At 67.8% G+C, this 56,719-nt stretch carries 53 protein-coding genes, 1 tRNA gene and 1 pseudogene (1 of these 55 only partly in view); 20 read left to right on the top strand and 35 right to left on the bottom strand.

The window, feature by feature from the left end; translation table 11 throughout:
• The 5 genes and pseudogenes from ACIBTM_RS04125 to ACIBTM_RS04145 all read left to right on the top strand — a co-directional run.
• Positions 1–2,941, top strand: a pseudogene (locus ACIBTM_RS04125) (hypothetical protein); the annotation flags it as partial.
• On the top strand, positions 2,938–3,378 hold the full coding sequence (locus ACIBTM_RS04130) for a hypothetical protein (RefSeq protein WP_395875086.1): 441 nt from the start codon (positions 2,938–2,940) through the stop codon (positions 3,376–3,378). The pseudogene ACIBTM_RS04125 and the gene ACIBTM_RS04130, both read left to right, overlap by 4 nt.
• Positions 3,379–3,440: 62 nt before the next feature.
• Positions 3,441–3,896, top strand: coding sequence for a hypothetical protein (locus ACIBTM_RS04135; protein WP_395875087.1), 456 nt, complete (start codon positions 3,441–3,443; stop codon positions 3,894–3,896).
• 27 nt (positions 3,897–3,923) lie between these two features.
• Positions 3,924–4,790 carry a ferredoxin gene (locus tag ACIBTM_RS04140; RefSeq protein ID WP_395875088.1) on the top strand — a complete coding sequence of 289 codons (867 nt, stop codon included), beginning with the start codon at positions 3,924–3,926 and terminating at the stop codon, positions 4,788–4,790.
• 119 nt (positions 4,791–4,909) lie between these two features.
• Positions 4,910–5,188 carry a hypothetical protein gene (locus ACIBTM_RS04145; RefSeq protein WP_395875089.1) on the top strand — a complete coding sequence of 93 codons (279 nt, stop codon included), beginning with the start codon at positions 4,910–4,912 and terminating at the stop codon, positions 5,186–5,188.
• A gap of 131 nt (positions 5,189–5,319) precedes the next feature.
• On the opposite strand, the gene ACIBTM_RS04150 is transcribed toward ACIBTM_RS04145, so the two are convergent.
• The 6 genes from ACIBTM_RS04150 to ACIBTM_RS04175 form a co-directional block, all read right to left on the bottom strand.
• Entirely contained in the window at positions 5,320–6,477 is a 1,158-nt protein-coding gene (locus ACIBTM_RS04150) for a cystathionine gamma-synthase (protein ID WP_395875090.1), read from the bottom strand.
• A gap of 51 nt (positions 6,478–6,528) precedes the next feature.
• Complete coding sequence (locus ACIBTM_RS04155; protein ID WP_395875091.1) at positions 6,529–7,131, bottom strand: hypothetical protein; 603 nt, start codon at positions 7,129–7,131, stop codon at positions 6,529–6,531.
• A gap of 30 nt (positions 7,132–7,161) precedes the next feature.
• On the bottom strand, positions 7,162–7,632 hold the full coding sequence (locus tag ACIBTM_RS04160) for a hypothetical protein (RefSeq protein WP_395875092.1): 471 nt from the start codon (positions 7,630–7,632) through the stop codon (positions 7,162–7,164).
• 36 nt (positions 7,633–7,668) lie between these two features.
• Positions 7,669–8,229: a hypothetical protein gene (locus ACIBTM_RS04165; RefSeq protein ID WP_395875093.1), complete on the bottom strand. Its 561-nt coding sequence runs from the start codon at positions 8,227–8,229 to the stop codon at positions 7,669–7,671.
• Between the two features lie 153 nt (positions 8,230–8,382).
• Entirely contained in the window at positions 8,383–9,795 is a 1,413-nt protein-coding gene (locus ACIBTM_RS04170) for a hypothetical protein (protein WP_395875094.1), read from the bottom strand.
• Between the two features lie 233 nt (positions 9,796–10,028).
• Entirely contained in the window at positions 10,029–11,399 is a 1,371-nt protein-coding gene (locus ACIBTM_RS04175; protein WP_395875095.1) for a cystathionine beta-synthase, read from the bottom strand.
• 179 nt (positions 11,400–11,578) lie between these two features.
• Here ACIBTM_RS04175 and ACIBTM_RS04180 point away from each other — a divergent pair, with 179 nt between their 5' ends.
• The gene (locus ACIBTM_RS04180) at positions 11,579–12,799 is read left to right on the top strand and encodes an acetyl-CoA C-acetyltransferase (RefSeq protein WP_395875096.1); all 1,221 of its coding nucleotides are present in this window, start codon (positions 11,579–11,581) and stop codon (positions 12,797–12,799) included.
• Between the two features lie 99 nt (positions 12,800–12,898).
• Here ACIBTM_RS04180 and ACIBTM_RS04185 read toward each other — a convergent pair whose 3' ends face one another.
• The 5 genes from ACIBTM_RS04185 to ACIBTM_RS04205 form a co-directional block, all read right to left on the bottom strand.
• Complete coding sequence (locus ACIBTM_RS04185; protein ID WP_395875097.1) at positions 12,899–14,431, bottom strand: DHA2 family efflux MFS transporter permease subunit; 1,533 nt, start codon at positions 14,429–14,431, stop codon at positions 12,899–12,901.
• Positions 14,432–14,655: 224 nt separating this feature from the next.
• Positions 14,656–15,924, bottom strand: coding sequence for a YeeE/YedE family protein (locus tag ACIBTM_RS04190; protein WP_395875098.1), 1,269 nt, complete (start codon positions 15,922–15,924; stop codon positions 14,656–14,658).
• Between the two features lie 212 nt (positions 15,925–16,136).
• Positions 16,137–16,715, bottom strand: a complete 579-nt coding sequence (locus tag ACIBTM_RS04195) for a hypothetical protein (protein ID WP_395875099.1) — start codon at positions 16,713–16,715, stop codon at positions 16,137–16,139.
• Between the two features lie 111 nt (positions 16,716–16,826).
• A complete protein-coding gene (locus tag ACIBTM_RS04200) occupies positions 16,827–17,360 on the bottom strand; it encodes a hypothetical protein (protein ID WP_395875100.1) in 534 nt (177 codons plus the stop codon).
• Positions 17,361–17,433: 73 nt separating this feature from the next.
• The gene (locus tag ACIBTM_RS04205; protein ID WP_395875101.1) at positions 17,434–18,270 is read right to left on the bottom strand and encodes a Bax inhibitor-1/YccA family protein; all 837 of its coding nucleotides are present in this window, start codon (positions 18,268–18,270) and stop codon (positions 17,434–17,436) included.
• A 315-nt stretch (positions 18,271–18,585) separates the two neighbouring features.
• Here ACIBTM_RS04205 and ACIBTM_RS04210 point away from each other — a divergent pair, with 315 nt between their 5' ends.
• The 4 genes from ACIBTM_RS04210 (at position 18,586) to ACIBTM_RS04225 (ending at position 24,082) form a co-directional block, all read left to right on the top strand.
• Positions 18,586–20,055, top strand: coding sequence for a SpaA isopeptide-forming pilin-related protein (locus ACIBTM_RS04210; RefSeq protein ID WP_395875102.1), 1,470 nt, complete (start codon positions 18,586–18,588; stop codon positions 20,053–20,055).
• A 12-nt stretch (positions 20,056–20,067) separates the two neighbouring features.
• A complete protein-coding gene (locus ACIBTM_RS04215) occupies positions 20,068–20,751 on the top strand; it encodes a class F sortase (RefSeq protein ID WP_395875103.1) in 684 nt (227 codons plus the stop codon).
• Positions 20,752–20,850: 99 nt separating this feature from the next.
• Complete coding sequence (locus ACIBTM_RS04220; RefSeq protein ID WP_395875104.1) at positions 20,851–22,842, top strand: SDR family oxidoreductase; 1,992 nt, start codon at positions 20,851–20,853, stop codon at positions 22,840–22,842.
• A 118-nt stretch (positions 22,843–22,960) separates the two neighbouring features.
• A complete protein-coding gene (locus ACIBTM_RS04225) occupies positions 22,961–24,082 on the top strand; it encodes a cell division protein DivIVA (RefSeq protein WP_395875105.1) in 1,122 nt (373 codons plus the stop codon).
• Positions 24,083–24,167: 85 nt separating this feature from the next.
• On the opposite strand, the gene ACIBTM_RS04230 is transcribed toward ACIBTM_RS04225, so the two are convergent.
• Both ACIBTM_RS04230 and ACIBTM_RS04235 read right to left on the bottom strand, forming a co-directional pair.
• Positions 24,168–25,493 carry an amidase gene (locus ACIBTM_RS04230; RefSeq protein ID WP_395875106.1) on the bottom strand — a complete coding sequence of 442 codons (1,326 nt, stop codon included), beginning with the start codon at positions 25,491–25,493 and terminating at the stop codon, positions 24,168–24,170.
• 28 nt (positions 25,494–25,521) lie between these two features.
• On the bottom strand, positions 25,522–26,616 hold the full coding sequence (locus ACIBTM_RS04235) for an alkene reductase (protein ID WP_395875107.1): 1,095 nt from the start codon (positions 26,614–26,616) through the stop codon (positions 25,522–25,524).
• 67 nt (positions 26,617–26,683) lie between these two features.
• Between ACIBTM_RS04235 and ACIBTM_RS04240 the strand changes: the two genes are divergently transcribed.
• On the top strand, positions 26,684–27,097 hold the full coding sequence (locus ACIBTM_RS04240; protein ID WP_395875108.1) for a MerR family transcriptional regulator: 414 nt from the start codon (positions 26,684–26,686) through the stop codon (positions 27,095–27,097).
• 6 nt (positions 27,098–27,103) lie between these two features.
• Here ACIBTM_RS04240 and ACIBTM_RS04245 read toward each other — a convergent pair whose 3' ends face one another.
• Genes ACIBTM_RS04245 through ACIBTM_RS04255 form a run of 3 tightly spaced genes read right to left on the bottom strand, consistent with a single transcriptional unit; the run spans position 27,104 to position 28,550 of the window.
• A complete protein-coding gene (locus ACIBTM_RS04245; RefSeq protein WP_395875109.1) occupies positions 27,104–27,679 on the bottom strand; it encodes a TIGR03086 family metal-binding protein in 576 nt (191 codons plus the stop codon).
• Positions 27,676–28,170: an SRPBCC family protein gene (locus ACIBTM_RS04250; protein WP_395875110.1), complete on the bottom strand. Its 495-nt coding sequence runs from the start codon at positions 28,168–28,170 to the stop codon at positions 27,676–27,678. The genes ACIBTM_RS04245 and ACIBTM_RS04250 overlap by 4 nt, the downstream gene beginning before the upstream one ends.
• A gap of 29 nt (positions 28,171–28,199) precedes the next feature.
• Positions 28,200–28,550 (bottom strand): ArsR/SmtB family transcription factor, encoded by a 351-nt coding sequence (locus tag ACIBTM_RS04255; RefSeq protein ID WP_395875111.1) that lies wholly within the window; start codon positions 28,548–28,550, stop codon positions 28,200–28,202.
• 281 nt (positions 28,551–28,831) lie between these two features.
• On the opposite strand from ACIBTM_RS04255, the gene ACIBTM_RS04260 reads away from it, so the two are divergent.
• From ACIBTM_RS04260 to ACIBTM_RS04275, 4 genes are all read left to right on the top strand, one after another.
• Entirely contained in the window at positions 28,832–30,067 is a 1,236-nt protein-coding gene (locus ACIBTM_RS04260; RefSeq protein ID WP_395875112.1) for a glycoside hydrolase family 3 N-terminal domain-containing protein, read from the top strand.
• Between the two features lie 149 nt (positions 30,068–30,216).
• Positions 30,217–31,155 (top strand): alpha/beta hydrolase family esterase, encoded by a 939-nt coding sequence (locus ACIBTM_RS04265; RefSeq protein ID WP_395875113.1) that lies wholly within the window; start codon positions 30,217–30,219, stop codon positions 31,153–31,155.
• Between the two features lie 107 nt (positions 31,156–31,262).
• Positions 31,263–31,967: a TetR/AcrR family transcriptional regulator gene (locus ACIBTM_RS04270; protein ID WP_395875114.1), complete on the top strand. Its 705-nt coding sequence runs from the start codon at positions 31,263–31,265 to the stop codon at positions 31,965–31,967.
• Positions 31,968–32,004: 37 nt separating this feature from the next.
• Positions 32,005–33,210: a cytochrome P450 gene (locus tag ACIBTM_RS04275; protein ID WP_395875115.1), complete on the top strand. Its 1,206-nt coding sequence runs from the start codon at positions 32,005–32,007 to the stop codon at positions 33,208–33,210.
• On the opposite strand, the gene ACIBTM_RS04280 is transcribed toward ACIBTM_RS04275, so the two are convergent.
• The gene (locus ACIBTM_RS04280; protein ID WP_395875116.1) at positions 33,207–33,848 is read right to left on the bottom strand and encodes a histidine phosphatase family protein; all 642 of its coding nucleotides are present in this window, start codon (positions 33,846–33,848) and stop codon (positions 33,207–33,209) included. The two genes, ACIBTM_RS04275 and ACIBTM_RS04280, sit on opposite strands and share 4 nt — an antisense overlap.
• A 97-nt stretch (positions 33,849–33,945) precedes the next feature.
• Complete coding sequence (locus tag ACIBTM_RS04285; protein ID WP_395875117.1) at positions 33,946–34,743, bottom strand: TIGR03084 family metal-binding protein; 798 nt, start codon at positions 34,741–34,743, stop codon at positions 33,946–33,948.
• A 128-nt stretch (positions 34,744–34,871) separates the two neighbouring features.
• Here ACIBTM_RS04285 and ACIBTM_RS04290 point away from each other — a divergent pair, with 128 nt between their 5' ends.
• Positions 34,872–35,318 (top strand): MerR family DNA-binding protein, encoded by a 447-nt coding sequence (locus ACIBTM_RS04290; RefSeq protein WP_395875118.1) that lies wholly within the window; start codon positions 34,872–34,874, stop codon positions 35,316–35,318.
• 109 nt (positions 35,319–35,427) lie between these two features.
• Here ACIBTM_RS04290 and ACIBTM_RS04295 read toward each other — a convergent pair whose 3' ends face one another.
• Positions 35,428–36,555 (bottom strand): acyl-CoA dehydrogenase family protein, encoded by a 1,128-nt coding sequence (locus ACIBTM_RS04295; protein ID WP_395875119.1) that lies wholly within the window; start codon positions 36,553–36,555, stop codon positions 35,428–35,430.
• Positions 36,556–36,632: 77 nt separating this feature from the next.
• On the bottom strand, positions 36,633–37,184 hold the full coding sequence (locus tag ACIBTM_RS04300) for a DUF4190 domain-containing protein (protein ID WP_395875787.1): 552 nt from the start codon (positions 37,182–37,184) through the stop codon (positions 36,633–36,635).
• 222 nt (positions 37,185–37,406) lie between these two features.
• Here ACIBTM_RS04300 and ACIBTM_RS04305 point away from each other — a divergent pair, with 222 nt between their 5' ends.
• Positions 37,407–38,606, top strand: a complete 1,200-nt coding sequence (locus tag ACIBTM_RS04305) for a sensor histidine kinase (RefSeq protein WP_395875120.1) — start codon at positions 37,407–37,409, stop codon at positions 38,604–38,606.
• 30 nt (positions 38,607–38,636) lie between these two features.
• Entirely contained in the window at positions 38,637–39,284 is a 648-nt protein-coding gene (locus ACIBTM_RS04310; RefSeq protein WP_350576663.1) for a response regulator transcription factor, read from the top strand.
• 25 nt (positions 39,285–39,309) lie between these two features.
• Here ACIBTM_RS04310 and ACIBTM_RS04315 read toward each other — a convergent pair whose 3' ends face one another.
• The 8 genes from ACIBTM_RS04315 to ACIBTM_RS04350 form a co-directional block, all read right to left on the bottom strand.
• Positions 39,310–40,146, bottom strand: coding sequence for an alpha/beta fold hydrolase (locus ACIBTM_RS04315; protein WP_395875121.1), 837 nt, complete (start codon positions 40,144–40,146; stop codon positions 39,310–39,312).
• Between the two features lie 40 nt (positions 40,147–40,186).
• Entirely contained in the window at positions 40,187–40,693 is a 507-nt protein-coding gene (locus tag ACIBTM_RS04320) for a winged helix-turn-helix domain-containing protein (RefSeq protein ID WP_395875122.1), read from the bottom strand.
• Between the two features lies 1 nt (position 40,694).
• Positions 40,695–41,930, bottom strand: a complete 1,236-nt coding sequence (locus tag ACIBTM_RS04325; protein ID WP_395875123.1) for a sulfite oxidase — start codon at positions 41,928–41,930, stop codon at positions 40,695–40,697.
• A gap of 81 nt (positions 41,931–42,011) precedes the next feature.
• Positions 42,012–42,085 (bottom strand) — tRNA-Leu (locus ACIBTM_RS04330).
• Between the two features lie 39 nt (positions 42,086–42,124).
• Positions 42,125–42,625 carry a DUF4231 domain-containing protein gene (locus ACIBTM_RS04335; RefSeq protein ID WP_395875124.1) on the bottom strand — a complete coding sequence of 167 codons (501 nt, stop codon included), beginning with the start codon at positions 42,623–42,625 and terminating at the stop codon, positions 42,125–42,127.
• Positions 42,626–42,702: 77 nt separating this feature from the next.
• On the bottom strand, positions 42,703–44,031 hold the full coding sequence (locus ACIBTM_RS04340; RefSeq protein ID WP_005155795.1) for an NAD(P)/FAD-dependent oxidoreductase: 1,329 nt from the start codon (positions 44,029–44,031) through the stop codon (positions 42,703–42,705).
• An 84-nt stretch (positions 44,032–44,115) separates the two neighbouring features.
• Positions 44,116–44,808 (bottom strand): uracil-DNA glycosylase, encoded by a 693-nt coding sequence (locus ACIBTM_RS04345; RefSeq protein WP_395875125.1) that lies wholly within the window; start codon positions 44,806–44,808, stop codon positions 44,116–44,118.
• A complete protein-coding gene (locus ACIBTM_RS04350; RefSeq protein ID WP_395875126.1) occupies positions 44,805–45,485 on the bottom strand; it encodes an endonuclease V in 681 nt (226 codons plus the stop codon). The genes ACIBTM_RS04345 and ACIBTM_RS04350 overlap by 4 nt, the downstream gene beginning before the upstream one ends.
• 28 nt (positions 45,486–45,513) lie before the next feature.
• On the opposite strand from ACIBTM_RS04350, the gene ACIBTM_RS04355 reads away from it, so the two are divergent.
• Both ACIBTM_RS04355 and ACIBTM_RS04360 read left to right on the top strand, forming a co-directional pair.
• Complete coding sequence (locus ACIBTM_RS04355; RefSeq protein WP_395875127.1) at positions 45,514–47,010, top strand: S10 family peptidase; 1,497 nt, start codon at positions 45,514–45,516, stop codon at positions 47,008–47,010.
• Positions 47,011–47,357: 347 nt separating this feature from the next.
• Entirely contained in the window at positions 47,358–48,110 is a 753-nt protein-coding gene (locus ACIBTM_RS04360; RefSeq protein WP_395875128.1) for a hypothetical protein, read from the top strand.
• A gap of 97 nt (positions 48,111–48,207) precedes the next feature.
• Here the strand turns inward: ACIBTM_RS04360 and ACIBTM_RS04365 are convergent, their stop codons facing one another.
• The 7 genes from ACIBTM_RS04365 to ACIBTM_RS04395 form a co-directional block, all read right to left on the bottom strand.
• Positions 48,208–49,929, bottom strand: a complete 1,722-nt coding sequence (locus ACIBTM_RS04365) for a S8 family serine peptidase (RefSeq protein WP_395875129.1) — start codon at positions 49,927–49,929, stop codon at positions 48,208–48,210.
• Positions 49,930–50,006: 77 nt separating this feature from the next.
• Positions 50,007–51,005, bottom strand: a complete 999-nt coding sequence (locus ACIBTM_RS04370; protein WP_395875130.1) for an ABC transporter ATP-binding protein — start codon at positions 51,003–51,005, stop codon at positions 50,007–50,009.
• Complete coding sequence (locus ACIBTM_RS04375; protein WP_395875131.1) at positions 50,998–51,990, bottom strand: ABC transporter ATP-binding protein; 993 nt, start codon at positions 51,988–51,990, stop codon at positions 50,998–51,000. The genes ACIBTM_RS04370 and ACIBTM_RS04375 overlap by 8 nt, the downstream gene beginning before the upstream one ends.
• A gap of 6 nt (positions 51,991–51,996) precedes the next feature.
• The gene (locus tag ACIBTM_RS04380) at positions 51,997–52,950 is read right to left on the bottom strand and encodes an ABC transporter permease (RefSeq protein ID WP_395875132.1); all 954 of its coding nucleotides are present in this window, start codon (positions 52,948–52,950) and stop codon (positions 51,997–51,999) included.
• Positions 52,943–53,869, bottom strand: coding sequence for an ABC transporter permease (locus tag ACIBTM_RS04385; RefSeq protein ID WP_016337270.1), 927 nt, complete (start codon positions 53,867–53,869; stop codon positions 52,943–52,945). Before ACIBTM_RS04385 ends, ACIBTM_RS04380 begins: the two co-directional genes overlap by 8 nt.
• 87 nt (positions 53,870–53,956) lie before the next feature.
• Positions 53,957–55,576, bottom strand: coding sequence for an ABC transporter substrate-binding protein (locus ACIBTM_RS04390; protein WP_395875133.1), 1,620 nt, complete (start codon positions 55,574–55,576; stop codon positions 53,957–53,959).
• A 257-nt stretch (positions 55,577–55,833) separates the two neighbouring features.
• A protein-coding gene (locus ACIBTM_RS04395; protein WP_360960499.1) for a Ppx/GppA phosphatase family protein crosses the window boundary here: on the bottom strand, positions 55,834–56,719 show its 3' portion. 68 nt of this gene lie beyond the right edge of the window; the window shows 886 of its 954 coding nt (coding positions 69–954); its start codon lies off the right edge, out of view — the gene reads right to left on this strand; it ends in the stop codon at positions 55,834–55,836.

Below are 56,719 nucleotides of genomic sequence, written 5' to 3' on the forward strand. Positions count from 1 at the left end.
CAACGACAACCCCGGAGGCAACTCCGGCGACACCAACAGCGGCCCCAACGACAACCCCGGAGGCAACTCCGGCGACACCAACAGCGGCCCCAACGACAACCCCGGAGGCAACTCCGGCGACACCAACAGCGGCCCCAACGATTCCGGCTCGAACGGCGGATCCAGCGGAGACACCCCGTCGAACACCACCCGCGGTGGAGACGGTGGCGGCTCGTCCACCCGCTCCGACGGCGGCTCTCCCCACCGCACCGGCGACGGACCGTCCACTTCGGACGGAAACTCCGCCGGCGGTGATGGTTCCCCCAGCACCGCCCGTTCCGACACGTCGACGCCGCACACCCGATCCGACGGTGGCTCTCCCGGAGATTCCGCCACCCCGAACCGCGCGTCCGATGGCGGCTCGCCCAGCCCGAACCGCGCGGACACCGGCGGCTCCCCGAGCCACACACCGGACAGCGGCTCCCCCACCCCGCACACCCGTGCCGACAGCGGTTCCCCCGCTCCGCACACGCGGGCCGACAGCGGCTCCCCGAGCCACACGCCCGATGGCGGCTCGCCCGCCCCGCACGCCCGGACCGACAGCGGCTCGCCCAGCCACACCGGCGACGGCGGCGGCTCGCCCCGGACGCACGGCGGTGACGGCGGCGGTTCGCCCACTCCTCGTTCCGACTCGTCGCCCGGCCACCACGGCGGCAACGACGGCGGCAGCCCCACGAGGCCGACCGACAGCGGCACGACCACCAGCGGCACCGCGCCCACGGCACCGCGTCTCGGCGACGCCGGCCCGTCGCATATGCCTTCGCAGCGCGGCGGCACCGGCGGCGACGGTTCGCCCGGTGTCCCGCCGCAGGGTCAGCCGGTCGCCGGCGGCATGCCGCCGCAAGGCGCTCCGGGCGGCACCCCCGGCGGCACTCCGGGTTCGCCCGGCGGCAGGCCGCAAGGTGGCGGCTGGACGGGCACGCCCGGTTCGCCGCGCACCCCGGACCCGCACGCCCCGCGCACGCCCGACACCCACACCGGCCCCAGCCGCGGTCCCGGTCAGACCGGCCCCGGCGGACGGCCGAACCAGCCGCATCAGCCGCAGCCGGTCGCCCGTGGCAACGAGTTCGGTCCCGGTGCCCAGCCGCACACCGGAACCCCCGGTTCGCCGGGCACGCACGGCCCCGGCAACCGGCCAGGCGGCACCGGTCCCGGCAACACCGGCCCGGGCGGCCGAGGCCCCGGGGGCCACTCCGGGCCGCCGCATTCGCCGGACGGTCACGGCCCCGACGGGCACGGCCCGCGCCAGGACCCGAACGGCCACCCCGACGGTCCGCCGCACGACCGTGGCCCCGACGGCGAGCCGGATCGTCCGCTGACACCGGACGAGGTCAACCAGCGGCATTCCGAAGGCACGCCCGCGGGCAGCTCGTACCACCGCGGCGACGCGGACATGGGCGATCTGCCGCACCGGGTCCAACCGGATCCGGACGGCCGCTACACCGTCGACGTGCACGTCACACCGGACGGCCACGCCCGCATCGGCAACCGCACCTACACCCCGGAGGAGTTCGCGGACATCCTGCGCCGCAACGGGGATTACGACGGCCGCCCGATCCGGCTGATCGGCTGTGACGCCGGCTCGAACGACTTCGCGCGCCGTCTGTCGCGCGAGCTCGACACCGAGGTGATGGCGCCGAGCAAGCCGGCGTGGACCGACTCGAACGGGCGCGTCTTCTCGTCCGACTACGAGATCGGCCCCGACGGCCGTCCCCGGCCCAAGATCCCGCCGAACGGCGAATGGGACGTCCACAGTCCCGACGGCACCGCCCGCCGCGCGAGCGACGACGGCTTCACCCCGGACACGTCGCACGCGGACAAGCAGGACGTGGACGCCGACAGCGCCCGCAGCCGCGGTGACGGCGACGACGCCGGTCATCCGCCGTACGACGACGTTCCCAAGCCCCGGACGATCAGCCGCGACTCGCCGGAGTTCAACGAGCGCTTCGCCGACTGGAACCGGCGGGACGACTCGGAGTTCACCGGGCAACGGAACCGGCCGGACGGACACGATCCGGTCGATTCGCCTCGTGTCATCGACGAGGTGGAACCTCGCACCAAGAACTCCAAATTGGACTCCGAAGGGGTCCCGCAGGCCCTCCGCGGGGAGAAGCCGCTCGCGGGCGACGCCGAGTACAAGGTCGAGTACAAGAACGGTGCGACCACCCGGTTCTTCACCGACGCCGATGGCAAGGTGACGCATGTCGAAGCGACTCCTGGTACCAAGGAGCCGTTCCACAACCCCGACCTGCGCTACCCGCTGCAGCCCGGCACGCAATACCGGGTGCCCAACTTCAACGACCCCGACAAGGCGTGGACCTTCGAGGTCGGCGCGAACGGGAAGCCGACGGCCATGACCGGCGACCCGGCCTTCCGTGGGCAGAACGAGGACTTCCGGGACCAGGCTTCGCAGGACAGGTCCAACGCCGAAGGCAAGAAGGCCTACAAGAACCATCCCGACTACGGAGACGAGCACAAACCTGTCCGCTGGGCGGGCGGTCACCTCGCGGCGAACGAGATGGGTGGCCCCGGCGAGTACATCAACATGCATCCCCAGATGGCCGGCTCCAACAGCGGTAACTACAAGGATGGTTGGATCTACGACGCGTCGTGGCGGGCGCAGGAGGTCGAGCTCGGCAAGTTCGCCGAACGGCCCGGCCAGGAGATCGAGAACTATCAGGTCCGGATGGAAGGCGACAGCAACGGCGTTCCGGAGAACGTGACGATGCGCTGGCAGGAAGTCGTGTACAAGGTCGACGAACACGGCGATCCCGTCCCTGGCCCGGACGGCAAACCGATCGAGCTCTCCCGCGAGACGAAACAACGGGACTTCCCGAATGATCCGTCCAAGGTGAACTACGGTCCGCGGGACCGCTACAAGGGGCACGGAGGATCGTCATGACGGACGAGCTCATTGACGGCATCGTGTCCGCGCTGGCGAAGGCCGCACCCGAGGGCTGGGCGCGGATCAAGCTCAAGGTTTCCGCGACGGTGCTGGCCTACGACTACGCCACCGAAATCCGGTTGGCCGACGGCCGGAACGGGGACATTGATCTGCCCGCCGAAGTGCGCGGAGGCTTTCGCGAGTTGCGGGACCGGATGTACGAACAGGATCGCGGTACCTGGTTCTCGGCGACGCTGGTGCTCGAAAAAAGCGCGGCTCCGGAGTTCTCGTTCAACTTCGACGAGGACCCGGAATGGTGGCCCCCGCTGCACCCGGCGACCTTCACCCGCGACCTGGAAGCCTTTCCGCGCGACGACGAGCACATCCCGCCGTGGCTGAGGAATCTGCTCACCGAGGGCGCACAACTGGAGCACGCGCGGGACACACGGGCCTGACCCGCAGCGTGCCATGATGGGACACCGTTATTCCAGCGGTGACCACGAGGAGGATGTACCGGATGGCTGCTCAATGGCCTCAGCTCGACCCCATCGCCCAGAACGAGCTTCTCGGCGAGATCACCTTGTCCGTGGTCGGTGCATTGCCGCCGGGCTGGCGTGAGGTGGTGCTGGACTACCGGGTGGTCGGCAAGAACATCGACGTCGCGGTCGGCGTGCTCGATCCGAACGGCACTTATCAGGTGTGGGAGCCGTCCGTCGAGACGTGGCGGATGTTCCAGCGGCTGCGCGGCGGGATGTACCAGGAAGGCGAAGGAACCTGGTTCTCGGCCAGGCTCGTCATCGAACCCCCGTCCCGATTCCGGGTGCAGTACAACTGGCAGAACGAGCCCGACTTCCAGCCGTACCCGTCCCCGGACGAGTTCGCGCTGGAGCAGGAACGGTTCCCCCGCGGCGAGGCGTTCATGCCGGAATGGTTCAAACGCGGTCTGGCCGCCTCGGGTGCCCAGACCCAGTGAGTTCGCAAGTCGCGTGAGTGAGGGGACATGAGCCGACCACAAGTGCCGTTGAACCAGCAGCAGCAACAGCAGCTCGTCTGGCAGATCGGCCATGCCCTCGCGACGCCGCTGCCGCCCGGCTGGCAGCAGATGCGCGTCGAGTACCGGGCGGCGGGCAGGCATGTCGAGGTCGACCTGCTCGTCACCGGTCTGGACGGGCTGCCACGTCCGGTGCAGCCGAGCCCGGAAGCCGTGCAGCTGCTCGGGAACCTGCGGGCGGGGATGTACCAGCCCGGCCGCGGGACCTGGCTGAGCGCGATCCTGGTCTACGGTTCGGCGACCGTGCTCAGCACGGATTTCCTCGCGGACGTGGAGCCGCCGTGGCGGCAGGCGCCGCCACAGATCGGTTTCCAGGACGAACTACGGTTCTTCCCGCGCGCCGAGCAGAGCATCCCGGCTTGGCTGCGGCAGCGAGCCGGGCTCGACGCCGCGCCGTCGGCCGAACCCTCGGTGGCGACTCCGCTCGCCGAAACCCCGGAGGCACTGCGCGTCCCGCGGGTGCACGACGGCCTCGACGAGTCGGGGCACCCGGTGGTGAACCGCGAGCCGCTGTCCCCGGCAGAGCGGGACCGGGTGCTGGAGTACCTCGACGGCGCGCCGGTCGTGCTGGCGTCGCGGAGTTACGACGCCGACGCCTTCGACCCCGACAGGGAACCGCTGGTGCCGTTGAACTTCCGCACGGACGGCCGGTGGTACTGGCCGGGCGCGGTCGCCTACTACCTGCGCGAGCACGATGTCGCTCCCGACCCCGAACTCCTCGGTCACATCCGGGCTCTGCGGTTCACCCTGCCCGAGGTCGGCGAGCCCGAACGAGAACTCGCGGTCGCCGCGATCACCGGCCAGCCGTCCACTTAGGACTCGGACATTCGAGGCCGATCCGCGGCCGGATGATGCCACCTGACGGATACGTCACGTGACAAGTTCGCGGTCCGGGTACTCTTGACGGCGTCGGCGAAGGCGACCAGGGAGCTCACATGGCACGGGGGAACATCGGCAGGGTCCGGGCGACCCGCTCCGCCGGGATGCTCCCGGTCGTGCTGGCACTCACCTCGGCCGCGCTGCTGACCGGCGCCGCCGTCTACACGGTCGACCGCGCCGGCTGCGTGGATCCGGGCCAGTACATCCGGCACGACAACCACATCGAGCTCGTCGGCGGCTGCGTCGACGGCTCGGAACTGCCCGCCGCGCCGCAGGGGACTTCGCACGAGGCGGACGCGAAGAGCGGCGCCACACCCAGCAACTTCCGCCCGTAACCGGGCGCTTCCTCCCACCACACCGCGCTGACCAGCGCGAAAGGAGCAAGGGACCTTTGCTGTCATTTGCTTAGCATGGCTACGCGAACGACAGCAAAGGTCCCTTGCTCACTCTCTGGGCTCGGCGGCGGTCAGCCCAGGGCCTTGGCCAGATCGGCGACCAGGTCGCTGCCGTCCTCGATGCCGACGGACAGGCGCAGCAGGTTGTCCGGCACTTCCAGGGTGGACCCGGCGGTGCTCGCGTGGGTCATCCGGCCCGGGTGTTCGATGAGCGACTCGATCCCGCCCAGCGACTCGGCGAGGATGAACAGCTTCGTCTTCGACGCGGCTTCGAGAGCGGCCTGCTCGCCGTCGACGTGGGTGAACGAGATCATCCCGCCGAAGCGCCGCATCTGCTTCGAAGCGACCTCGTGGCCGGGGTGCTCCGGCAGGCCCGGGTAGTAGACACGCTCGACCTTCGGGTGCTTCAGCAGCATCCGGGCGATCAGTTCGGCGTTGTCGCTGTGCCGCTCCATCCGCAGCGCGAGCGTCTTGATCCCGCGCAGGGTCAGCCACGCGTCGAACGGGCCGGGCACCGCGCCCGCGGCGTTGCGCAGGTAGAACAGCTGCTCGCGCAATTCGTCCTCGTTCGTCAGGATCGCGCCGCCGACGACGTCGGAGTGCCCGCCGAGGTACTTGGTCGTCGAGTGCAGGACGACGTCGGCCCCCAGCGAAAGCGGGTTCTGCAGGTACGGGGTGGCGAAGGTGTTGTCGACGACCAGGCGGGCACCGGCGCCGTGCGCGACCTCGGCCAGCGCCGCGATGTCGGCGATCCCCAGCATCGGGTTCGTCGGCGACTCGCACCAGATCAGCTTCGTCTCCGGCCGGATCGCGGCGCGGACCTCGGCGATGTTCCCCAGGTCGGCGACCGTGTGCTCGACGCCCCACAGGCTGAGCACCTTGTCGATCAGCCGGAACGTGCCGCCGTACGCGTCATTGCCGAGCACGAGGTGATCTCCGGGCCGGAGGGTCGCCCGCAGCAGGACGTCACTGGCCGCCATCCCCGACGCGTACGCCAGGCCGTGCCGCGCGCCTTCGAGCGCCGCGAGCGCGACCTCCAGCGCGGTGCGCGTGGGGTTCGCGGTGCGGGAGTACTCGTAGTCGCCTTCGCGTGTGCCGCCGACGCCGTCCTGCACGTAAGTCGAGGTCTGATAGATCGGCACGATGACCGCGCCGGTCCGGGGATCAGGGGTCTGCCCGGCGTGGATCGCGCGCGTCTCGAAGCCCAGCAGAGAGTAGTCGTCGGCCATACCCCCAAGGGTACGGCCACCCACTCGAGATCCCATCGTCTGGGATTGAACTCACCACTGCGCGGGTGGCTGTCCCTGCTGCTGGGCACCGGGAGCGGGCGGGTACCCGGGCTGCGGCGGATACCCGAAGTTCGGCGGCTGCACGGCACCGGCGGCCGTGTTCTTGGCCGCCAGCCAGCGCGCCGTCGGCGGGATCAGCGCCAGCACGAGGGTCACGATCGCCGGGATCAAGACCACGAAGAGGGTCATGCCGAAGCCGAAGTTCAGCAACACCCCGCTGTACGAGAAGTGGAAATGCGAGTCGATCGCCCGGAGCAGGAAGGCCAGCGCCACGAAACCGATCGCGGACGCGGCTCCGATCACGGTGAGCACCCGCCCGGCGCGCTTGCGCAGGAGCAGCATGATCCCGCCGCCCAGGAGCAGAGCCGCGCTGACGAGGTCCAGAGCCGCCCCGATCACGAGGAACGAAATGACGAAATGGGAGAGCTCGATGACGTGGGACACGACCCCGGCGAGGAACCAGAGCCCGCCGAGGATCGCGAAGATGCCGGCCATGATCCCGGTCGCGCCGCTCGGTTGCCGCGCCATCCCCGGCGGCGGATAGGCACCGGGTGCGGGGTATCCGCCCTGCGGCGGGTAGTGCTGGAAAGTCATTTCTCCCCCTGTTTCAGTCCTCGCTCCCGGCTACCAGCCGGGAAGCCGGTCATGCTTCGACGGCTCTTCGTCGTCACGCCGCCGTCCCTCCAGCCAGTCCGAGGTCGGCCTGATCACCGACAGCACCAGCGCGGAGAAGGTCATCACGAACAGGACGAACGCGACGATCTCACCCGTCACCAGCTCCTCTCCGTCCATTTCGGCGAAGAAGTAGGCGCTGACCGCGCCGTTCGCGAGGAGCGTGGCCACCAGCGCGAGCCCCGCCCCGGCGGCGACGAGGGTGCGGCCGATTCTCCTGCGCAGCAGCAACAGGACACCGCCCACGAACAGGGTCGCCGTCAGTACCCCGTTCCACGCCGTTCCGACGAAGTACTGGGGAGCCGGCTCGAGAAAGGCGAGCTGCCCGACGAAGGTGCCCGCCTCGGACAAGTACCGCATGCCGCACAGGAAGGCGAGGACGGCCGCGCCGATCGCGGTCCCCGGAGACTGCTGCTGACTCATCGAACTCCCCCAAGCCGAGCCGGACGGCTCAGGATCTCACCATCCACCCTGCTGGGGAAACTGATTCTGCGGCCGATACGGCTGCACCGGGGCAGGCCGCCAGCGCAGGTACCTGAACGTCGGCGGGAGCACCGCCAGCAGCAGCGCCACCAATCCGAATACGACCATCGCCAGCCGGAGAACGCCGTCGATGGTCGCGAACCGGAGCAGGATGTCGAGATGGATCCGGTATGGCACGCGGAACGCGATCGGCTCCAGCACGACGGCCAGGATGGCGAGCAGCGAGCCGAGGATCAGCAGGATCGCGCCGATCAGCGAACGGAAGAACGTCGTCAACGCGCCCATCAGCAGGAACAGCGCGGCGACCAGGTACAGCACCAGCTCGACGAGCGCGAAGCCGGGCAGATTCGAGAGGCTGAACCCCGACGGGAGCTCGATGAAGTAGCGGATCGGGATGAAACCGGACGCGAGGGCCCCGACGAGCCCGAGCACCGCGGCGATGATCGCCGTCGCCCCGGACGGTTTGGCCTGCGGTGCGGGATACCCGAAACCTGGCGGTCCGGGCTGTTGGGCGGGATATCCGTACGGACCGGTCACGTCGCTCCCGTCGGGCCAGGTGTGGGTTAACGGCGCTCACCCTAGCCCGCGGGCCCTGGCCGTGGCAGGCGAATCGGCATACCCCGGCGAAAACGAAACACCCCCGGCCACGGGCCGGGGGTGTTCCGAACGAAACCGTTCAGTGGCGGGAAATCACCACTGTTGCGGGGGCTGACCGGGCTGCTGGCCCGGCTGGCCGAAACCACCGCTGGGCGGCCCCTGCTGCCCGGGCTGCTGCCCGAAACCGCCGGGCTGCTGCGGAGCCTGGCCGAAACCACCCTGCGGCGGCTGGCCCGGCTGGGCGAACCCGCCGCTGGGCGGGCCCTGCTGGCCCGGCTGCTGCCCGAAACCACCGGGCTGACCCTGTTGCGGGAAACCACCCGAAGACGGACCGGGCTGTCCGGGCTGACCGAAGCCACCCGGCTGCGGCTGCCCGAACTGTCCCGGCTGGCCCGGCTGCTGACCCGGCTGGCCGAAGCCACCCTGCGGCGGACCGCCGAAACCACCGGGCTGACCGCTCTGCGGGGCACCCAGCACCGAACCGCCGCCACCGAGGCCGACGAACTGCGCGGTGGCCGGGATCAGGCCCAGCACACCGACGATCAGGATCACGATGCCGAGAAGCAGGTGCAGCAGGCCACCGCCGATACCGGCGCCTTCCCTGGCGGAAGGCGGCAGCTTGTCCAGGAAGTCCGACGACGGAGTCGAGCCGATGAGCAGGAGGACGCCGAACAGCACCAGCAGCGCGCCACCGGCGGCGACGATGATCGGCGCGATCTTCTTCACCGTGCCGGGAAGCTTGCCCGCGAGGGCGAGCCCCACACCGCCGGCGACCGAAACGAGCGATCCGACCAGAAGCATGATCACGTAGAACCACGTGGCGCCCGGACCGGCCACACCGGCCTCGTCGAGGAACTTGTCGATCTGTTCCTGGTTCGGAGCGCTGTCGAAGATCTTCGAGTAGTCGCTGGCGTCACCGAAGTAGACGAACGACACGATCAAGGCGATCAGGCCGAGCAACGCCACGACGCCACCGGCGATGAACCCGAACATCTGGTTCCCACCGCCGCCGGCTCCCGCGGCGCCGTAGCCCGGCGGTGGCCCGCCGAAACCGGGCTGCTGGCCGAAGCCGCCCTGCGGCGGCCCGCCGAAGCCCTGCTGCGGCGGGCCGAAACCAGGCTGCTGCTGGCCCTGCGACGGGTCGAACCCGCCCTGCTGGGGCCCGCCGAAGCCCTGCTGCTGACCGAAGCCGCCACCCTGGGCGCCGTAGGCACCGGCGGCCGGGTTGTCGGCCGCGCTCGGCGGCGGGGCGTACGGGATGGCGGGCGGCTGCGAACCCGGCGGCACGAGCTGGGTGGACTCGGCGGTGGGGCTTTCCCCGCCACCGCTCACCGGCTGCACGACCTGGGTCGCGTTCGCGTCGCCGGAACCCGGCTGGACCGGCTGCACGACCTGCGTGGGCTCCGGCGTGTCGCCGAACCCGCCGCCCTGCTGCTCATGGGAAGGCTGCTGCCCGTACTGCGGCTGCCCGTAGTCGGGCTGGGCCGGCTGGGCGGGCTGCACCACCTGGGTCGGTTCCGGGGAACCGAACGGGTTGTCTTGCTGCGGCTGAGGGCCACTCGGGGGTCCCTGCGGTGGCTGGGCGCCACCCCAAGGCTGATTCGGTGGCTGCGGAGCACTCATTTGGGTCTTGAACCCCCTTGACGAGGACATAAAAGTTCAACTCACCCGACACGCTATCGGATAGCCGGGTGGGCCGCTCGTAACGCCCCGGCCCGACCATCCGATGAAATGCTTCTTTACCGTCCCGCGAGAAACGCGAGCAGGTCGTGCCGGGTGACGACACCCGCCGGTTTGCCGTCGACCAGCACCAGCGCGCCGTCGGCACCCGAGAGCGCGTTCATCGCCGCACTGACCTGCTCACCAGCGCCGATGGTCGGCAGCGGAGGCGACATGTGCTGCTCAAGCCGGTCGGCGAGCTGGGCTTTGCCGGTGAAGAGCGCTTCGAGCAGGTCGCGCTCGTTGACCGCGCCCACGACTTCGGCCGCCATGACCGGCGGCTCCGCGCTGACCACGGGCATCTGGCTGACGCCGAACTCCGACAGGATCGCCACCGCTTCGGCGACGGTCTCGTTCGGGTGACTGTGCACGAGGCTGGGCAGCGAGCCGCTCTTCTTCATCAGGACGTCGCCGACGGTCGCGCCGCTGGAGTCCGGCGGCAGGAAGCCGTAGGAGGACATCCAGCTGTCGTTGAACACCTTGGTGAGGTAGCCACGTCCGCCGTCGGGCAGGAGCACGACGACGACGTCGTCCGGGCCGAGGCCCTCGGCGAGCTTGAGCGCGGCGGCGACGGCCATGCCGCACGAACCGCCGACGAGCAGGCCCTCTTCGAGCGCGAGACGGCGGGTGATGTCGAAGGAGTCCGCGTCCGACACCGCGATGATCCGGTCGGCGATGCCGCGGTCGTAGGTGTCCGGCCAGAAGTCCTCGCCGACGCCCTCGACCAGGTACGGCCGCCCGGTCCCGCCGGAGTACACCGAGCCTTCGGGGTCGGCGCCGATGACCTGGACGCGTCCGTCGCTGACCTCCTTGAGGTACTTGCCGGTGCCCGAGATCGTGCCGCCCGTGCCGACGCCCGCGACGAAGTGCGTGATCTTGCCCTCGGTCTGGCTCCAGAGCTCCGGGCCGGTCGAGTGGTAGTGGCTGGCGGGGTTCTCGGGGTTGGCGTACTGGTTCGGCTTCCAGGCGCCCTCGATCTCGCGCACGAGGCGGTCGGAGACGTTGTAGTAGGAGTCCGGGTGCTCCGGCGCCACCGCCGTCGGGCAGACCACGACGCGGGCACCGTAGGCCTTGAGCACGTTGCGCTTGTCTTCGCTGACCTTGTCCGGGCAGACGAACACGCATTTGTAACCCTTGCGCTGCGCCACCATGGCCAGCCCGACGCCGGTGTTGCCGGACGTCGGCTCGACGATGGTGCCGCCGGGCTTCAGTTCACCGGAACGCTCCGCGGCTTCGATCATCCGCAGCGCGATGCGGTCCTTGACACTGCCGCCGGGGTTGACGTACTCGACCTTGGCCAGGATGAGCGGTTGCAGCCCCTCGGCCAGTGCGTTCAGCTTGACCAGAGGGGTGTTGCCCACGAGGTCCACGATGTGCTCGACGTATTCCACTCCCACAGCCTAAACGCCGCAGGTCGCGATGTGTCCACTCAACCGGGCGGCGTGAGAACCGCACTTTCGGAGAGTGGCGTGGATCGCGTTCGCCTTTGACCCGCACCTCTCTCCGGTGGAGGATGCGAGGTGAGCACCCGCTTAGCGCGTCTGGATCGAGAACAAGGGAGTGTCGTTCCATGCCCGAAGCCGTCATCGTCTCCACCGCCCGATCCCCGATCGGCCGCGCCGGCAAGGGATCGCTGGTGAGCATCCGCCCGGACGACCTCACCGTGCAGATGGTCCGCGCCGCGCTCGACAAGGTCCCCGAACTCGACCCGACGCAGATCGAAGACCTCATGCTGGGCTGTGGTCTCCCCGGCGGCGAGCAGGGTTTCAACATGGGCCGCGCCGTCGCCGTCGAACTCGGCTACGACCACCTGCCCGGCTGCACGATCACGCGATACTGCTCCTCGAGCCTCCAGACCACCCGCATGGCGCTGCACGCGATCAAGGCTGGCGAAGGCGACGTGTTCATCTCCGCCGGCGTCGAGACGGTTTCCCGCTTCGCCAACGGCAGCTCGGACTCCTGGCCGAACACGCACAACCCGCTGTTCGCCGACGCCGAGGCCCGCACCGCGCAGGTGGCGGCCGAGGGCGCCGAGGGCTGGACGGACCCGCGCGAGAACGGCGCCCTGCCGGACGTCTACATCGCGATGGGCCAGACCGCCGAAAACCTGGCGCGGCTGAAGAACGTTTCGCGTGAGGAGATGGACGAGTTCGGCGTCCGCTCGCAGAACCTCGCCGAGAAGGCCATCGCGGACGGCTTCTGGGCCAAGGACATCACGCCGGTCACCCTGCCCGACGGCACGGTGGTCTCGAAGGACGACGGCCCGCGCGCCGGTGTCACCCTCGAAGGCGTCTCCGGCCTCAAGCCGGTCTTCCGCCCCGACGGCCGGATCACCGCGGGCAACTGCTGCCCGCTCAACGACGGCGCCGCCGCGGTGATCATCATGTCCGACACCAAGGCGAAGGAACTCGGTCTCACGCCGCTCGCCCGCGTCGTCTCGACCGGCGTTTCGGGGCTGTCGCCGGAGATCATGGGCTACGGCCCGGTCGAGGCGTCGAAGCGGGCGCTCGCGCGCGCCGGGATGTCCATCGGCGACATCGATCTCGTCGAGATCAACGAGGCGTTCGCCGCGCAGGTCATCCCGTCGTACAAGGACCTCGGGATCGACCTCGACAAGCTGAACGTCAACGGCGGCGCGATCGCGGTCGGCCACCCGTTCGGCATGACCGGCGCGCGGATCACCTCGACGCTGATCAACTCGCTGCAGCACCACGACAAGCAGTTCGGCCTCGAGACGATGTGCGTCGGTGGTGGCCAGGGCATGGCGATGGTGCTGGAGCGCCTCTCCTGACCCGCTGACCTGCACAAAGAGAGCAAGGGACCTTTGCTACCGCTTACTTAGCCACGCTAAGCGGGTGGTAGCAAAGGTCCCTTGCTCCTTTTTCGGGCCCTAGTGGGTCATGATCGGCGGCGCCGCGACCTCACCGCCGGCCGCGCCCTCCGGCATGGCGGGCTTGGTCTTCGGCAGGAACGCCGCCGGGATCAGGCACAGCGCGAGCAGGATCATCGACCACAGGAACGTCGTCGAGAACGCGTCCGCGGTCAGCCCCGAAGCCGCTTCGCGCGTCGCAGGGTTCGCCACCGCGGCCGTCGCGGCCAGCTGCCCCTGCGCGGTCGGCACGCCGAACTTCCCGGCCAGCAGCGCCGCCAGGATGATCGACAGCACCGCCGACCCGATCGCCCCAGCGGTCTGCTGGAAGATGTTCGTCGCCGTCGACGCCTTCGCCATGTCCTCCGACTTGAGCGTCTGCAACGCGGCCGAGGTGATCGGCATCATCGTCGCGCCCATGCCGAGCCCCATCACGAACAGCGCCGAAAGCAGCAGCCAGTAGGGCGTCGTCGCGGAGAGCTGGGTGAAGGCGATCAGCCCGGCGAGCATCAGCACGAGACCGGGCAGCACGATCTTCCGCGCGCCGATCTTGTCCGCGAGCCTGCCCGCGATCGGCATGGTCAGCATCGCGCCGAACCCTTGCGGGGCGAGCAGCAGACCGGCGTTCATCGCCGTTTCACCGCGCGCCAGCACGAAGTACGTCGGCAGGAGCAGCATCGCGCCGAAGAACGCGACGCAGAAGAAGGTCATCGTCACCATCGCGACGGTGAACGACCCGTTCTTGAACAACTTCAGGTCGAGCAGCGGATTCGCGACCCGGTTCGCCCGGAACACGAACGCCACCAGCAACGCGATCCCGGCGAGCGCGGGCAGCCAGACGTCGACCGCGCCGACGCCACCCGCCGACGGGATGTTCGAAACGCCGAAGATCAGCGCCGCAAGACCCGGCGACACCATAAGCATGCCGATGAAGTCGAACCGCTCACTGGGCTCAGGCCGGTCCTTCGGCAGCACACGCCAGGCCAGCGCCATGGTGATCAGGCCGATCGGCACGTTGATGTAGAAGATCCAGCGCCAGCTCACCGCGTCGACCAGCCAGCCGCCGAGGATCGGGCCGCCGATCGGGCCGAGCAGCATCGGCACCCCGAGCACGCCCATCACGCGCCCGATCCGGTGCGGGCCCGCGGCCCTGGTCAGGATCGTCATGCCGGCGGGCATCAGCATGCCGCCGCCGAAGCCCTGCAGAACCCGGAAGATGATCAGCGATTCGACGTCCCAGGCCATACCGGCGAGCATGGAGCCGATCAGGAACAGCCCGATCGCGGTCATGTAGAGCCGCTTGGTGCCGAACCGGTCCGAAGCCCAGCCGGTGATCGGGATGACCGTCGCCAGGGCGAGCATGTAGCCGGTCGCGATCCACTGGATGGTGTCGAACGAGGTCTGGAACTCGATGGTCAGTTTCTGGAGCGCGACGTTGACGACCGTCGTGTCGAGGATCGCCATGATCGCGCCGAGGATGACGACGCCGGCGACCTTGAGCACACCGGCGTCGAGTTTGTCGCCGCCCGGTGCGGCCGGGCTTTGCGTTGACATGAAAAGTCCGTCCCCTGTAACTGAGTGGACGCGACAACCCCCGTGGTCGCGACTACGGATCGACGCCCGGCGCGGCGCCGGGCCTTCCCCAACTGAGCTTGTGCATTAGGGCGCAAGCTCAGGTATGTAGCCGAGGGTAGCCGAACACGGGTTTTACCTGCCAACTTTTTCCCCGTATACGGGCCGAAAGGGCAGGCCCGCATACGAGATGTCACGAAGAGTGATCAGCAGACGCTGTCGGTCGGAGCCGGATTACCGAGACCGAACAGCGGCCGCAGCTTGAGCCCGATCCAGGTGCCGCCGAGCGCGAAGACACCCCACAGCCAGCCGTGCAGACTGCCGACCGAGATACCGCCGAGGTAGGCGCCGATGTTGCAGCCGCCCGCCATCCGCGCGCCGACGCCCATCAGGATCCCGCCGAGCACCGCGGCCACGGCGGTCCGCCACGGGATCGAGCTGTGGATCTTCCACGCGCCCGCCGCCGCGGCCGCGACCCCCGCGCCGATCATGATGCCGATGTCGGTGAGGCTGTTCTTGTCCTTCCAGATCGGCGCGGCCAGCGAAGCCGCGTTCGCCTTGATCCGCCAGAACTCCCAGGTCTCGGGGTGCAGGCCGAACACCTGCAGGATCTTGGCGCCCCACAGGCTGAACGCGCTCGTGACACCCCAGATCCCGCCGGAGACCAGGAAGACCGCACCCGCCAGCACGCCGAGGACGACGGCGCCGACGAGGATCGGCCATGAGCCGCGGTAGATCCGGGCGAACCCGCGCGCGGTCGGGACGACGTCGACCGGCGGCGGGTTGCGGCGCTTCTGCACGAACCGGGTCCCCAGCACGATCGCGGCGAGGACGGCGACGGTGATCACCCACGAACCGAACCAGCCGACGTGATCCGCGAGCAGGACGCCCTTGAACTCGGGCCAGCCCGACAGCAGTGGGTACGCCCATGTGTAGAGGACCGATCCGGTGATGAAGCCGCCGAGGGTGAGCACGATCGTCGACTGCCCGGAACCGACGGCGAACAACGTTCCCGACGCGCACGCGCCGCCCAGCTGCATGCCGATGGCGAAGATCGTCGCGCCGACGAACAACGCGAGCCCCAGCCCGCCCGCGGTCGGCTTCGGTGTGCTGCCGAAGAGCCCGGAGCCGGTGCCCACGATCAGCGCGATCAACGTCGCGGCCGTGCCGAGCAGCAGCGTGTGCGCCCGCAGACCCTGGCCGTTCCCGACCGCGATCAGCTGACGCCAGGCCGAGGTGAACCCGAAACGGGAGTGGAAGAGCGCGAGGCCGAGCAGCAGGCCGAGGATGAGCAGCACGCCGAACTTCGCGCCGTGCGCGGCCCAGACGTACCAGGTCAGCCCGACCGCGAGAGCGCCCGCGACCGCCAGCGGCACGACCTTGACCGGCTCCTCCGGCTGCGGAACCGGGGCGGCGCAAGAGGTCGGGAAGTCGAGGAGCTTCTTCTCACCGGCTTGGGTTTCCGTCGTCGCCACCAGGACTCCAGTCGATCGGCGGGGTTGGGGACGAACAACGTTAGGACCGGTGACCGCCCGATCGCAGCCCGTCCCACACTGTGCGACGAACGGCGGCTCCCACGCGGCCGGATGGCGGTGGTAGCAAAGGTCCCTTGCTACCACCGGCACGCGTGAAGGCCCCCTTTCCTCGACTGAGCCGAGGAAAGGGGGCCTTCACGCGCTTGGGCTGACTACGCAGTCTTGAAGCAGAGCGTGGTCGGCGGCGTCGAGTACGTCGCCGCCTTCGTGGCTTCGGTGCCCTCACAGGACGCCTTGTCCGCGCTGTTGGCCACCTTCACCACTTCCGCGTCCTTGGCGGAGTCGGTGCAGGACACCTTCTGGTAGCCGGCGGTCTGCGAGTTGAAGCCCTTGAGGCAGTCGCCCTGTTTGACGTTGATGACCAGGCACAACTTGTAAGAAATCCGGCCGGTCATCGAGATGGTGTCGTAGTCGCCCTCCGGGCAGGACTCGCTGCCGCCCACGCGGGCACCGATCTTGACGTTCGCCTCCGGCGCGCCGCAATCGATCTTCTTCGGATCGTCGGCCGCCCGCGAGAACTCGGTCACGCTCAGGCAGTCACCGGCCTGGGCGTTGCCCGTCCCGGTGAAGTAGTTGAAGAGGAACAGGCCGCCGCCGATCACGACGACGAGAACCGGAATGGCGAAGCGCAGCCAACCGAGCTTGGACTTCTTGGGTGCAGACGGCTGACCGAAAACGTCGGGCTGTCCCACCGGCATTTGGCCCCCAGGGGCCGGCTGGGAAGTGGTCACCGAGAAACCTCACAGGCGTGAAGAGGAATGAGAACCTCGGTATCAAACACGTACCGTGATCAGGCCCGCCATCCAGGTCCCCGAAAGAGTGAGAGCCCCTGGTCGAGGTCGCTATTTGAGGCTCTTCACGCAGACCGTCGAGGGCGGTGTCGAGTAGCTCTTGAGATGGGTGGCTTCCGTGTCGTCACAGGTCGCGACACCATCGACCACTTTCAGGACCTCGGCGTCCTTGGCGGGGTCCGAGCAGGGCACCTTCTGATAGGCCACGCTGTCGGCGAGGAAGTTCTCGAGGCAGTCGCCCTGCTTCGCGTTGATCATCATGCAGAGCCGATACGAGGCGAACGTCTTGTCGACGGTGAGCTGATCGTATTCGCCCGCCGGGCACGCGCCGCCGGCGTCGGTCTTCGCCCCGGCCTTCGCGTTGGCCTCGACGGAGCCGCAGTCCGCCTTGGCCGGATCCTCGTCGACGTCACCGAAGGTGGTGACCGCGTAGCAGTCGCCCACCCGGACGTCGTCGGTGTTGGAGAGATATCCGACGATCCAGGACGACGCGCTGAGCACCACGATCGCGACCGGCAGCAGGATGCCCAGCCAGAACCATTTGGAACGCCTCGGCCTGGCGGGCTCGCCGCTGTGCTCGGTCATGGGGTCAGCGTATTCGCGGCAACGAAAAAGGGCGCCCCGATCGCCCGGAGCGCCCTTCCGTGGAGAAACCGCGTCAGTCGTTTTGGAAGTACGACAGCAGCCGCAGGATCTCGAGGTACAGCCAGACCAGCGTGGTCATGAGACCGAAAGCGGCGAACCACGCCCACCTCGACGGCATGCCTTCGCGGATCATCCGGTCGGCCTGGTCGAAGTCGAGCAGGAAGCTGAACGCCGCGACACCGATCACCACGAGGCTGAAGATGATCGCGATCGGTCCGCCGTCACGCAGCGGGTTGAAGCCGAAGAAGCTGGTGATGAGGTTGACCAGCATCAGGATCGCGACGCCGACGACGGCGCCGATGATCCACTTCGTCAGCTTCGGGGTGACCTTGACCGCGCCGGTCTTGTAGACGACCAACATCGCGACGAAGACACCCGCGGTGCCGATGATCGCCTGCAGCGCGATACCGGGGTACAGCGCCTCGAAAAGGCCGCTGATCGCACCGAGGAAGACACCCTCGGCCGCCGAGTACGCCAGTGTGAGCGGGCCGCTCGGCTTCTGCTTGAAGATGATCACGAGCGAGATCACGAGGCCGACGATCATGCCGCCGACGAGAGCGCCGATCACGCCGCCGCTGATACCGGTGATCCGGCCCATGGCGTCCGTGGGCAGCTGACTGATCGCCCAGATCGCGGTGAGCACACCGGTCACCAGCGCGGTGCCGAGGCTCAGCGCCGTCTTGATGACGACGTCGTCGACGGTCATCGGACGGTCGTCGGCGCCGGCGGAGGTCTGCGGAGGGCCGTAGCCGGGCACGCCGCCCTGGGGTTGGTTGAAGCCTACGTTGGGTCCGTACTGAGCCGCGCCACGCGGCAGGTTCCGGAACGCCGGGTTGCTACTGGATCGCACCTGATCCTCCTGGATCTACTGGCACCTGCATCGGGTTCAACGACCGCGTGGGCCGCCCGGTTCCCGTCGAAGTAAAGACGACTTTACTCACAATCGGCGTGGCGCCCATCCCCCACACCGTATGCGGCGGAGATCACCGACCGTTCACCGATACCCCACCTGATGCCCTATTGCCAAAACCGCTGCTCACACGCCACCCTCCACGTTGCGTGTTCGGATAATCACCGAAGGCGTGTCGGGGAACCTATCGATCGTGTGACCTGCGTCGACGTAAAGGCGCCGACGGCAGCGCACGGCCAAAGGAGTCAACACACCATGGGGTGGACCACACGCCCGAGCGTGCGTTCGCGCGCCTTGACCAGCCTGATCGCGACATGCCTGCTCGGCGCTTTGTCCGCCACCGTCGCGGCGACACCGGCCTCGGCAGCCAAGGAGGAGGGCGTCGGCTACCAGGTCACGCCCGGCCAGACGGTAGACAGCAAGCCCAGGGAACGCGACTGGCTGGGCTCTTACGTCGTCAACGGCAAGCACGTGTTCTGCGTCTCCTTCCAGCTGAAGGCGCCGGACACCAACGAGAAGTACCAGCCCGGCGACGAACTCCTCGACAAATGGGGCGCGAAGCTCCCGGAGGAGACCGCGGCCAACATCTCCTACCTGCTCCTGCGCTACGGCGGCACCAAGGACAACGCCGAAGCCGCCGCGCTCGCGCACCTGCTGCACTCGTGGACGTCGAAGCCGCGTTCCGCCGACGACCTCAAGCCGAGCCTTCCTCCGGAGAAGATCGGCTACGACGTCCAGAGCCACCTCGACAAGCTGAAGGCGCAGCACGCCGACGCCGCGACGGCCGTCGAGAAGCTGACAAAGGACGCCGAAGCCAACCGCGGTCCGTGGACCACCGCGATCGCACCGCCGAAGGAAGACCAGCACATCGGCACCGCGGGCGAGTGGACGATCAGCGTCAAGAACGCCAAGGGCAAGGGCGTCTCCGGGGTGCCCGTGCAGCTCACGCCGTCCAACGCGACGATCGACAGCGGCGAGAACACCAAACCCGCGTCGACCTCGAACGCCAAGGCCGAGAAGGCCACCACGGTGAAGACGGGCGAGGACGGCACCGTCACGGTCAAGGTCACGCCGACAGGTGATCAGCCGAAGCTGGCCAGCTCGCTGTCCGCCCCCGCGGACCGGCCGTACGTGCAGTTCCCCGTCGAGACCGGCGTGCAGAAGGTCGTGTCGACCGGCGGCGAGAAGGAACTGAAGGCCCAAGGGATCGCGGTCGTCGCGAAACCGGGCAAGGTCCAGGTGACCAAGGTCGACGCGAAGACCGGCAAGGGCATCGCGGGCGCCGCGCTGCGGATCACCGCCAAGGACAAGTCCACCGCCGCCGTCGGCCACGACGGCAAGCCGCTCAACGGTGCCGACGGCAAACCCGCCGTCGTCACCACCGAAGGCGAGAACGGCGTGGTCACCGTGGAAAACCTGCGGACCCCGCAGGAGATCTGCGTGGTCGAGGTCAGCGCGCCGCCGGGTTACACGAACGCGTTCGACCCGAAGAATCCGCCGTCCGCCTGCGGCGAACTCAAGCCGGGTGAGACGCTGGCCCTCAAGGTCGCCAACACGCCCAACGAGGTACCGCGCACCATCCCCGCCGGCGACCGGCCGGTGGCGATGATGCAGGGCACCGTCGAGAACTCGGCGTCGACCGCCGGCATCCTCGGCGTCGGCGCGCTCGCGCTGCTCGGTTCGGTGATGGTGGGCGTGGCCGCGCGGCGGTCTTCGCGACGCTAAGAGGATTCAGGAATGTCAGTACGACGCGGGTTCGCGCTGGGAGCGGTCACGGTCCTGTGCGCGGACCTCGTCGCGGCTCTGCTCATCTGGCCGCCGACGACCGTGGTGACGGGGACGGCTCAGCCCGTCTCCGTCTCCGTCGCGGGTGGCGCCCCCGCCGCGCCCGCACAGCAGGAGACTCCACCTTCGCCGGACATCGTCCCCACGACTCCGACGACCGCTCCGCCGCCGTCACCGGAACCTGAAGCCCCGAAACCGCAGGGGCCGGGGACGATCCGGTTGCCCGCGGGCGGCGCGGCGAAACTCGTACGCAAGGAACTCGGGCCGGGCGCGGAGCTTCCGGTGCCGGAGAACCTCGGCGAGGTGACGTGGTGGGGCGCCGAGCTGAGTTCGGCCACCGGGGCGAGCGTGTTCGCCGGTCACGTGAACTGGAAGGGCGCGACGGGCCCGTTCGCGGAACTGTGGACCGAGCGGATCGGCGGCGCCGTCACCGTGGTCGACAAAGCCGGGAAGTCCTGGCAGTACAAGGTCTCCCAGCTGATCACCCTGAAGAAGAACGAGCTGCCACAGCGGGCGGACGAGCTGTTCGGCCAGTCCGGTCCACATCGGATAGTCCTCGTCACCTGCGGCGGCCGCTGGGTCGGCGGGGAGACCGGCTACGCCGAGAACAGGGTCGTCATCGCCGACCCGGCCTAGTTACCCGTGAGTAACTTCACCGGCGCCATGGTGGTCCTCGCCGTCCTGATGCAGCAGAATGCCGGGGGACGCGGGCGAGCACGGTGAAGGGTGAGGCTGATGGCGACTTTTCTGGTGACCGGGGCGACCGGACTGATCGGGCGCCAGTTCACCCGGCTACTGCTCACCAGGGACGACGTCGACAAGGTCGCGCTCGTCGTCCGCGCGTCCTCACGGGACAAACTCGCGAAACTCGTGAACGCCTGGCCGCATCCCGAACGCGTCACTCTCGTCACCGGTGACCTCGGCGAGCCGCTGCTCGGTGTCGCCGAAGAGGACCGAGAGCAGCTTCGCGGCGTCGACCACGTCGTGCACCTCGCCGCCCTTTACGACCTCACCGCCGACGACGAAGCCAGCATCAAGGCCAACGTCGAGGGCACCGCGCAGGTGATCGCGCTCGCCGCCGAACTGAACGCCGGCTGCCTGCACCACGTGTCCTCGGTCGCCGTCGCCGGTGACCACGAAGGCATGTTCACCGAGGAGATGTTCGACGTCGGCCAGCGGCTTCTCACGCCGTACCACCGCACGAAGTTCGAGGCGGAGCGCCTCGTGCGCGAACAGCAGGACGTGCCCTGGCGGGTGTACCGGCCCGCGGTCGTCGTCGGGAACTCCGAGACCGGCGAGATGGACAAGATCGACGGCCCGTACTACCTGTTCCCCGCGATCAGCAGGCTGGCCGGGCTGCCCGACGTGCCGATCGTCGGCCCCGACCTCGGCGACACCAACGTCGTCCCGGTCGACTACGTCGCCGAGTCGCTGAACGCCCTGGTCACCATGAAGGGTCTCGACGGGCGCGCGTTCCACCTGGTCAACCCGGAGCCCCAGCCGGTCGTCTCGGTCTACAACGCCTTCGCGAAGGCCGCGGGCGCGCCGACCATCTCCGTGCAGCTCAACGAACGCGTGTCCAAGGGCATCGTCAACCTGGTGAAGCTGAGTGAGCACATCCCCGGCTTCACGATCGCGCGCGACGCCGTGATGGAGCGGCTCGGCATCCCGCCGGTGCTGTTGGAGACCATGGCCTTCCCCTCGGTGTTCTCGTCGGCGTCGACGCGCAAGGCGCTCATCGGCTCGGGTGTCGAGGTGCCCCGGATCGAGGACTACGCGCCCACCCTGTGGCGCTACTGGCGCGAGCACCTCGACCCGTTCCGCGCGCGCAAGCACGGCCCTCGCGGCGAACTGGACGGCCGTCGCGTGATCATCACCGGCGCGTCTTCGGGTATCGGCCGCGCGACCGCGATCAAGGTCGCGGCCGCCGGCGGAGTGCCGCTGCTCGTCGCGCGGCGCCGGCACGAACTCGAAGAAGTGCGCGACGAGATCATCGCCGCGGGCGGCACGGCGTCGGTGTACCCGGCCGACCTGACCGACGAGGAATCGGTGCACAAGGCCGTCGACGCGATGCTCGCCGAACACGGCCGGATCGACATGCTCGTGAACAACGCCGGCCGCTCGATCCGGCGGTCGATCAAACTGTCGTACGACCGGTTCCACGATTACGAACGCGCGATGGCGATCAACTACTTCGGCGCGGTGCGGCTGATCCTCGCGGTGCTGCCGCATATGTCCGAGCGGAAATTCGGGCATATCGTCAACGTCTCGTCGATCGGCGTGCAGGGAATCGCGCCGCGCTTTTCGGCGTACGCGGCGTCGAAGGCCGCTTTGGACTATTTCTCCCGGATCGCCGCGACCGAGACCCACGGCGACGGAATCACCTTCACGACCATCCACATGCCACTCGTGCGCACGCCGATGATCCGGCCGACGAAGATCTACGACGCGTTCCCGACCAAATCCCCGGATCAGGCCGCGGACATGGTGATGAAGGCGCTGCGGGAACGTCCGAAGCACATCGGCACACCCGCCGGGCAGGCGATCGGGCTCGCGTACACGCTCACGCCGGGGCTCACGGATGCCGTGGCCTACCAAGGATTCCGCGTGTTCCCGGATTCCGCGGCCGCGGGCGGCGAAGGCGGACTCAAAATCGGGAAGGGCGAGCAGCATCTGTCCCGCGCGGCGATGGCGCTCGCCCGGCTCAGCCGCGGCTTCCATTGGTGACACTGCGCACACGGGTGGCGGCCGTTCAGGTGAGGGAACGCAGCTGAAAGACGACACACGTCGGTGAATCGCCAAGCCTGACAACGGCGACCCCGAGTACGCAGGTACCGTCGTGGCCATGGTTCCCGAGCGAGACAACGGCCTGTTGCCCCTGCGGCGCGAGTACACCCAGGCCTGGCATGGCTTCGACCGGAACGAAGTGCGCCAGTATCTGGATCATCTCGAAGCCCAGCTGCATCGCGTGATCACCGACCGCGACGCCGCGATCGCGCAGGCGACCTCGGCCACGCGCGAACTCGAAACCGTCCGCCACGAGGTGGCGAAGCTGAACGCCAGGATCGAGGAGCTGAAGAAGCCACCGGAGCGGCTCGAAGACCTCGACGAGCGGATGCAGCGCACCGTCACGCTCGCGCAGGCGCGCGCGGACGAGATCACGAAGCGTGCCGAAGTCGCCGCCGAGAAGCACTGGGCTTCTTCGAGTGAGGCCTCGAAGAAGCTCCGCGAGCGCTACACCCGGCTCGTCGCCGAACTGGACAAGCAGGCGGACGCGCTGCACTCCGAGCACGAATCCGCACTCGCCGAAACGCGAGCCGAGGTCCAGCGGCTGACCGTCGAGGCCGCCCAGCGCCGGGAGCTGCTGGACAACGAGGCCGAGCGCAAGCGCCGGAAGATCGAGCGCGAGTTCGAGCAGACGATCGCGGCTCAGCGGGCGTCGCATGAGAAGCACATCACCGACCAGCAGACGGCCAGCAAGAACCAGGCCGAACGCCGGATCGCGGAGGCCACCGCGGAGGCCAAGCGCCGCATCGACGAGGCGACGGCCGAGGCCAAGCGCCGGCTCGACGAGGCCACGACGACAGCCGCCCAGCGCACGACGGCCGCCCAGCGGAAGGTCGAGCGGCTGGCGGAGATCCGTGAACAGGCCCGCAAGAGCCTGATGCAGGCCGACGAGGTGCTGAAGGGCAGCGAGGCGATGCTCGCGGCGCTGCCCGAGGAGTCGGTGATCCCCCACGCTTCGAAGCTCGTCGGCGGCGACAGCAAGGCCGAGGAGACGAAGCCGGCGGGTAAGCCGGCCGAGCCGCCCGCGTCGAAGGCCGCCGCTCCGGCCACCGCCAAACCCGCTCCCGCCAAGCCCGCTTCTTCGGCGCCTGCCGCCGCTGCGCCGAAGAACGGACAGAGCGAGCAGAACGGCCCGAAGGCGAACGGGCAGAAGCCGTCACCGGCCAAAACCGCCTCCTGACCAGCGCGAAGTAGCAAGGGACCTTTGCTGTCACTCTCTTTGGGAAAGTGATAGCGAAGGTCCCTTGCTCTCTTTTCGGACGTGGTCAGGAGCCGGTGGTGCGTGGCCAGGGATTGGCCGCTTCGAGCTGGGCGGCGAGGCCCAGCAGGAGCGCTTCCCCACCGGGCGCGGCGACGAGCTGAACGCAGGCCGGGATGCCGGAAGGATGCACGCCGATCGGCACCGACATCGCCGGATAGCCCGCGAGATTCCACAGCCCGGCGAAACCCGCCACGCGCACCGACGGCAGCACGTTGGCGATCCACCGGCTGTCATGCCACGTGCGTGCCTTGAGCGGGAGAGTCGCGATCATGGGGGTGACCAGGACATCGTGATCGGCGAAGAACTCTTCGGCCCGCTCCAGCCAGCGCTCACGGGTGGTCTCCCGAACACGCTTGGCCATCAGCCGCCCGAGCCGGACGTGCGTACGGGTGCGGGGCTGGAGTGCGCCGAGATCGAACTCCGCCGCTTGCTCGGCCGGACCCGCGACCCAGCGCGCGAGGAGGCCGCCGATCGCTCCGGCGCTGTACCGCGGTGTTCCGGGCACGACGGTGTGCCCAGCCGCGCGGAACAGGTCTCCGGCCCGCGTGACGGCCCGGCTGAACGCGCGCGGCAGCGGCGCCCTCGTCAACGGGACCTGGGTCGACAGGGCGATGCGGGAGGGCTTCGGGTCGGTGAGGTCCGCCAAGCCGGGCTGTTCGGCGAGGACCGACATCAGCACGGCGGCGTCTGCCACCGTGGTCGTCATCGGGCCGTGCGTGGACAGGCCGAACCAGCCGGTCTCCCCCGGTACACGGACCACGCCCTTACCCGGTTTGAGACCGACGATCCCGCACATCGCGGACGGCAGACGGATCGAGCCCAACCCGTCGGTGCCGTGCGCGATGGGCACGAGCCCGGCAGCGACAGCCGCGGCACTCCCACCCGACGAACCGCCGGCGGCGTACGACGGGTTACGTGGGTTTCGCGCCGTCCCGTCCGGATCGTCGCTCGACGGCCAGATGCACAGCTCCGGCACCCGGGTCAGGCCGACGATCACCGCACCGGCGGCACGAAGCCGCCGCGCTATCTCACCGTCCTCTGTGGATGGCGTCGACGAACCCGCGCGTGACCCCCACGAGGCGTATTCGCCCTCGATCGGCGCGACGTCCTTGACCGCGACCGGCACCCCGGCCAAGGGCAGATCGGCCAGGTCCGCGCGTTCGGCGACAGCGGCGGCCTCGGCGAGCGCCTCCTTGACCCTGACCCGGCGAAACGCGCCGACCACCCCGTCCGCCGCCTCGATCCGGGCCAAGGCCTCACGCGTCACCTCGACCGGGTCGAGCTCCTTGGCGCGCACAGCCGCCGCGATTTCCACTGCCGTCTTGACCATCCCCGCACTGTAGAACGGGCGGCCAAGATCAGCTGCGCGCCGAACAGGCGAACTTCGCCGAGTCCGGTTCGAACGCCGGGAAATCGGTGTAGCCGTCGAGCCGGGCGCCGTAGTAGACGTCGTGATCAGCCTCGGCGAGCGGGGCGTGAAGAGCGAATCGGGCGGGCAGATCCGGGTTCGCGATGAACAACCTGCCGAAGGCGACCACATCGGCCAGGCCGGCTTCGATCAAAGACTCACCCTCGGTGCGGCTGGTCGGCTTCTCGGACCGCAGATTCGCGACGAGCGTTCCCGGCCACAAAGGCCGCAGGTGCGACAGCACCTCGACATCAGGGGTATCGATGACGTGCAGGTATGCGAGCTCGTACCGGCGGAGTTCCGCGAGCAATCGTGAGTACACCTCCTTCCAATCGTCTTCCACGATGTCGTTCTCCGGGTTGCCCGGCGAAATACGCAGAGCGACCCTGGCCGCACCGACCTGCTCGGTCACGGCCGCCACCACCTCGAGCGGGAAGGTGAGCCGGGCGGCGACCGAGCCGCCGTAACGGTCTTCCCGGCGGTTGGTGTTGCCGGCGAGGAACTCCTGGATGAGGTAGCCGTTGGCACCGTGGAGTTCCACGCCGTCGAATCCCGCCTCGACGGCCCGGCGTGCCGCCTCGGCGAAGTCCTGGACGACCTCGCCGATCTCCTCCTCGCCGAGCGCCCGGGGTTCGACCGTGTCCGTCCAACCGTCGGCCGAGAAGATCCGCCCGGCCTGCCGGACCGCCGACGGCGCCACCGGTGTCCGGCCCGTCACGCCGGGGTGACCGACCCGTCCCGCGTGCCAGAGCTGCGCGTAGATCCGCCCACCTGCCTCGTGCACGGCCGCCGTCACCTCACGCCATGCCTCGGCCTGCTGCGCTGTCACCAGTCCGGGGATGCCAGGACCGCTCTTACCGGTCTTGTTCACCCAGATGCCTTCGCTCACGATCAACCCGGCGCTCGCACGTTGCGCGTAATACTCGGCCGTCCGCGGATGTGGCACGCCGGTGAGATCGTCGGCGCGGCCTCGGGTCATCGGAGCCATCGCCATGCGATTCGGCAGCTGGATCGCGGTACCGCGGAACGCTTCTAGCAACCTCATGCACGCGAAGCTAAACCCTGACACCGGCGTCACGGTCAACCTCGGTTTCCGCGGCTACTGTGGACTCATGCGGATCGGCGAACTGGCGAAGCGAACCGGGGTGAGTGTCCGCTCGTTGCGGTACTACGAAACGGAAGGCCTGCTGCGGCCTGACCGATGCGGCAACGGCTACCGGACCTTCACCGAAGACGACATCGCCAGGGTGCTGCAGATCCAGCTCTTCTATTCAGCCGGATTGTGCAGCGGCAAGATCGCGGAGCTCCTTCCCTGTGTTTCCGGGAACCACACGCATTTGGTGCCCTCGCCGGAGATGACCGGCGAACTGGAGATCGCCAAGACCCGCATCCAGAACCAGATTTCCTTGCTCACCACCTCTCTGTCGGTTCTGGAACGTGTCCTGGCCGCGGCCAAGGGGACCGATACCGCCGCGGTACCGGTTCCCGCCCGACCTGCCCGGCGACATCGCGGGATCCATGTCTGACCCGTATCAGGCGTTCGGGTCTCGGCCCATCAGTCCGAGCAGCCTGTCCTGCAAAGGCGCGTCCTCGGGCACCTTCACTTCAGGACCGAAGACGACGATGCCGGGCCCGAAGGCACCTGGGATCCTCATCTGGTCGGGTATCGCCTGCGCGGCCGGCCACATCCGCGCGACCTCCTCCGGATCGATCGTGTCGTCCTGGCCGGTGGCCCTGGCCAGATCCCAGCCGTGGATCACCATGTCGGCACTGACGACTTGATCGATGTGCTGTTCGGCGGTCATCTTCCCCGCCGGTGTCTCGTGCTCCGTGGCCGCGAGCACGGGATCGCCGAGGACGGCTTCGACGTCGGCGCGAGCCGCCCGGAAGGCGCCCAGCGGGTCGTCCAGGAGCGATGGCGCCGGCCCGAGATCGCGTCCGAATGGGCGCAGCATCGCGCCGTGCATGTCGACGATGTGCCCGACGACATCTCTGGCGTTCCACTCCGCGCAAGGAGACTTGCTCTCCCATCGCCCTGCCTCGACGGCAGCGACCTTGTTCTCGAAGGCATCGGCCCTGACGCGATAACGGTCGGCGATGGCGTTCATCGTGTTCCCGCCCTCACCGGAGCGGCCACGACCTCGGCCAGCTTGTCGAAGCCTTCGCCGACGCCCCGCTCCATCCCGGATTCGAGCACGGCGTCCCGGATCCGCTGCGAGCCGTACCGCACCACCTGGGTCAGCGTGGTGACCCCGTCGTGTTCGACCAAGGTCAGAGTCGCCAGGGCCTGTCCTTCCGACGCCTCACAGTCCTCGTTCGTCTCGAGGGAGACGAGCCGTCCCGGAGGATCGATCTCCTGGTAGACGCCTTGCAGGACCATCTCCATCCCGCCGCCGTGGCGCAGCCGGTAGCGCCATCTACCGCCGACCCGCAGGTCGATCTCGCACTCGACGACCTCGCAGTCGCGTGGGCCGAACCAACGGCGTACCAGCTCGGGTTTCGTCCATGCGTCGAACACCAGTGCCCTCGGTGCGTCGAAGGACCTCGTCATGACGATCTCGAGATCGCCGGATTTCGTCACGCTGAGAGTTCGTCCCATCGTGCTGTTCCCTTCCGCTCGTGCGGTGGTCAATCGGTCTCGCCCCGGCGTTCCGGATGCTGGATCTCCTCTTCCAGGACGAGATCCAGCTCTGTGAAGGCCTCATCCCAGTAGCGGCGGTAGCCGCCGAGCCATTCGTTCGCCCTCTTCAGCGGCTGCGCCAGCAGCCGACAGGGGCGGCGCTGAGCGTCGCGCCCTCTCGCCACCAACCCCGCCCGCTCCAGCACCTTCAGATGCTTGGAGATGGCGGGCTGGCTCATCGCGAACGGCTCGGCCAGCTCCGTCACCGTGGCATCACCACGCGCGAGCCGGGCGAGGATCGCGCGGCGGGTTGGGTCGGCGAGCGCCGCGAAGGTGACATCGAGCAGATCTTGTGCCACGGTCGCCCGCCTTTCCGTTTCCTCTGTTCGAGCAGTTCTCACGAGTTCGACTTCTCACGATCACTTCGGCGCCCGCGGCATCGGTTGATAACCTTGCGGTTCCATAACCATGTGGTAATCTACGGCGGAGTAGATCGAGCTGTCAAGTCCGAGCATCCGTTTGACGAGGGAGAACACGGAAGAGGAAGGAGGTGGGGCCAGAGGCCCGGCGGGCGCGCTCTCGCACCAAAGGACACGCAAGCGCGTACGAAAGGGCAAATGGGGTTACCGTCGACACCGGCATGGACGACGAACGAAACGAGCCGATGAACTCCGGGCGACCGAAGACGACGAAGCGATGGACGACCGTCATCCTGGGAGCCGCGACCGTTCTGCTCACCAGCGTGCAGTGCGGTACGGCGAACGACGAGGCCGGGTCCGCACAGCCGGCGGGGACGGTATCTCCGCCGCGCAGCAGCGTCGCCTCAGTCCCACCCAGCTCCAGCACACCCTCGCCGTCACCGAGGGCGGAGCAGGTGCCCGTTTCAGGCTGCGAAGCCGTCATCGCCGGGATGAGCCCCCGGCAGCGGCTGGCCCAGCTGGTGGTGGTCGGAGTGAACGCCGGCGACCCGCAGGCGGCGGTGAAGCTGGTACGCGATCAGCAGGTCGGCGGGATCTTCCTCGGCGGCAATGAGACGGCGCTCCTGCGGAACCGCGCCTTGGACGAGGTCCAGCGCGCGGCGAAGGTCCCGGTATCGGTGGCGATCGACGAGGAAGGCGGCCGCGTCCAGCGGATCGACGCCCTCGACGGCGATATGCCGAGCGCACGGAAGATGGCCTCGACCCTGACACCTGCACAGGTGCGAGCGAAGGCCGCCGAGCGAGGCCGGCAGATGCTGGCCCGCGGCGTCACCGTCGATTACGCGCCCGACGCCGACATCACCGACCAGCCGGACCGCGACATCGTCGGTGACCGGTCGTTCGGAGCGAATCCCGAAGTCGCGCGCAAGTACGTCCTGGCGTTCGCGCAGGGCTTGCGGGACGCCGGAGTACAACCAGTACTGAAGCACTTCCCCGGGCATGGGCACGCCAGCGGGGACTCCCACAAGGGACTGGTGCGGACACCGCCGCTGGCCTCGTTGCGGAAGGTCGATCTGGTTCCGTACCGCGACATCGGCGAGTACGGCGAGATCGGCGTCATGGTCGGACATCTGGACGTGCCCGACCTGACCGGCGGGACACCGTCGACCCTGTCGGCGCCGGCGTACCGGCTGCTGCGAAAGGACTACGCGTTCGACGGCCCGGTGATCACGGACGATCTCGGGGCGATGAAGGCGATCACGTCGCAGTACCCGCTGCAAACGGCTGTGCTCAAGGCCTTGCAGGCCGGGGCGGATCAGGCGTTGTGGTCCTCTGGCGGCAACGTCGGCTCGGTGCTGGCCACCTTGGAGCAAGCGCTGACGTCCGGTGATCTCCCGGCCGCCAGGGTCGACGAGGCCTTGACCCGCGTGCTCACGGCGAAACGCGCCTGCGGCTGACCAACCGCGGCCCAGGCCGGGCGATCAGACGGGTCGCCCGGCAGGGTGACGTGAAAAGCGGTCCGAAAACTCAATGAACACAATGCTGACCAGGCACGCGTCAGGAGTGACCCTGATCACCGCCCTGCCGCCCGATCAAGGAGGATCGCGTGCCTGGTCCCACGAAATACCTGCGCCGTCTCGCGCTGACGGCCACCGCCGCTGCCGGACTGAGCCTGCTCACCACCCCGATGGCGTCGGCCGCGCCGTCGCCGGTCGACCATCCGGTGCGGACGACCGGCTGCCAGCGTCCGTCCCCGGTCCCCGCCGGGGCGACGACTCTGCGGACCTTGACGTCCGGCGGCCTGGTCCGCGAGTACACGGTGCACGTGCCGGCGCAGTACCGGTCGTCACGGCCGTACCCGCTGGTGTTGTCGTTCCATGGCCACAAACGGACGTCGAAGTATCAGGAGGAGCTGTCCGGGTTTTCCGCGTATGACGCGATTTCCGTTTACCCGCAAGGGCTTCCGGGTACGGACGGGGAGTCGGCATGGACCGGCGCGCCGTATTCGGCGGCAGCCGACGACGTGCTCTTCACCAGCGATCTGCTGAACACGCTTCAGCGGGAACTGTGCGTCGACTCCAGCCGGATCTACGCGACGGGCAAATCGAACGGCGGCGGGTTCGTCGGCGTCCTCGCTTGCCGGATGCCGGGCCGGATCGCGGCGTTCGCCCCGGTCGCCGGCGCGTTCTACCCGCAAGGCGGCGAGTGCCACCCGTCTCGCCCCGCACCGATTCTCGATTTCCACGGCACGGCCGACGCGACGATCCCCTACACCGGGAATCCCGCCAAGGGCCTGCCGACGCTGCCGGACTGGCTCGCGGCTTGGGCAGACCGGAACGGCTGCTTCCCACGTCCGATCCAGTACTCGCCGAAAGCCGACGTCACCGTCCAACGATGGCTCGGTTGCTCGCTTCAGCACTACCGGGTCGAAGGCGCCGGGCACGTCTGGCCGAGCACCGCGCCGAACAACGACTCCGCTACTCCGACCGTCATCGACGCGACCCCGGTCATCTGGAAATTCCTGATCGCCCACCGTCTGCGTTAAGAACTCGCCGATTTCCTTGCCGGATCAGCCCGCCCGGCGCTACCGTCTAACTGACCGGATGACCAGATGAGCAATTCTGGTCAACAAGTCAGACACTGGGAGCGCACGTGGCAGAACGTCCGGACCGCACCGCCGGCCGCGCCGATCGCATCCTCGACGCGGCCGGCGTCCTGCTGTCGCGGCTGGGCTACCGCAAGGTGACCATCGAGGACATCGCGAGCCAGGCGGGCATCGGGAAGGGCACGATCTACCTGCACTGGCCCACCAAGGAAAACCTCTTCCACGCGCTGCTCCTGCGTGAATCCCTCCGTGCCGCCGAGAACCTTCTCGAGCGGCTGGACGAAGATCCGGCGGAAGTCGTCCCGCATCGGTTCCAGCGGGCCGCCTTCCTGTACACCCAGCGGAACCCGTTGCTCGGCGCGCTCATCACCGGCAACACCGAATTGCTGGGCCGGTTGAAGAAACATCCTTTGCAGGATCAGGACGCGGTCGTGACCGAGCGGTACCTGAAGACGATGACCGACCGGGGCCTGCTGCGCGACGACATCCCGAACCTGCTCTTTTCCCTGCGTGCTTCGGCGCTGGGGTTCTATCTGATGGACAGCTTCACCGTCGACGGCGCCGACCTCACCATCGAAGAGAAGGCCGACGCTCTCGCGCACATCATCCGGACGGCGTTCGAGCCGCCGGAGCCACCGTCCATGGCGGATCTGGCCGCCACCGCGGCCGAAGTGATCCAGGCGTTCCAGGATCTGATCTCGTCCTATCGCGCCTGGATCTACCGGAAGGACGGCCCCGAGGAGCCCGCTTGATCCGCGCTCCTCCACCACGAGAAGAAGGGGGCAAGCCATGACCACGATCGCCGAAACCTGGGGCGTCCACGAAAGCCAGTTCTGGCTTCGTGATGAATTCCCGGCCGATCCGGTCCGTTTCGACTCCGAGACGGGCATGTGGAACGTCTACGGCCACGCCGAGGCGCTGAAGACCCTGAGTGATCCCAAGGTGTTCTCCTCCGACACCACCCGGCTGATCCCCAAGGAGATCTCACCGGACAAGGACTTGTTCGCCGAAGGCAACCTGCTCCAGATGGATCCTCCGGATCACAAGAAGCTGCGCACGCTGGTGAGCCACGCCTTCACACCGAAGGTCGTCGCGGATCTCGAACCGCGCATCGCCGCGCTGACGAACGAGCTCCTCGACGCGGTCGACGGCGAGGACTCGATGGAACTGGTGACCCATCTGGCCTACCCGCTGCCGGTGATCGTCATCGCCGAACTGCTCGGCATCCCGGCGAGCGATCGCGACCTGTTCAAGAAATGGGTCGACACGTTGCTGCGGAACAGCCAGCAAAGGTCGTTGATCAAGCAGACCGAAGCGGACAAGAAGGCCGCCGAGGAAACGTCCGCGCAGGTGAAGAATCTGGTGAATTACCTTTCCGAGCACGTCGACGATCGACGGCGGAATCCGCGCGAGGACCTGCTGACCAAACTCACCGAAGCCGAGGTCGACGGCACGAAACTCACGCAGAACGAAGTCGTCAACTTCGCGAACGTGCTCCTGCTCGCCGGCCACATCACCACCACGATGCTGCTCGGGAACACGGTGCTGTGCCTCGATTCCCATCCGGACGAGTCCCGGCGGGTCCGTGAGGACCGTGCGTTGCTGCCCACCACCATCGAGGAATCACTGCGGTTCCTCAGCCCGTTCGCGCTCGTCGCCCGCGCTACGACGACCGAAGTCGAACTGGGTGGCCAGACGGTCCCGCCGGACAGCATGCTCGGTATCTGGGTCGCGGCGGCGAACCGGGATCCGCGCACCTTCACGAATCCGGGCGTCTTCGATCCGGCGAGGGCGCACAACCCGCATCTGGCTTTCGGCCGCGGGATCCATTTCTGCATCGGCGCCCCGCTCGCCAGGCTCGAAGGCAAGACGGCGCTCAACATCCTGTTGGACCGTTTCCCGGATCTGCGCACCGATCCGGCCGTTCCGCCATCGTTCATCCCCAGCCCGCACATGACCGGGGTGAACGAACTCCGGCTGCTGCTGAAGCCCTAGCGGTCGACGAACCGCGAGGCGAGTGGGACCACCATGCGCGGAATCCGTTTCCCGGGCGTGTACCGCAGTTCGGTGATGTTGCCGTTCGGCACGAGGTAGGTGTCGGCGAAAGTGCGGAATCGGCGCATGGCCCCGCTGTCCGGGGTGGTGGTCCCGGTCAGCAGTGACCACATGACCGCGCGAATGAAGAGCCCGTGCGTGAAGACGGCGATCGGCCCGGGTTCCCGTTCTCCCAGCCGGGCCAGGAATTCCTGGGTCCGGGTGAAGAGAGCGGCGAAGGATTCCGCACCGTTCACCGCGTGGTGCGGGTCGGCACGGGACCAGTAGGCCTCCGTGTACGGCTTACGGGTGGCAGTGGTGGTGACCTGTCCATGGAGTTCGCCGAGAAAGGTGAACTCCTGGACAGGCCACTCCTCACGCTCCGCGCCGGGGAACCGCTCGATCGTCGGCTCGGCGGTCTGCCGCGCCCGTAAGAACGGCGACGTCACGATCAACCGCGGCGGTTCGGCCAGCGAGTCCGCGATTTCGACGGCCTGCCGTCGGCCGAGTTCGGTCAACGCCGAAGCCCCCGGCTCACCGCCGGGAAGCCCCGCGTTGGATTCGCTTTCGCCATGCCTGATCAGCCACACTCGTGCCACGATCGCCTCCTAGACCCCGTGTGCCATCGACGATCGCACCGAGCGGAGTTGATCGCGACTTCCAGGATGCCCAATCACCGCGGAAGTGACGGAATCTTCAACGGCCGAACTGTCCGGGCGAGCGTCCCTCGCCCGCGGGACCGCGGTACGCCTGCGCGATGTCGAGCCACTGGTCCGCCAGCGCCCCCTCGGCACGGACGTCGAGATCGTCGCGGTGACGCCGCCGGGTGACCAGCAGGCAGAAGTCCTCCGCGCTTCCGGTGACACGCTGCCGGGAGTCCTCGGGCCCGAACGTCCACAACTGCCCGGACGGCGCGGTGATCTCGAACCGGAATTCCTGTTCCGGCGGGGTCAGTCCCCGTGCCTCGTAGCCGAAGTCCCGCACCCGGACGGCGAAGCCGACGAGGTACGCGAGCCGGTCCGTCCGCTCCGGCCGCACTCCCAGCGCGTCCGCGATGTCCTGACCGTGGGCGAACAGTTCCATCATCCCGGCGCAGGCGAGGATGGCCGGCGGCAGCGGGTTGACCAGCCACGGAACGACCTGGTCCGCCGGGACCGCGGCGAGCGCCTTGATGCCGGCGTCGCGTTCGGCGCGCCAGCGGCTGAGCAGTACCTCGTCGGGGTCGCCGAGGTAGTCGTCGAGTGCCGCGTTGACCGCGGCGTCGAAACCGCGCGCCATCGAGCTCTTCATGACTTCGGCGAACCTCTGCGGCTCGCCCGCGGACAACCCGGCGATCTTGAAGATGAAGGAGAGATGCGCGATCTGGTGTTTGACCGACCAGCCCGCCGCGGGGGTCGGCAGCTCCCATCCCGCGTCGTCCAGGCCTGCCACCAAGGCATCGACCTGTTCGCCCTCCGTGGTGAGGTCCCTGATCACGTACCGGAAGTCAGTCACCGTGCCGTCCTCTCGCCGTTTCCACCCTCTCGAATGATGCGGACGCGCCGGGCCGTCGTCTTCTCTTCGTGAGCCCCGTCGAATTCGAACTTGATTCTGGAGCCGGGTCCAAGTTCTACGCTCACTCCATGCGAACCGAAGCGACGAAGGCGCTGACGGCGTTGACCATGTCCCAGGTGACCTCTCGCGCCGGAGTGCGGCCGGACACCGTGCGCTACTACGAGCGCATCGGCCTTCTGCCCGCGCCCGCGCGGACGACCGGGGCACACCGGCGCTACGACGAGGACGTCATCGACAGGCTGCGGTTCATCCGCGGCACCCAGCGGCTCGGGCTGTCGCTGACGGAGATCGGTGACCTGCTGAGCGTGCGCGACACCGGGGTGTGCCCGTGCGAACCCGCCGAAACCATGCTGGAACGCCATCTCGCCGAGATCGAAGCGGAGATGGCGCGCCTCGGCGAGCTGCGCGCCGAACTCACTTCCATGCTGTCCGGGATGTCCGGCGCCGAATGCGCCGATCCGCTTCCCGGCGCCTGGTGCCCACCCGGATGCGGACCCGAGGGAGGAGGTGGATGACCATGCGGAACGACGACTGGTGCGATTGCGACTGCTGCGGCAGCGGCTGCTGCTGACCCGCTCCGGCGGGACCGGCCGGGCTTGACGTCACCCGGCCGGCCATCCGAGGTCAGTCCTGCGGCAGGAGCACCGTCTTCCCGATCCGGTCCTTGCTGACTTCGGCCGAATAGGCCATCAGCCCACCCGCCTGCGCGTCCCGGAACAGCCGCTGAATCGGCGAAGTGCGCAGGAAGCCCGAACCGCCTCCCGCTTTCAGCGCCACCTGGGCGACGTCGCGGGCGATGTCGTTCGCGAGCACCTTCGCCGTCATGGTCGCGGGCAGGAACTCCGGCGAGTTCTGATCCGCCAGCCACGCCATGTTCCGGGCGTACATGAGCGACGCTTCGAGCCGGGCATGGACGTCCGCGACTTCGAACTGCAGCCACTGCATTCCGGCGAGCGGCTCCCCGGTCGCCGGGATGACGCGGCTCCGGGCGTGCGAAATCAGCGCTTGCTCCGCCGCGTCGGCGATCCCCAGTGACAGGAAGGCGAGGCCCGCCGCGATGTGATTCGGCCGCCGCACGGTCGTGGGCGGGCACCTGCGGTCCTCCCGCAGGACGGTGCCTTCGAACGAGACGAGCTGGCTTCGGCTGGCACGCAGTCCCATCGTGTCCCAGATGGGGACGAAGCTCATCGTGTCGTCCGGCGATACGCCGAAGAAGGTGGGCACGCCGCCGACGAGCGCGTTGACCAGGAAGTGGTCGGCGACCTCGCAACCGGATACGAATCGTTTGGCGCCGGTGAGCCGGTATCCGCCGTCGACGGGTTCGGCGACCTGTTGCGGCATCAGGAACATGTTGCCGCTGCTCGGCTCCGACAGCGCGTTGGCGAAGCGCTTGCCGCCGATGAGCTCCTCGGCGTAGAAGCGGCCCACCTCGGGGGCGGACAACTGGGCCAGCCCGACGGCGGCGCCGATATGCATCACCCAGACACACGCTGTCGAAGAACAGGCCGCGCTGAGTATCCGGACGATCTCGCCGTAGGTCCGATAGCTGAGATCCTCGCCGCCGAACTCCGCGGGCAAGGTCGCCCTGTCGAGGCCGATCGCGTGCAAGGCACGAAGGTTGGCGATGGGCAGCTCCGCCGTTTCGTCGAACTCGGCGGCGCTCGTGGCGAAGTCCTTCGCCAGTTCGGTGACGGTTTCGATCCAGTGACGTTCGTCGGCGGGAGGGGCGAACGGATGGACAGGCTCGGTCATGACCGCATCATGCCGGAATCGCGAAGGCCTCCCCGCCACCCCGAGAATGGCGAAGGAGGCCTTTCACGGTCCGACCGTCACACTCCGGTGCAGGCGGCCATCGCGAATTCGCCGGAAGCGGTCTTGGTCGAAACCACCGCACCGTCGACGGTGATCTTGCAGGTGACGGATCCGCCGGTCTCGCCGGTGGTGACCGTGAGCGTCCCGCCCTTGATGACGCCCTTGTTCTCGACTTCCTTGTTCCACGGCAGCGCCGGAACCGTTTCGGTGACGGGGTTGAGCACCTCGCCGTAGATGACCTCGACGTTCGTGGCGTCGCCGGTGACCTCGTAGGACACCTTCGCGGTGCGGTTGATCTCGTTGTTGACCTCGTTGACCGCCGCGTTGAACACGAAGATCCACACGATGCAGACCACGAGCCCGAGTGCGGACAAGGCGATACCGGTGATCGAGAGCCCCTTGTTCGAGGCCTTCCCGTTCTTGACGCGGATCAGCCCGATGATCGAGAAGATCAGGCCGAGGATCACCAGCGGCCAGGCGATGACGCCGACGAACGGGATCGGGGAGAAGACCAGCCCCACCAGGCCGAGAACGAAGCCCGTGACGCCGATGCCGTTGCGCGGTGGCATCGGGCTGGCGGGGGCTTGCGGGGCCGGCGTGTAGGGGGTTTGCTGGGTCACGGGGTTTTCCTTTCCAAAGGGATGAACGAGGCGGCATACAACCAGCGATCACGAGGCGCCCGCGTCGTCCTCGGCGCGCGAACCCGGTACGACGAAAGTCGTAATTCCCGCGTCATGAAGGACCGATTCCGCTGATGCGGCCGACCAAGCGGGTTTGCGTACGCTCAGCGCATGGCAAGGCGTGTGCTCGGTGTGGTGCTCACCGTGGTGGCGGTCGCGGCGTGCGTGATCAGCAGCATTTTCGTCTTCAGCGCCCAGGGTTACCTTCCGGCGACGCAATCGTTCGATCCGACGTGGTGGTCCACGCTCGGTTTCTTCACCGGGATCGCGGCGGCGGTCATGCTCTGCTGGCGGCACAAATGGCCGGAACTCGTCCTCGGCATCGCCTTGGTGCCGCCGCTCTGCTTCCGATCCGACGCGCTGGCCGCGTTGGTCGCCCTCGCCGCCTTGGCCGCGCGCCGCCGCGACCGCGTCCTGTGGGGCGGGTCCGTCCTGGTCTACGTCGCCACCGCGTGGGCGCTGTTCGGCGACGCCAACCGCCATCCCGACGTGACCGTCGCGGGGCAGATCGTCGGCAAGCAGTTCTCCGCCGTACAGCTGATGGGGACGTTGACGGTCGCCGTCGTGATGACGGCCGTGCCGCTCACCGTCGGGGTCGTCCGCGGGATGCAGGACACGCTCGCGATCCGCGAGGCCAAAGAAGAGGAACTCCGCGCCGAAATGACCCGCCGCGCGGAACGCACCCGGATCGCGCGCGAGATGCACGACGTCCTCGGGCACCGGCTCTCGCTGCTGTCGCTGCAGGCCGGCGCGCTCGAGGTCAGCAAGGGACCCGCGACGACGGAAGCTGCCAAGACGGTCCGCACGACCGCGCGCCAGTCGCTCGAAGATCTGAGGCAGGTCATCGGGGTCCTTCGCGATGGCCAGGGTTTCAGCGAAAACGGCGAGAACGGAATCCATCCGGAGCCGCCACAGCCGACGCTGGCGGACATCCCCGAACTGGTCGCCAACGCCCGCCGGGCCGGTTTGGGGGCCAACGTGACGATCCTGCTCGACGACGCGGGCGGTGCGCCGGCGCTGCTCGGCACGACTGCGTACCGGATAGTCCAGGAGTCGATGACCAACATCCTGAAACACGCGCCGGGCGCGGCGGCCGAGGTTTCGGTTCGCGGCGGGCCGGGGAACGGGCTCACCGTCGAGGTCGTCAATCCGCTGCCCGCGACCGCCGCGGCGGGGAAGCCGCCGGGTGCGGGCGCCGGGCTGACGGGGATCGGCGAACGCGTCACGCTGATCGGCGGGAGTGTCAGCGCCGGGCCCACCGAAGAGCGCACATTCGCCGTCCGGGCTTGGCTACCGTGGGGACACCACTAACCTGACCGGGTGAACCAGCGCCCACTGCGAGTGCTGCTCGTCGACGACGACCCGCTCGTGCGAACCGGTTTGTCGATGATCCTGTCCAGCACGGGCGACATCGAGGTCGTCGCGGAAGCGGGCGACGGGGACGAGGCCGTGCCGAAGGTGACCATGCACGCGCCCGACGTCGTGCTGATGGACATCAGGATGCGGCGGATGAACGGGCTCACCGCGACCGCCGCGGTCACCGCGCTGCCCAATCCGCCGAAGGTCCTCGTGCTCACCACCTACGACCTCGACGAGTACGTCTTCGACGCGCTCGGCGCGGGCGCGAGCGGATTCCTGCTGAAGGAGGGCTCGCCGCAGGAGATCATCGACGCGGTGCGTGTGGTCGCGGCGGGTGAGGCGATGCTGTCGCCACGGACGACGCGGAAACTCATCGGGCATTTCGTCGCGACCAGGACGAGCCCGCGCCGTCATCGGGCGCGAGCCGGGCTGGGCACCCTGACCGAACGCGAGCGGCAGATCGTCACCGCCGTCGCTCAAGGCGGAACCAACGCCGAAATCGGCGCGGAACTGCATCTGAGCGAGGCGACGGTGAAAACCCACATCACCCGGATCTTCGCGAAACTCGACGCGACCAACCGGGTCCAGCTGACGATCTTCGCCTACGAAGCCGGGCTCGTCGCTCCCTGACCTTCGGGCATCCGGCGCCGAATCGTCACGCGAGCCCGGCGAGGACGGCGGCGGCCTCCTGCGGGTGGACGAGGAAACGGACGTGGCTGCTCGTCAATGACCGCACGTCGGTCGGGTTGCCCGGGGTGAGCGCGTCCGCCTCCTTGATGAAACGGTCCTGCAGCGCGAGCGGCATCGACCGGTCTTCGGTGAGCCTGATGTAGGTGCGCGGGATCCGGCCCCAGGTGGCGGCGTCGGCGAGTTCGGTACCGGCGTCGAGGCTCTCGTCCGGCTCGAGAGTGTTGAGGTAGGCGAAGAATTCCTGCTCGGTGCCGTCCTCGATCATCGCGGTCTTCAACGCGGCCAGCAGCTCGGGATCGGCGGTGCGCCAGTTCATCCGGAGCGCGCCGAGCTCGGCCGGGTTCGCGACGACGACCCCGCCGACGTCGTTGAGCGCGCTGCTCGCGTACTCAGGCCCCTGCATGTACTCGCCCACCGTCGCGTCGACGCAGCACCACGCGGAGATGTAGACGATCCGGTCGATCAGTTCCGGGACGGCGTTCGCGACGCCGGTGAGCACGAGCCCACCTCGGCTGTGCCCGACCAGGATGACCGGACCGTGCTCGGCGACCTTGCGCACGACGTCCACCACCTGCTCGACGGCTTCGGCCAAGGTGACACCTGCCTGGTTCGACGGCGCCGTCGCCAGCGCGGCGAGGTCTTGCGGCGCCTGGTAAGCGGCCTGGAAACCGGCGGCGAAGCCGTGTCCGGGAAGGTCGACGGCCAGCGTGCGGTGGCCGAGCAGGGCGAGCTCGCGTTGCAGCGGGCCCCAGGTGAACGAGGCGCTGCTGGAACCGTGGATCAGGACGTAAGTGGGAGTCACGGTCCGTATCCTGTCATCCCGGCTTTGCCCGGATGACGAGTCAGCCCGCGATGAGCACCTGGCCGGCCCCGTCGAACCGGTAGCCGACCCCGCGCACCGTCGCGATCGGTGTCAGGACGGGTTCCAGCTTGCCGCGGATCTTGCGTACATGGACGTCCACGGTCCGCCCGTTGCCGCCGGACAGGCCCCACACCCGCTCCATCAGTGTGATGCGGTCGAAGACCCGGTCCGGATTCCGGCTCAGGAACAGCAGGAGGTCGAACTCGAGCCTGGTGAACTCCAGTACCTCGCCGCGCAGCAGCACTCGCCGCGAATCCGGTTCGATACGCAGCGGCGGGGCGGACTCACCGGACCGCCGCCGCCCGGCGAGTTCGACGACCTGGCCGGTTTGGACGGTCCGTGCCGTCAGCGTCACGCCGACCGTGTCCTCAAAGGACTCAAGCAGGCGCGCGGCGATCGTGGCGGCGTGCTCGGAGTCGGTGTTCACCCGCAACGCCAGGGTCAGCTCGACGGTCGGCTCGACGCTCACCGCGACCGGCTGCGTCATCTCACACCACCCGGACCGGATGCCGGACGACGGCGTCGAACAGGTAACCCTGGGTGTTGTGGGGGGTGACCTCGGGCTGGGTGACACCGGTGATGTCCGTGGCTCGCGCCCGCAGCGTATGGACACCTGGATCACCGGCGCGCCAAGGGATCTCCCAGCGCTGCCACCCTCGATCCGCGGCCGCGCCCACGAACTTCGCCTGCCGCCAGCCGCCTCCGGTATCGATGTCGACCCGCCGGATCCGGCCGTTGCCCGACCACGAGCGGCCGCGCAGCACCTGCCTGCTGCCGGCCGCGAACTCGGCGTTCCAGGGCAACTCGAACGCGCTCTTGACCACCTGCCGGGTCACGAGCGTGCCCTCCGCCGGATAGTCCGGCCCAAGCAGCCGGTAGTACTGCGTGTTCCACGGAGACACCAGTGGCGTTTCCGAGACTTCGATGCGCCCCAGCCATTTGATCGACGAGATCCCCGCCCAGGAGGGCACGACGAGCCGCACCGGGTAGCCGTGGTCCGGCGGGAGCGGGCGGCCGTTCATCTCGTAGGCCAGCAGAACATCCTGCAACGCCTTCGCGACCGGCAGCGGACGGCGTACCTTTCCCAGGTTGACCCCACCGGTGACGTAATCGGCGTCCAACCCCTCCGGCAGGACGTCGACCGCGTGCCGCGTCAGGCCCGCCTTGGCCAGCACCGTGGAAAGCCGGACACCACGCCAGCGCGCGACACCGATCGCACCGAGCTTCCACGCCGTGCCGGACACCGTTTGCCCTTGCTGGCTGGTGAAGTAGCTCCGTCCGTTGCCCGCGCATTCGATGGCGGAAGTGATCGTCTCGGAGGGCAACCGGAGCAGGTCTCGGTAGCTGAACTCGACCGGTCCTCCACGCAGCCCGGTTCCGAAGAGCTTCAGCCGCCAGGTGCCGACGTCTATCGACGGTGTGGCGGTGTGGTTACGCACGAAGAAGCGTTCGACCGGGGTCAGATATCCCTGGCCGCTCAGCGCCTCCCAACGTGTCTCCGCGTTGGTGCCGTAGACCTCGAAGATCTCCGGCGGCAGGGGCTTCAGGATCGGTGCGGCCGCCGATGCCGTCCCGGACGGAAGCGCGCCGAACGCCGTCAACGCGAGGGAGCCGCCGGCCGTCAGCCGGAGCATTCCGCGCCGCGACAGCGCCTTCCCCGCCCGCCATTGTTCATTCCGCGTGCGGTCATAGGTGGCTTCGTCGGTCAGGCCGGTTCCGGTCATGGGGGTCATTGTCGGCAGCGGCCGACCGCGCGGACCAGCATGTCCACAGAGCGGAACGCCTCGTGTCCGAGACGCCGTATGTGCCCCGGACGGGGATCGAACCCGCACTGTGTCGATTTTAAGTCGACTGCCTCTGCCAGTTGGGCTACCGGGGCACGGGTCAGCCTAGGCGATGCCACGAGCGAGGCGATGACCTAGTTCGCTTTGTCCGCTTGGCGGTACTTCAGCCAACTGTTCCCGACGAGGTCCCAGATCGCCTGGTACTGGTCGAATGTCTCGCGCAACACGGCCTGATCGAGCTCTTCGGGTGGCGTCGAAGCGATGTAGTAGGTCAGCTCGTCACGCAGCCGGTAGAACTTGTACTGGCCTTCTTCCATCAGCACCCACAGCGAACGCCACGCGAAGAACGGTTCGAGCACGTTCACCACGGTGACGACGGCGACCAGCGCGAACGCCGTCCCCGTCCACGGATTCAGATTCTGCAGGCCGAGGATGATCGTCGAGGACGCGGACAGCAGCAGCGCCAGTACCCGCAGGATGACCGACCTCGTCCGGAACCGGCGTTTGCGGATCCGCGCATACTTCGTCCCCTGTTCGATCCGCTCCACGAGGTCGTGGGCGAGTTCGAGCGGGGTCAGCCCCGGCTGGGGAAGGGTGGACTGGATGGGCGGCTTCAGCTTCCGGAATGCCTGCACCGGCACACTTTAAACGCCGTGAAGGCCTCCTTCCCTATGTTCATGGTAGGGAAGGAGGCCTTCACGGAACTACGAAATCAGGACTTCGACAGCCTGTCGAACTCTTCGCGCGGGTTGTTGATCTGGCCGAGCGAGATGACCTCGCGCCGGAACAGACCGCCGAGCATCCAGTCGAACAGGATGCGGATCTTGCGGTTCCACGTCGGCATCGCCTTGAGGTGGTACGCGCGGTGGAAGAGCCAGGCCGGGAAGCCCTTGATCTTCAGGTTCAGCGCGTCGGCGACACCCTTGTGCAGGCCGAGGCTGGCCACCGCACCCAGGTTCTTGTGGTAGTAGTCCTTCGGCTTGCCGCCGCGGATCACCTTGATGATGTTCTTCGACAGCAGACGCGCCTGGCGAACGGCGTGCTGCGCGTTCGGCGGACAGGTCGCGGTCGGGTCCTGCTCGGTGCGCGAGAGGTCCGGCACGGCGGCGTTGTCGCCGGCGGTCCAGACGTCGGGGTGCCCGACGACCTGCATCGCGGCGGTGGCCTCGACCCGGCCGCGCTTGTCCAGCGGCAGGTCCGAGCTGGCGAGCACCGGGTTCGCCTTCACACCGGCGGTCCAGATGATCGTGTCGGTGTCGAATTCGGTGCCGTCCGAAAGCACGACATGGCCGTTCTCGAACGACTTCGCCGCTGTCGACAAATAGACTTCGATGCCGCGCTTTTCGAGCTGCTCGACGGTGTACACGCCGAGCGTCTCGCGCACCTCGGGGAGGATCCGCCCGGCGGCCTCGACGAGCACCCAGCGGATGTCCTCGACCTTGAGGTTCGGGTAGTAGTTCTCCACCGCGAAGCGGGTCATGTCCTCGAGTTCGGCGAGCGCCTCGATACCGGCGAACCCGCCACCAACGACCGTGAAGGTCAGGAGTCGCTTGCGCTGCTCGGGGTCGAGCGTGCTGGCAGCCTCGTCGAGCTTCGTCATGACGTGGTTGCGCAGGTAGATCGCCTCGCCGATGGTCTTGAAGGCGATACCTTCTTCGACCAGGCCCGGGATCGGCAGGATACGCGCGACGGCGCCGAGCGCGACCACGAGGACGTCGTAGTTCAGCTGCTCGACGTGCCCGTCGGCGGCCTCGACCGTCACGGCTTTGCGCTCGTGCTCGATCTTCGTCACGCGCGCGGTGAGCACGTGGCAGCGCTTGAGCACGCGCCTCAGCGGCACGACCACGTGCCGCGGTTCGATCGCACCGGCCGCCGCCTCGGGCAGGAAGGGGGCATAGGTCATGTGCGGCTGCGGATCAACGACCGTCACGGACGCTTCGTTGGCCCGGAGCATCTTCTGGAGCCCGTACGCCGTGTAGAGCCCGACGTACCCACCACCAAGGACGAGGATCCGTGTCGGTTCCGACTTAACACCAGCCATATTTCTATAGTCGCACCCATCAGCTGAGATCGCTCGCAGACCCCATCCGGCTGTGACCAGCGTCGCCACGGTTTCCGCACCGATTCAGTTCAGGCCGGCCGCCGAGGTCGCGGAGGCCAGGACGTCGCACACCATGTCAAGCGTCAGGCGGCCGGTCTGGACATTGCGCTGCGACACGTGGTAACAGCCGAAAAGGCGCAGGTCGCCGAGTTCCGCTTCGACTCCGTGACCGAATTTCGGGCGTGGCGCGGGCACCGGCCAGCCTGCCTCCGCGAGCACCGGCAGCAACGCCTGCCAGCCGAAGGCGCCGAGCACCACGACGGCCTTCAGTGTCGGTTTCAGCAACGTGAGCTCGGCCGCGAGCCACGATCGGCAGGTCTCCCGCTCCTCAGGTGTGGGCTTGTTGGCGGGTGGCGCGCATCTCACCGGGGAGACCATCCGGGTTCCGCGCAGCTCTAGCCCGTCACCTATACGGGTCGACGTCGGTTGCGACGCGACACCGACCCGGTGAAGGGCCTTGAAGAGAACGTCACCGGACGGGTCGCCGGTGAACAGGCGACCCGTCCGGTTCGCACCATGCGCCGAAGGGGCCAGGCCGACGATCGCCAGCGACGCGTCCGGTGGGCCGAAGCCGGGCACCGGCCGGGCCCAATAGGTCTCGCCGGCGAACGCCGCGCGTTTGACCACGGCGATCTCCTCGCGCCAGGCGACCAGCCGCGGGCAGGCACGGCAGTTCACGACCTCGGCGTCGAGTTCGGCGAGCGAACGGAACCTCATAACGCTTCCTTCAGCGTGTCGCGGGCGAGACGGTCGGCGTGCCGGGTCGTCTCCGGCTGACGGAACGACGGGCACAGCCGCAACACCTGACGGCAGGCGTTCTCCAGCGAGATCTTGTGGCCGACGGAGACGTAAACGGGCTTCACGCCGTCCTGGGTGCGCAGGACCGCGCCGACGACGTCACCCTCGTCCAGCAGGAGTGCCCGCGAGCCACGTTCGCCGCCGGGCTCGTCGTGCTCGCCGACGAACCGGGTCTTGCCGACCCCGATGGACGGCAGGCCGGTCACGACACCGACGTGACAGGCGAGCCCGAACCGGCGCGGGTGCGCCAGGCCATGCCCGTCGCAGACCAGCAGATCCGGGACGTGATCGAGCGCGCGGAGGGCGTCGAGCAGCGGAGGAAGCTCACGAAACGCGAAAAGGCCCGGTTCGTACGGGAACGAAACCCGGGAAACGACCGATCGCTTTTCCACGACGCGGAATCCGGAGGTCTCGAGGGTGACCGCCGCGGCGGCGATGAGGCCGCTGCCCTCGTCGTACGCGACGTCCAGCCCGGTGACCGTGACGATCTCTTGTGGACAGCGATCTTCGAGATCGACCAGGCCACGCAGGGTTTCCTGGATCTCGATCGCCTGCCGGAGCGTGCCCGGGCGATCATGCGCCGTGACGATGTCCACGACTACAGACTGCCAGTAAGTTGGAGGCATGCCGGACACCAATCCCGATTCGAAGGCCACCGACGAGAAGGACACCCCGTCGGTGGAAACCAAGGTCGAGCCGACCGACGACCTGGTCACCACGAAGCACACGCTCACCCTCAAGCGCAAGAAGCTCGCCTACACCGCCCAGACCGGGCGGATCGTGCTGCGGAAGGAGGTCATCACCGACGGCAAGTCCGAAGGCCACAAGGCCAAGGCCGAGGTGTTCCTGACCTCCTACACGCTCGACGACGCGGAGCCCGGCTCGCGCCCTGTCACCTTCGCGTTCAACGGTGGGCCCGGCTCGGCGAGTGTCTGGCTGCACATGGGCCTGCTCGGCCCGCGCCGCGTGCTTTCGGGCGACGTCGACGACCCGGTCGCGCCGCCCTACGGGCTGACCGACAACCAGGAAACCCTGCTGGCGCACAGCGACCTAGTGTTCATCGACCCGGTTTCGACCGGCTACTCACGCGCCGTGGACGGCGAGGCGGCCAAGGAGTACCACGGGTACACCGCCGACATCGAGTCCATCGGCGAGGTCATCCGGCTGTGGGTCTCGCGCAAACAGCGCTGGCTGTCGCCGAAGTTCCTGGCGGGCGAGTCGTACGGCACGCTCCGCGCGGCCGGGCTGGCGTCGCATCTGCAGGAACGCCACGGGATGTACTTCAACGGGCTCCTGCTGATCTCGTCCGTGCTGGACCTGGGCACGCTGCGGTTCACCGAGGGCAACGACCTGCCGTACTCGCTCTACGTGCCGACGTACGCGGCGATCGCGCACTACCACGGACTCCACGGCGACCGGCCGCTCGACGACGTCCTCGCCGACGCCGAGGACTTCGCGGCCAAGGAACTCCCCTGGGCCCTCGCACGTGGCGCACGTCTGTCCACACAGGACCGTGCCGAAGCGGTGGCGACGCTCGCTTCGCTGACCGGGCTGAGCGAGTCCTATGTGGACCGGGTCAACCTGCGGATCGAGCACGTCCGGTACTTCACCGAGCTGCTGCGGGACAAGGGCCTGGTCGTCGGGCGGATGGACGGCCGGTTCACCACCTGGGAGCCCGACGGTGGCCGCGAGCACATGAGCGACGACCCGTCGATCTCGCGGATCATGGGCGCCTACACGGGCGGGCTCAACCACTACGTGCGGGCCGAACTCGGCTACGAGAACGACCTGCCGTACGAGATCCTCTCGACGGACGTCTTCAAGGCCTGGTCGTACTCGGACTTCGAGGGTCGCTCGGTGTCCTCTGTGGACTCGCTCGCGTCGGCCATGCGGGCGAACCCGCACCTTCGGGTGCATGTCGCCTTCGGTCACTACGATGGCGCGACGCCGTACTTCGCTTCGGAGCACGTGTTGGCGCGCCTTCAGATTCCCGAGGAACTGCGGGAGAACATCGACACGGCGTACTACCCGGCCGGGCACATGATGTACGTGCACGAGGAGTCGCGGGTGCGGCAGGCGAAGGACCTGGCGAAGTTCATCAAGGCCGCTTCCGGAAAGTAGCCCTTCCACCCCCATAAGTGTCACCTCTCGGGCGCTATGAACGGTCCGTTCCTTGCAAATTTTGCAAGGAACGGACCGTTCATAGCACTCCGGCACCGAGTTCTGTCGGACCCGCCGGTCACTGTGTCAGCATGTACCTATCACGAGCTCCGCTAACGGACTCATACCTACGTCAACACAGTCGGTACGGCGTCATCCGCGTGGCGACCCTGGAGAGACTCGGGGTCACGCAAAGCACGTCGTATCGAAGATGCCAGCCTGGTGGCAGGTGGACTCACCTCCTACCAGGCATTGTCCTTCTCTCGAAGGAACAGCCGACCGCGCGGCAACGAGTAGAAGCCGCACTGATGCTCACCAATGCCCTGGGGGTCGTCACCGGCTTCGAGGCCGCGCGGCGTTACGGGCTACGACAATCCGGTCCCCACGGGACAGTCCACGTGCTCATCCCCGAACAGCACCAAGTACGAAGCGTCAAGTTCGCGATCATCGAAAGAACGATCGCGATGCCGGAACGTCGGGTGATCGAGGGCGTACCGCTGGCAGCACCGGCCCGCGCGGTTTTGGATGGCGTAAGGCGCATCAGGGACCTCGACCCGGTTCGCGCCCTGCTCATCGAAGCCATCGAGACGGGCCTCTGCACCGTCGGAGAGTTGAGCGCCGAACTCGAATCCGGCAGCAGGCGGGGAACAGCTCTCCCTCGTGCCGTGCTCCGAGAGCTCGCTGCCGATGTCAAGTCGGTCCCCGAGGCAGCATCGCTGGCGATCTGGAAGAAAGCAGGACTGCCGCCTGCCGAGCGGAACGTCAAGATCTACGACGCCTTCGGCAACTACATCGGCAAACCGGATTCGTGGTGCGATGAGCTTGGCATGGCATGGGAATTGGATTCGTACGCCTTCCACTTCGGCAGGGACGCCTATCGGAAGACCCTCCATCGCAACAATCGTTACGCGGCCGCAGGGATCATTGTCGTCCAGACCTTGCCGTCTCGGATTCGCGACGAACCGGAGAAGGTCATCGCCGAACTCCGTGCCGCTGCCGACGCAGCAGCGCGGCGCCCGAGACCCGATGTCACTGTGGTCCGCACCGATCGAGCCGCCTGATCGTCCGACCAGATCCGGCCCGGATGCTATGAACGGTCCGTTCCTTGCGAATTTTGCAAGGAACGGACCGTTCATAGCACTCTAAGGAACCGAAGGATCAGCCTCGCAGGAACTCCGAGCCCCGCGTGACGGCCGACCAGGCGTCGACGGCCCCGTGGCCGTAGAAGCCGTTGAACGAAGCGTCACCGGTGCAGGTCGCGGTGAACGACGCGTCCCGGCCTTCCTTCAGGTAGTCGACGGTCCGCGGCGTCGGGCAGGCGATGTCCGAAGCCGTGCCCTCGAGCACCCGCTGCACGGCGTCCGGGTTCATCCCGAAATCGCGCGAACCCTTGCCGTACTGCGAAACGATCAGCGCCGCGACACCGGTCGCGTGCGGCGACGCCATCGACGTCCCCTGCAGCCACTGGTAGTAGCCGACGCGGCCGTCGGCGGCGGTCGCCTTCTGGATACCGGCGGCGACACCGTCGGGCGTGAGGTTCCCGTCCGCGTCGATCATGCCTTCCGCGACGCCGACGTTGCGCGGGTACGTCGAGAGGATCAGGTTCTCGTTCGTGCGGTACCACGGGGTGCCGAAGTAATCACGGAAGTAGCCGCCGGGTGCGGACACCGAGATCTGCTCGACGCCGTAGTTCGAGTAGTCCGCCTTCGCCTGCGACGGGCCGAAGGACGAGACACCGATCGTGTGCGGGCCTTCGATGGGCAGCGAGAGGCAGCTCGCGTTGTCGATCTGCCGCGGGTGCGTGCTGTTCGAAGGGTAGTTGGGGCTCGACGCGTCGGGCTGCGGGGAGCCGAGGTCGCTGTGCTGGTTGCCCAGCGAGACGACCTGGGTGACGCCCTTGCGGTACGCGTAGTTCAGCGCACGGGTCGTCGCCTCGATGATGGTGCGCTGCTCGGCCTGCTGCTCAGCCGAGTCCGCGGGGTTCGCGGTGCAGTTGTACAGCCACGGATCCGTGAAGAAGCTCATGTTCACGACGTCCACACCGGCGTCGCCGGCGTAGGTGATCGCGTCCACGGTCGGCTGCAGGAAGAACGAGCCCGAGTCCTGCCCGGCGCGGAGGTTCACCAGCGTCACGTTCGGGGCGACACCCGAGACACCGAAACCGTTCACGGCCGCGCCGATGGTGCCGGCGACGTGCGTGCCGTGCCCGTTGTCGTCGTGGTCCACCGGGTCGACACAGCCGCGGAATTCACACGGTCCGTCGACGACGGCGCCGTTCACGTCGGTGACGATGTCCTTGGTGAAGTTCCGCGACGCCGCGCGGTCGAAGTTCGGCGCGATGTCCGGGTGGCTGCCGTCGACACCGGTGTCGATGACGCCGACCTTCACCCGCTTGTCACCCGGCTGCTTGGTGCGCGAAAGGTCCGACCGGACGGACTTGAGGCCCCAGAGCTGATCGTCGAGCGGATCCATGCCGACGGTCTTCGCTTCGACCTGCTTCTGGGCCGACGCGGCGCCGCGGCCCTCCTTCTCGACGGCACCCGGCTTGTCCTTCACCTTGCCCTGCTTCGGCGCGGTGCCGATCGCCTTCGCTTTGGCGGCACCGAAAACCGCGCGGTCCGCGGAGACCCGCTCGGCGAAACCGTTGGCGGGCGCGGTCGCGGTGATCAGGCCGACCGCGGCGTTGCTCGTCACGACGGTGCCCCCGGCGGCGCGGATCGCCCTTTCCACCGAGGCGACGCTTTGGCCTTCATGGGCCAGGACGGAGAATTCGGTCGCCGCACCGGAAAGCCGCGGCTGCGCGGAAGCCGTCGGCGCGGCCACGATTGCACCGAACAGCGGTACCGCGAGCGCGATCACGAGAGATCTTGGCTTTTTCACTTCCTGCCTCCTGAAGAAAACTATTCGTGCAAACTACGTCAGCTGTCCCTCACGTATCAACGAAGTCCCTACGAAAGTCAGGGGACGACGGTTTTCTCCTCCGCGAAATGACAGGCGGACAAATGCCCACCCGACCGGATGATCAATTCTGGTTCCTGATCGGCGCAAATGTCCTGCGCCTTCCAGCACCGCGTGCGGAACCGGCAGCCGGACGGCGGTTCCAGCGGGCTCGGCACGTCGCCTTCCAGGCGGATCACCTGCCGCTGCCCACGCAACGCCGGATCCGCGACCGGCACCGCGGACAGCAGCGCCTGCGTATACGGGTGCGAGGGATGTTCGTAGATCTCCTCTTCCGTCCCCATTTCCACGATCTTGCCGAGATACATCACCGCCACCCTCGTGGAAAGGTGACGGACAACGGACAGATCGTGTGCGATGAACACATAGGAAAGGCCGAATTCCTTCTGCAGTTCACCGAGCAGGTTCATCACCTGCGCCTGGATCGAAACGTCCAGCGCGGAAACCGGTTCGTCGCAGATGATCACCTTCGGCCGCAACGCCAGCGCCCGCGCGATCCCGATGCGCTGACGCTGCCCGCCGGAGAACTGGTGCGGATAGCGGTTGATGTGCTCGGGGTTCAATCCGACGACATCGAGCAGCTCCCGCACCTTCGCCGCCCGCGACCCCTTCGGCGCCACCTCGGTGTGGATTTCGAAGGGTTCGCCGATGATGTCGCCGACCGTCATCCTCGGGTTCAGCGAGGTGTACGGATCCTGCAGCACGATCTGGATCTCACGCCGCAGCCTCCTCAGTTCGGCACCGCGCAACGCGAAGATGTCGCGGCCTTCGAAGGTCGCGAGCCCGCCCGTGGGCTCCTCCAGCCGCATGAGAACCTGGGCCAGCGTGGACTTGCCGCAGCCGGACTCCCCCACGACACCCAGCGTTTCCCCTGGCATCAGGTCGAAGGAGACCCCGTCGACGGCCTTCACGTGCCCGATGGTGCGTTTGAAGAGGATCCCGGCCCGCACCGGGAAGTACTTCACCAGGTTCTCGACCCGCAGAATCGGCTCAGACACGGCCGCTCACCACCTCGTCGGCGAAGTGGCAGGCGCTGACCCGGCCGAAACCGAGGCCGTGCAGGGCGGGCCGTTCGGTCTCGCACCGGCTTTCCGCGCGTGGGCAGCGCGGATGGAACGGGCAGCCGGGCGGGACGTTCAGCAGGCTCGGCGGCAGGCCCTTGATGGTCTCCAGCGTCTGTCCTTTGAGGTCGAGCCGCGGCAGCGAGGCCATCAGCGCCTCGGTGTAGGGATGCCCCGGCGAGCGGAACAACTCGGTGACGTCGGCCTGTTCGACGATCCGGCCCGCGTACATCACGGCGATCCGGTCGGCGACCTCGGCGACCACCGCCAGATCGTGCGTGATCAGGATCAGTCCCATCCGCCGTTCGGCCTGGATCTCCGCCAGCAGGTCCATGATCTGGGCCTGCACGGTGACGTCGAGCGCGGTCGTCGGCTCGTCCGCGATCAGCAGATCCGGGTCGAGCGCGAGCGACATGGCGATCATCGCGCGTTGCCGCATCCCGCCCGAGAACTGGTGCGGATACTCGCGGACCCGGCGGGCGGCCGCCGGGATGCGCACGATGTCGAGCAGTTCGATCGCCCGTTTGCGCGCGTCCTTTTTGGACATACCGAGCCGGACCCGCAGCTGTTCCTCGATCTGGAATCCCACGGTGAACACGGGATTCAACGCCGACAGCGCGTCTTGGAAGATCATCGCGATCTCCCCGCCCCGCACCTCACGCCGCCGCTCTTCGGTGGCGGTGAGCAGATCCTCACCGCGGTAGCGGACCGCGCCGCCGGTGACGACGGCGGGCGGGCTGTCGAGGATACCCATCACCGTCTGCGCCGTGACACTCTTGCCGGAGCCCGATTCTCCCAGCACGGCAAGGGTTTCCCCGGCGTGCACGGAGTAGTCGACCCCGTTGAGCACGGTCGCGACGCCGTCGGAGGTGCGGAATTCGACGTGGAGGTCTTCCACTTCCAGCAGCAATTCGTCGGTCACAGCCGATCACCGGGCCTTCGGGTCGAGCGCGTCGCGGATCCCGTCACCGAGCATGACGAACGCGAGCACGGTGATGGTGACGAACCCGGCGGGGAACAACAGCATGTGCGGATTCACCCGGAAGTAGTCGCGCGCGTCGCTGATCATCACGCCCCACGAGACGACCGGCGGCCGCACACCGACACCGAGATACGCCAGCGTCGCTTCCGCGCCGATGAACGCGCCGAGCGCGATGGTCCCGTAGACCAGCACCGGCGCGACCGTGTTGGGCAGCAGATGCCGGAACACGATGCGCGGGGTGCTCGCGCCGAGACCACGCGCGGCCTTGACGTAGTCGAGTTGTTTGGCCACCAGCGTCGCCGACCGCATGATGCGCATCGCCACCGGCCAGCTCAGCGCGGCGATCGAGACGACCACCTGGACGATGATGGTGACCACGCCGGGGTTCGAGCCTGGTGCGTTGAACGTGGTCAGGATGACGATCGCGCCGAGCACGAACGGCAGCGCCGCGAAGATGTCGCCAACCCGCGAGAACAGGCTGTCGACGAGACGCCCGTAGTACCCGGCGATGATCCCGACCACCGAACCGATCAGGACCGTCAGGATCGTCGCGAAGACACCGACCAGCAGCGACGCCCGCGCGCCGTGGATGGTCCGCGCGTAGACGTCGTAACCCTGGTTGTCGTAGCCGAACCAGGCGTCCGCGGACGGTCCTTCGTTGGCGTGGAGCAGATCGCTGAACCCGGCGGGCCGGGAACTGAACAGGTCGGGCGCGATCGCGATGAGCACGACGAGCGCGATGATGACGGCGGAGATGATGAACGACGGACGTTTGCGCAACATCCGCCAGGCGTCGCCGCCGAGGCTGCGCGGTTTGTGCGCCTCTGCGGAGTCGTCGGCGACACCGGCGCTCGCGACGTCCACAGAGGACACCCCGCCGGCCACATTGGGGTCAGTCATAACGGATCCTCGGGTCGAGAACGGCGTAGAGCAGGTCGACGATGAGACTCACCAGCAGGTAGACCATCACCAGCAGGACGACGACGCCGGTGACGGTGGCGCCCTCCCGGTTCTGGATACCGCGGAAGATGAGCCCGCCGATGCCGTTGATGTTGAACACGCCTTCGGTGACGATGGCCCCGCCCATGAGCGCGCCGATGTCGGTGCCGATGAAGGTCAGCACCGGGATCACCGAGTTCCGGAGCAGGTGCACGCCGACGACCCGGCTGCGCGGCTGTCCTTTCGCGACGGCCGTGCGGACGTAGTCGGCGTGCCGGTTCTCCGCGATGCTCGTTCTGGTCAGCCGGGCTATATAGGCCATGGAAAGGCTGCCGAGCGCGATTCCGGGCACGATCAGTTCGCCGATCGTGGCGTCCTCGGAGACGCTGGCGTCGATGATGCCCAGTTCCGAACCGAGGACGATCTGCAGCACGATCGCGGTGACGAACACCGGGATCGAGATCAGGAACGTGGTGGACATCAGCACGAGGTTGTCGAGAAAACCCTTGCCGCGCAGGCCGGTCAGGATGCCCGCGGACAGGCCGATGATCGCTTCGATGGCCACCGCGATGAGGGCGAGCCGGACGGTCACCGGATAGGCGTTGCCGATCAGCTCGCCGACCGAGACACCGTTGAAGGTCTCGCCCCAGTCGCCGGTGAACAGGTTGCCGAGGTATTTGAAGTACTGGACGAAGATCGAATCGTCGAGGTTGAACTTCGCCGTCATCATCTCGATGTAGGCGGGCGGGCAGGCGACCTGACCGCATTTGCCGGCGAACGGGTCACCGGGGACCGCCCACACGAGGGCGTAGATGAGGAAAGTCGTACCGAAGAAGACCGGTATCAGTTGCAGTAGGCGTCGAAGGATGTACTGGGGCATGGGCGTGCCGTCCTGGGGATCGCGTGGTGGGAGCCGTGGGTCCGGCCGGCCGGGAGCGATGCGCTCCCGGCCGGCACGACCACGCGATTACTTCGCCGCGACCTCGATGGACGAGTAGTCCGCGAGACGACCGAAGTCGAGCTTCGCGACCTTGAGCCGGTTCGACTTGCCGCCGACACCCTTTTCTTCCCACACGGGGATCTGCGGCAGATCCTTCGCGATCAGGTCCTCGGCCTGCTGGTACAGCTTGATCGCGGCCGCCTTGTCGGCGGTCTGGTCCGCCTGGGTCAGCAGCGCGTCGACGGCCGGGTTGTTGTACGTGGAGTCGTTCGACGAACCGGTGCTCTTGTAGCGCGGGTTCAGGTAGTTCTCGATCGACGGGTAGTCGGCGGACCAGTCGGAACGGCCCATGCCGGTCAGCTGGCGGTTGTTCACGATGCTGCGCCACTGCCCGAAGTCGGTCGCCGGCACGAAGTCGCATTCGACGCCGAGGGCGTTCTTGATGCTGTTGCACGCCGCGACCAGCGGCTCCTTGCGGCCACCGTCGGCGTTCGACGCGATGGTCAGCTTGCCGGTGAAACCGGACTTCGCGAAGAACTCCTTGGCCTTCACCGGATCGAACTTGCAGAACTCGCCGCAGACACCGGGCCGGTAGCCCTCGATACCGCGCGACACGTAGCCGTCGGCGGGCGCGTAGGTGTCGTTCATGACGGTCTTGACGATCTGCTCGCGGTCGATGGCCAGCGAGATCGCCTTGCGCAGGTCGAGGTTGTTGTAACCCGGGACGTAGTACGGGAGGGCGAGCGCGCTGATGCCGAGCAGCTTCCCTTCGACCAGACGCTCACCGAGGTCGGTCTTGTACTTGCCACCGGCCTTCGCCGCGGGCGGGAGCGCCTCCATGAAGTCGAGGCGGTTGCTCAGCAGATCCTGGTACGCGGTCTCCTGGCTGGTGTAGATGCGGACTTCCAGGTCCTTGAACTTGACCTTGTCCTCGCCCTGGTACTCGTCGTAGCGCGTGAGCTTCATGTTCTGGTTGGGCGTGCGCGAAACGAACTTCAGCGGGCCGTTGCCGATGGGGGCCTTGGCGAACGCCTCCGGGTCGGCGAAGAACTTGTCCGGCAGCGGCGCGAAGGCGAGGTAACCGATCTTGGTGGCGAACACCGAGAACGGTCCCTTGAGGGTGACCTGGAACTCGTAGTCGTTCACGACCTTGAGCCCGGACATCTCCTTGACGGCGGGTTCCTTGACGCTGATCTCGTCGTAGCCCTGGATCTGCTCGAAGAACGACGCGTTCTGCATGCCGTTCTTGCCGTTCGCGCTGTAGTTCCAGGCGTCGACGAAGTTCTTGGCCTTGACCTCGGTCCCGTCGTGGAACTTCCAGCCCTTTTTGATCTTGATGTCGAAGACCTTTGAATCGGTCGTGTTGATCGATTCGGCCATCAGGTTGTACGGCTCGGCGGTGTCGGATTTGTAGCCGACCAGCGCCGAGAAGATCGGCTTGAGGGCCTTGGAGCCACCGAGCTCGTTGGTGTTGGCGGGAATCAGCGAGTTCTCCGGCTCGGTGCCGTAGACCGAAACCGACGCGTTGGCGTCGGTGGCGCCGGATCCCTTGTTCTCACTGGATCCACCACCCCCACAGGCCGTCAGCAGCAGGGCCGCCGTGGCCACCACCGCCGTCGCTCCCCAGAACCCGCGTGAAGCCCGCATGTCCCCTCCAACTCTCGTCGTCGGATAGTCCGGCGGGCGCTGGTCGCGCCCTACCGCCCAGAAGGTGAGACGACGCTATGGGACAGGTGAAGGCGATCACAGTGCGTTGGTGTTGCAAATGTGTGACGGTCTCCCGGACCACCCGGTTAGAGCACAACGTTGGTAGGAACGCGGCTGCGCCGAATGGCTCAATCCCGACTTGAGGTCACCACTTGATCACCTAAAGAAATGGCTTCACGTAAGAGAAAACCTGACTGTCAAGCCAACGACAACGCGATCCCGTCGAGGATGTCGTGCTCGGAGATCACCAGCTCGCCGGGACCACCGCGCGTGGCGAACTGCTCCGCCAGCACCTGCACGATCACCGAGCCGCCGCCGATCACATCGACCCGGCCAGGGTGGATCACCGGGTTCGCGGCGCGGGTGGCGTGGTCGGCCGTGAGGAGCGACTGCGCGACGCGGTCGATGTCGGCGTGGGAGAGCTTCGAAAGGTGCGTGCGCTCGGAGTCGTACTCCGACAGGCCCTGCGCCACGGCCGTCAGGGTCGTGACCGTCCCGGCGACGCCGATCCACGTCTTGGCGCTGGACACGTCCACGACGTCGAAGGCCTCGGTGAGCACCTTCGCGGCCAGCTCGCGGGCTTCGGCGATCTCGGCCGCGGTCGGCGGGTCCGATTTCAGCGCGCGTTCGGTGATCCGCACGCAGCCGATGTCGACCGACTTGGCCGCGATGACCTCGGCCTGACGGCCGTCCCAGGTGCCGACCACGAGTTCGGTCGAGCCGCCGCCGACGTCGACCACCACGAAGGGGCCGTCGTCGGGATCCTGCTCACCGACGGCGCCGGTGAAGGACAGGCGGGCCTCTTCGTCGCCGCTGATGACCTCGGCCTCGGTGCCGAGCACCTCGCGCGTCATCGCGAAGAACTCGTCGCGGTTGCTCGCGTCACGAGTAGCGGACGTCGCGACCATGCGGACCTTCTCCACGCCCTTGCGGCGCGCGGCGATCGTGTAGTCGGCTAGCGCCTTACGGGTGCGCTCAAGCGCCTCGGGCGCCAGCTTGCCGGTCGCGTCCACACCCTGGCCGAGGCGGACGATCCGCATCTCGCGGTGCAGGTCGCGCAGGTCGACCGTCCCGTCGTGGCGA

Origin of the sequence: Amycolatopsis sp. NPDC049868 (genome assembly GCF_044461365.1) — a bacterium.
Classification (GTDB): Bacteria; Actinomycetota; Actinomycetes; order Mycobacteriales; family Pseudonocardiaceae; genus Amycolatopsis.

What these genes read in the sequence shown, in the direction of transcription:
- ACIBTM_RS04130 (WP_395875086.1), top strand. Translation starts at nt 2,938, where the DNA reads ATGACGGACGAGCTCATTGACGGCATCGTGTCCGCGCTGGCGAAGGCC.
- ACIBTM_RS04135 (WP_395875087.1), top strand. Translation starts at nt 3,441, where the DNA reads ATGGCTGCTCAATGGCCTCAGCTCGACCCCATCGCCCAGAACGAGCTT.
- ACIBTM_RS04140 (WP_395875088.1), top strand. Translation starts at nt 3,924, where the DNA reads ATGAGCCGACCACAAGTGCCGTTGAACCAGCAGCAGCAACAGCAGCTC.
- ACIBTM_RS04145 (WP_395875089.1), top strand. Translation starts at nt 4,910, where the DNA reads ATGGCACGGGGGAACATCGGCAGGGTCCGGGCGACCCGCTCCGCCGGG.
- ACIBTM_RS04150 (WP_395875090.1), bottom strand. Translation starts at nt 6,477, where the DNA reads ATGGCCGACGACTACTCTCTGCTGGGCTTCGAGACGCGCGCGATCCAC.
- ACIBTM_RS04155 (WP_395875091.1), bottom strand. Translation starts at nt 7,131, where the DNA reads ATGACTTTCCAGCACTACCCGCCGCAGGGCGGATACCCCGCACCCGGT.
- ACIBTM_RS04160 (WP_395875092.1), bottom strand. Translation starts at nt 7,632, where the DNA reads ATGAGTCAGCAGCAGTCTCCGGGGACCGCGATCGGCGCGGCCGTCCTC.
- ACIBTM_RS04180 (WP_395875096.1), top strand. Translation starts at nt 11,579, where the DNA reads ATGCCCGAAGCCGTCATCGTCTCCACCGCCCGATCCCCGATCGGCCGC.
- ACIBTM_RS04185 (WP_395875097.1), bottom strand. Translation starts at nt 14,431, where the DNA reads ATGTCAACGCAAAGCCCGGCCGCACCGGGCGGCGACAAACTCGACGCC.
- ACIBTM_RS04200 (WP_395875100.1), bottom strand. Translation starts at nt 17,360, where the DNA reads ATGACCGAGCACAGCGGCGAGCCCGCCAGGCCGAGGCGTTCCAAATGG.
- ACIBTM_RS04210 (WP_395875102.1), top strand. Translation starts at nt 18,586, where the DNA reads ATGGGGTGGACCACACGCCCGAGCGTGCGTTCGCGCGCCTTGACCAGC.
- ACIBTM_RS04215 (WP_395875103.1), top strand. Translation starts at nt 20,068, where the DNA reads ATGTCAGTACGACGCGGGTTCGCGCTGGGAGCGGTCACGGTCCTGTGC.
- ACIBTM_RS04220 (WP_395875104.1), top strand. Translation starts at nt 20,851, where the DNA reads ATGGCGACTTTTCTGGTGACCGGGGCGACCGGACTGATCGGGCGCCAG.
- ACIBTM_RS04225 (WP_395875105.1), top strand. Translation starts at nt 22,961, where the DNA reads ATGGTTCCCGAGCGAGACAACGGCCTGTTGCCCCTGCGGCGCGAGTAC.
- ACIBTM_RS04230 (WP_395875106.1), bottom strand. Translation starts at nt 25,493, where the DNA reads ATGGTCAAGACGGCAGTGGAAATCGCGGCGGCTGTGCGCGCCAAGGAG.
- ACIBTM_RS04235 (WP_395875107.1), bottom strand. Translation starts at nt 26,616, where the DNA reads ATGAGGTTGCTAGAAGCGTTCCGCGGTACCGCGATCCAGCTGCCGAAT.
- ACIBTM_RS04240 (WP_395875108.1), top strand. Translation starts at nt 26,684, where the DNA reads ATGCGGATCGGCGAACTGGCGAAGCGAACCGGGGTGAGTGTCCGCTCG.
- ACIBTM_RS04245 (WP_395875109.1), bottom strand. Translation starts at nt 27,679, where the DNA reads ATGAACGCCATCGCCGACCGTTATCGCGTCAGGGCCGATGCCTTCGAG.
- ACIBTM_RS04250 (WP_395875110.1), bottom strand. Translation starts at nt 28,170, where the DNA reads ATGGGACGAACTCTCAGCGTGACGAAATCCGGCGATCTCGAGATCGTC.
- ACIBTM_RS04260 (WP_395875112.1), top strand. Translation starts at nt 28,832, where the DNA reads ATGGACGACGAACGAAACGAGCCGATGAACTCCGGGCGACCGAAGACG.
- ACIBTM_RS04275 (WP_395875115.1), top strand. Translation starts at nt 32,005, where the DNA reads ATGACCACGATCGCCGAAACCTGGGGCGTCCACGAAAGCCAGTTCTGG.
- ACIBTM_RS04290 (WP_395875118.1), top strand. Translation starts at nt 34,872, where the DNA reads ATGCGAACCGAAGCGACGAAGGCGCTGACGGCGTTGACCATGTCCCAG.
- ACIBTM_RS04295 (WP_395875119.1), bottom strand. Translation starts at nt 36,555, where the DNA reads ATGACCGAGCCTGTCCATCCGTTCGCCCCTCCCGCCGACGAACGTCAC.
- ACIBTM_RS04300 (WP_395875787.1), bottom strand. Translation starts at nt 37,184, where the DNA reads ATGCCACCGCGCAACGGCATCGGCGTCACGGGCTTCGTTCTCGGCCTG.
- ACIBTM_RS04305 (WP_395875120.1), top strand. Translation starts at nt 37,407, where the DNA reads ATGGCAAGGCGTGTGCTCGGTGTGGTGCTCACCGTGGTGGCGGTCGCG.
- ACIBTM_RS04320 (WP_395875122.1), bottom strand. Translation starts at nt 40,693, where the DNA reads ATGACGCAGCCGGTCGCGGTGAGCGTCGAGCCGACCGTCGAGCTGACC.
- ACIBTM_RS04325 (WP_395875123.1), bottom strand. Translation starts at nt 41,930, where the DNA reads ATGACCGGAACCGGCCTGACCGACGAAGCCACCTATGACCGCACGCGG.
- ACIBTM_RS04340 (WP_005155795.1), bottom strand. Translation starts at nt 44,031, where the DNA reads ATGGCTGGTGTTAAGTCGGAACCGACACGGATCCTCGTCCTTGGTGGT.
- ACIBTM_RS04345 (WP_395875125.1), bottom strand. Translation starts at nt 44,808, where the DNA reads ATGAGGTTCCGTTCGCTCGCCGAACTCGACGCCGAGGTCGTGAACTGC.
- ACIBTM_RS04355 (WP_395875127.1), top strand. Translation starts at nt 45,514, where the DNA reads ATGCCGGACACCAATCCCGATTCGAAGGCCACCGACGAGAAGGACACC.
- ACIBTM_RS04360 (WP_395875128.1), top strand. Translation starts at nt 47,358, where the DNA reads ATGCTCACCAATGCCCTGGGGGTCGTCACCGGCTTCGAGGCCGCGCGG.
- ACIBTM_RS04380 (WP_395875132.1), bottom strand. Translation starts at nt 52,950, where the DNA reads ATGACTGACCCCAATGTGGCCGGCGGGGTGTCCTCTGTGGACGTCGCG.
- ACIBTM_RS04385 (WP_016337270.1), bottom strand. Translation starts at nt 53,869, where the DNA reads ATGCCCCAGTACATCCTTCGACGCCTACTGCAACTGATACCGGTCTTC.
- ACIBTM_RS04390 (WP_395875133.1), bottom strand. Translation starts at nt 55,576, where the DNA reads ATGCGGGCTTCACGCGGGTTCTGGGGAGCGACGGCGGTGGTGGCCACG.